The sequence below is a fragment of the Thiomicrorhabdus cannonii genome (assembly GCF_013391695.1).
GTDB classification, from domain to species: Bacteria; Pseudomonadota; Gammaproteobacteria; order Thiomicrospirales; family Thiomicrospiraceae; genus Thiomicrorhabdus; species Thiomicrorhabdus cannonii.
The window spans coordinates 57,672-114,734 of record NZ_JACBGH010000006.1; the positions used below are offsets into that span (position 1 = coordinate 57,672).

The 57,063-nt window shown below is 52.7% G+C and carries 56 protein-coding genes and 1 pseudogene (2 of these 57 running past the window's edge); 40 read left to right on the forward strand and 17 right to left on the reverse strand.

The features are described from left to right. Nucleotides 1-263, reverse strand: partial view of a mechanosensitive ion channel family protein gene (locus HZ297_RS08125; protein WP_178862582.1) — the 5' end (the start) only. Its footprint begins 817 nt before the window's first position; the window shows 263 of its 1,080 coding nt (coding positions 1-263); the start codon lies at nt 261-263; the stop codon falls past the left edge of the window. A gap of 259 nt (nt 264-522) precedes the next feature. On the opposite strand from HZ297_RS08125, the gene rpmH reads away from it, so the two are divergent. From rpmH to HZ297_RS08180, 11 genes are all read left to right on the forward strand, one after another. Next, a complete protein-coding gene (gene rpmH / locus HZ297_RS08130) occupies nt 523-657 on the forward strand; it encodes a 50S ribosomal protein L34 (protein ID WP_178862584.1) in 135 nt (44 codons plus the stop codon). Between the two features lie 49 nt (nt 658-706). Further along, complete coding sequence (gene rnpA, locus HZ297_RS08135) at nt 707-1,144, forward strand: ribonuclease P protein component (RefSeq protein ID WP_178862586.1); 438 nt, start codon at nt 707-709, stop codon at nt 1,142-1,144. A 32-nt stretch (nt 1,145-1,176) separates the two neighbouring features. Beyond that, nucleotides 1,177-2,820, forward strand: coding sequence for a membrane protein insertase YidC (yidC, locus tag HZ297_RS08140; RefSeq protein WP_178862588.1), 1,644 nt, complete (start codon nt 1,177-1,179; stop codon nt 2,818-2,820). 27 nt (nt 2,821-2,847) lie between these two features. Next, nucleotides 2,848-3,180, forward strand: a complete 333-nt coding sequence (locus HZ297_RS08145) for a hypothetical protein (RefSeq protein WP_178862590.1) — start codon at nt 2,848-2,850, stop codon at nt 3,178-3,180. 79 nt (nt 3,181-3,259) lie between these two features. Continuing rightward, nucleotides 3,260-4,615 carry a tRNA uridine-5-carboxymethylaminomethyl(34) synthesis GTPase MnmE gene (gene mnmE / locus HZ297_RS08150; protein ID WP_178862592.1) on the forward strand — a complete coding sequence of 452 codons (1,356 nt, stop codon included), beginning with the start codon at nt 3,260-3,262 and terminating at the stop codon, nt 4,613-4,615. A gap of 134 nt (nt 4,616-4,749) precedes the next feature. Continuing rightward, nucleotides 4,750-5,805 (forward strand): efflux RND transporter periplasmic adaptor subunit, encoded by a 1,056-nt coding sequence (locus HZ297_RS08155; protein ID WP_178862594.1) that lies wholly within the window; start codon nt 4,750-4,752, stop codon nt 5,803-5,805. After that, nucleotides 5,802-8,858, forward strand: coding sequence for an efflux RND transporter permease subunit (locus HZ297_RS08160; protein WP_178862595.1), 3,057 nt, complete (start codon nt 5,802-5,804; stop codon nt 8,856-8,858). The genes HZ297_RS08155 and HZ297_RS08160 overlap by 4 nt, the downstream gene beginning before the upstream one ends. Next, nucleotides 8,855-9,451, forward strand: coding sequence for a YigZ family protein (locus tag HZ297_RS08165; protein WP_178862598.1), 597 nt, complete (start codon nt 8,855-8,857; stop codon nt 9,449-9,451). Before HZ297_RS08160 ends, HZ297_RS08165 begins: the two co-directional genes overlap by 4 nt. A 141-nt stretch (nt 9,452-9,592) precedes the next feature. After that, on the forward strand, nt 9,593-10,495 hold the full coding sequence (locus HZ297_RS08170; protein ID WP_178862600.1) for a CHAD domain-containing protein: 903 nt from the start codon (nt 9,593-9,595) through the stop codon (nt 10,493-10,495). A gap of 156 nt (nt 10,496-10,651) precedes the next feature. Beyond that, nucleotides 10,652-13,171 (forward strand): putative bifunctional diguanylate cyclase/phosphodiesterase, encoded by a 2,520-nt coding sequence (locus tag HZ297_RS08175; protein ID WP_178862602.1) that lies wholly within the window; start codon nt 10,652-10,654, stop codon nt 13,169-13,171. 75 nt (nt 13,172-13,246) lie between these two features. Then, nucleotides 13,247-13,591 carry a hypothetical protein gene (locus HZ297_RS08180; protein ID WP_178862604.1) on the forward strand — a complete coding sequence of 115 codons (345 nt, stop codon included), beginning with the start codon at nt 13,247-13,249 and terminating at the stop codon, nt 13,589-13,591. A 13-nt stretch (nt 13,592-13,604) separates the two neighbouring features. Here HZ297_RS08180 and HZ297_RS08185 read toward each other — a convergent pair whose 3' ends face one another. Continuing rightward, a complete protein-coding gene (locus HZ297_RS08185; protein ID WP_178862606.1) occupies nt 13,605-13,805 on the reverse strand; it encodes a hypothetical protein in 201 nt (66 codons plus the stop codon). 201 nt (nt 13,806-14,006) lie between these two features. Here HZ297_RS08185 and HZ297_RS08190 point away from each other — a divergent pair, with 201 nt between their 5' ends. Genes HZ297_RS08190 through HZ297_RS08215 form a run of 6 tightly spaced genes read left to right on the forward strand, consistent with a single transcriptional unit; the run spans nt 14,007 to nt 17,145 of the window. Further along, nucleotides 14,007-14,885, forward strand: coding sequence for a Dyp-type peroxidase (locus tag HZ297_RS08190; protein WP_178862608.1), 879 nt, complete (start codon nt 14,007-14,009; stop codon nt 14,883-14,885). A gap of 3 nt (nt 14,886-14,888) precedes the next feature. Next, nucleotides 14,889-15,380, forward strand: coding sequence for a thioredoxin family protein (locus HZ297_RS08195; RefSeq protein ID WP_178862610.1), 492 nt, complete (start codon nt 14,889-14,891; stop codon nt 15,378-15,380). Between the two features lie 28 nt (nt 15,381-15,408). Next, nucleotides 15,409-15,807, forward strand: coding sequence for a hypothetical protein (locus tag HZ297_RS08200; protein WP_178862612.1), 399 nt, complete (start codon nt 15,409-15,411; stop codon nt 15,805-15,807). 14 nt (nt 15,808-15,821) lie between these two features. Next, the gene (gene queF / locus HZ297_RS08205) at nt 15,822-16,655 is read left to right on the forward strand and encodes an NADPH-dependent 7-cyano-7-deazaguanine reductase QueF (protein ID WP_178862614.1); all 834 of its coding nucleotides are present in this window, start codon (nt 15,822-15,824) and stop codon (nt 16,653-16,655) included. Nucleotides 16,656-16,664: 9 nt separating this feature from the next. After that, nucleotides 16,665-16,853, forward strand: coding sequence for a hypothetical protein (locus tag HZ297_RS08210; protein ID WP_178862616.1), 189 nt, complete (start codon nt 16,665-16,667; stop codon nt 16,851-16,853). Further along, nucleotides 16,846-17,145 (forward strand): hypothetical protein, encoded by a 300-nt coding sequence (locus tag HZ297_RS08215; protein WP_178862618.1) that lies wholly within the window; start codon nt 16,846-16,848, stop codon nt 17,143-17,145. The genes HZ297_RS08210 and HZ297_RS08215 overlap by 8 nt, the downstream gene beginning before the upstream one ends. A 90-nt stretch (nt 17,146-17,235) precedes the next feature. Here the strand turns inward: HZ297_RS08215 and HZ297_RS08220 are convergent, their stop codons facing one another. Further along, the gene (locus tag HZ297_RS08220; protein WP_178862620.1) at nt 17,236-17,850 is read right to left on the reverse strand and encodes a hypothetical protein; all 615 of its coding nucleotides are present in this window, start codon (nt 17,848-17,850) and stop codon (nt 17,236-17,238) included. Nucleotides 17,851-18,030: 180 nt separating this feature from the next. On the opposite strand from HZ297_RS08220, the gene mnmG reads away from it, so the two are divergent. From mnmG to ubiA, 17 genes are all read left to right on the forward strand, one after another. Next, on the forward strand, nt 18,031-19,920 hold the full coding sequence (gene mnmG, locus HZ297_RS08225) for a tRNA uridine-5-carboxymethylaminomethyl(34) synthesis enzyme MnmG (protein WP_178862623.1): 1,890 nt from the start codon (nt 18,031-18,033) through the stop codon (nt 19,918-19,920). 3 nt (nt 19,921-19,923) lie between these two features. Beyond that, nucleotides 19,924-20,559, forward strand: a complete 636-nt coding sequence (rsmG, locus tag HZ297_RS08230; protein WP_178862625.1) for a 16S rRNA (guanine(527)-N(7))-methyltransferase RsmG — start codon at nt 19,924-19,926, stop codon at nt 20,557-20,559. 54 nt (nt 20,560-20,613) lie between these two features. After that, nucleotides 20,614-21,381, forward strand: coding sequence for an AAA family ATPase (locus HZ297_RS08235; RefSeq protein WP_178862627.1), 768 nt, complete (start codon nt 20,614-20,616; stop codon nt 21,379-21,381). A gap of 21 nt (nt 21,382-21,402) precedes the next feature. Then, entirely contained in the window at nt 21,403-22,272 is an 870-nt protein-coding gene (locus HZ297_RS08240) for a ParB/RepB/Spo0J family partition protein (RefSeq protein WP_246261794.1), read from the forward strand. Nucleotides 22,273-22,367: 95 nt separating this feature from the next. Then, nucleotides 22,368-22,790, forward strand: coding sequence for an AtpZ/AtpI family protein (locus tag HZ297_RS12175; RefSeq protein ID WP_343034789.1), 423 nt, complete (start codon nt 22,368-22,370; stop codon nt 22,788-22,790). Beyond that, on the forward strand, nt 22,774-23,136 hold the full coding sequence (locus HZ297_RS08250; RefSeq protein ID WP_178862629.1) for an ATP synthase subunit I: 363 nt from the start codon (nt 22,774-22,776) through the stop codon (nt 23,134-23,136). Before HZ297_RS12175 ends, HZ297_RS08250 begins: the two co-directional genes overlap by 17 nt. 11 nt (nt 23,137-23,147) lie before the next feature. Next, complete coding sequence (gene atpB, locus HZ297_RS08255) at nt 23,148-23,963, forward strand: F0F1 ATP synthase subunit A (RefSeq protein ID WP_178862631.1); 816 nt, start codon at nt 23,148-23,150, stop codon at nt 23,961-23,963. Between the two features lie 184 nt (nt 23,964-24,147). Further along, nucleotides 24,148-24,438 carry a F0F1 ATP synthase subunit C gene (gene atpE, locus HZ297_RS08260; protein ID WP_178862633.1) on the forward strand — a complete coding sequence of 97 codons (291 nt, stop codon included), beginning with the start codon at nt 24,148-24,150 and terminating at the stop codon, nt 24,436-24,438. Nucleotides 24,439-24,499: 61 nt separating this feature from the next. After that, the gene (locus HZ297_RS08265) at nt 24,500-24,970 is read left to right on the forward strand and encodes a F0F1 ATP synthase subunit B (protein WP_178862635.1); all 471 of its coding nucleotides are present in this window, start codon (nt 24,500-24,502) and stop codon (nt 24,968-24,970) included. Between the two features lie 11 nt (nt 24,971-24,981). Then, nucleotides 24,982-25,518 carry a F0F1 ATP synthase subunit delta gene (locus HZ297_RS08270; protein ID WP_178862637.1) on the forward strand — a complete coding sequence of 179 codons (537 nt, stop codon included), beginning with the start codon at nt 24,982-24,984 and terminating at the stop codon, nt 25,516-25,518. A 15-nt stretch (nt 25,519-25,533) separates the two neighbouring features. Next, complete coding sequence (atpA, locus tag HZ297_RS08275) at nt 25,534-27,075, forward strand: F0F1 ATP synthase subunit alpha (RefSeq protein ID WP_178862639.1); 1,542 nt, start codon at nt 25,534-25,536, stop codon at nt 27,073-27,075. A 15-nt stretch (nt 27,076-27,090) separates the two neighbouring features. Further along, nucleotides 27,091-27,951, forward strand: coding sequence for a F0F1 ATP synthase subunit gamma (gene atpG / locus HZ297_RS08280; protein WP_178862641.1), 861 nt, complete (start codon nt 27,091-27,093; stop codon nt 27,949-27,951). Between the two features lie 27 nt (nt 27,952-27,978). Then, nucleotides 27,979-29,361, forward strand: coding sequence for a F0F1 ATP synthase subunit beta (atpD, locus tag HZ297_RS08285; RefSeq protein WP_178862755.1), 1,383 nt, complete (start codon nt 27,979-27,981; stop codon nt 29,359-29,361). A gap of 6 nt (nt 29,362-29,367) precedes the next feature. Continuing rightward, nucleotides 29,368-29,802, forward strand: a complete 435-nt coding sequence (locus HZ297_RS08290; protein ID WP_178862643.1) for a F0F1 ATP synthase subunit epsilon — start codon at nt 29,368-29,370, stop codon at nt 29,800-29,802. A 161-nt stretch (nt 29,803-29,963) separates the two neighbouring features. Then, complete coding sequence (gene glmU, locus HZ297_RS08295; RefSeq protein ID WP_178862645.1) at nt 29,964-31,331, forward strand: bifunctional UDP-N-acetylglucosamine diphosphorylase/glucosamine-1-phosphate N-acetyltransferase GlmU; 1,368 nt, start codon at nt 29,964-29,966, stop codon at nt 31,329-31,331. A gap of 4 nt (nt 31,332-31,335) precedes the next feature. Beyond that, a complete protein-coding gene (locus HZ297_RS08300) occupies nt 31,336-31,593 on the forward strand; it encodes a hypothetical protein (protein WP_178862647.1) in 258 nt (85 codons plus the stop codon). Beyond that, the gene (gene ubiA / locus HZ297_RS08305; protein ID WP_246261796.1) at nt 31,586-32,464 is read left to right on the forward strand and encodes a 4-hydroxybenzoate octaprenyltransferase; all 879 of its coding nucleotides are present in this window, start codon (nt 31,586-31,588) and stop codon (nt 32,462-32,464) included. The genes HZ297_RS08300 and ubiA overlap by 8 nt, the downstream gene beginning before the upstream one ends. A gap of 28 nt (nt 32,465-32,492) precedes the next feature. Here the strand turns inward: ubiA and HZ297_RS08310 are convergent, their stop codons facing one another. Beyond that, on the reverse strand, nt 32,493-33,062 hold the full coding sequence (locus HZ297_RS08310) for a hypothetical protein (protein ID WP_178862649.1): 570 nt from the start codon (nt 33,060-33,062) through the stop codon (nt 32,493-32,495). Between the two features lie 31 nt (nt 33,063-33,093). Here HZ297_RS08310 and HZ297_RS08315 point away from each other — a divergent pair, with 31 nt between their 5' ends. Next, nucleotides 33,094-34,095: a hypothetical protein gene (locus HZ297_RS08315; RefSeq protein ID WP_178862651.1), complete on the forward strand. Its 1,002-nt coding sequence runs from the start codon at nt 33,094-33,096 to the stop codon at nt 34,093-34,095. A gap of 31 nt (nt 34,096-34,126) precedes the next feature. On the opposite strand, the gene HZ297_RS08320 is transcribed toward HZ297_RS08315, so the two are convergent. Genes HZ297_RS08320 through recG form a run of 3 tightly spaced genes read right to left on the reverse strand, consistent with a single transcriptional unit; the run spans nt 34,127 to nt 39,299 of the window. Further along, the gene (locus HZ297_RS08320; protein ID WP_178862653.1) at nt 34,127-34,672 is read right to left on the reverse strand and encodes a chorismate--pyruvate lyase family protein; all 546 of its coding nucleotides are present in this window, start codon (nt 34,670-34,672) and stop codon (nt 34,127-34,129) included. Beyond that, on the reverse strand, nt 34,665-37,052 hold the full coding sequence (locus tag HZ297_RS08325; RefSeq protein ID WP_178862655.1) for an HD domain-containing phosphohydrolase: 2,388 nt from the start codon (nt 37,050-37,052) through the stop codon (nt 34,665-34,667). Before HZ297_RS08325 ends, HZ297_RS08320 begins: the two co-directional genes overlap by 8 nt. Nucleotides 37,053-37,070: 18 nt before the next feature. Further along, nucleotides 37,071-39,299, reverse strand: a complete 2,229-nt coding sequence (recG, locus tag HZ297_RS08330; RefSeq protein ID WP_178862657.1) for an ATP-dependent DNA helicase RecG — start codon at nt 39,297-39,299, stop codon at nt 37,071-37,073. A gap of 205 nt (nt 39,300-39,504) precedes the next feature. Here recG and HZ297_RS08335 point away from each other — a divergent pair, with 205 nt between their 5' ends. The 3 genes from HZ297_RS08335 to HZ297_RS08345 all read left to right on the forward strand — a co-directional run bounded on the left by HZ297_RS08335 (nt 39,505) and on the right by HZ297_RS08345 (nt 42,339). Continuing rightward, complete coding sequence (locus HZ297_RS08335; protein WP_178862659.1) at nt 39,505-40,788, forward strand: sensor histidine kinase; 1,284 nt, start codon at nt 39,505-39,507, stop codon at nt 40,786-40,788. Beyond that, complete coding sequence (locus HZ297_RS08340; protein WP_218644587.1) at nt 40,785-41,348, forward strand: response regulator transcription factor; 564 nt, start codon at nt 40,785-40,787, stop codon at nt 41,346-41,348. The genes HZ297_RS08335 and HZ297_RS08340 overlap by 4 nt, the downstream gene beginning before the upstream one ends. 100 nt (nt 41,349-41,448) lie before the next feature. Beyond that, complete coding sequence (locus HZ297_RS08345) at nt 41,449-42,339, forward strand: copper chaperone PCu(A)C domain-containing protein (protein WP_178862661.1); 891 nt, start codon at nt 41,449-41,451, stop codon at nt 42,337-42,339. 78 nt (nt 42,340-42,417) lie between these two features. Here HZ297_RS08345 and HZ297_RS08350 read toward each other — a convergent pair whose 3' ends face one another. The 6 genes from HZ297_RS08350 to zigA form a co-directional block, all read right to left on the reverse strand. Continuing rightward, the gene (locus HZ297_RS08350) at nt 42,418-44,619 is read right to left on the reverse strand and encodes a TonB-dependent receptor (protein ID WP_178862663.1); all 2,202 of its coding nucleotides are present in this window, start codon (nt 44,617-44,619) and stop codon (nt 42,418-42,420) included. Between the two features lie 370 nt (nt 44,620-44,989). Then, nucleotides 44,990-45,295 (reverse strand): c-type cytochrome, encoded by a 306-nt coding sequence (locus HZ297_RS08355; protein ID WP_178862665.1) that lies wholly within the window; start codon nt 45,293-45,295, stop codon nt 44,990-44,992. A gap of 79 nt (nt 45,296-45,374) precedes the next feature. Beyond that, on the reverse strand, nt 45,375-46,610 hold the full coding sequence (locus tag HZ297_RS08360; protein ID WP_178862667.1) for a hypothetical protein: 1,236 nt from the start codon (nt 46,608-46,610) through the stop codon (nt 45,375-45,377). Nucleotide 46,611: 1 nt separating this feature from the next. Continuing rightward, the gene (locus HZ297_RS08365) at nt 46,612-48,015 is read right to left on the reverse strand and encodes a cytochrome c (protein ID WP_178862669.1); all 1,404 of its coding nucleotides are present in this window, start codon (nt 48,013-48,015) and stop codon (nt 46,612-46,614) included. Nucleotides 48,016-48,461: 446 nt separating this feature from the next. Further along, nucleotides 48,462-48,923, reverse strand: a complete 462-nt coding sequence (locus HZ297_RS08370; RefSeq protein ID WP_178862671.1) for a Fur family transcriptional regulator — start codon at nt 48,921-48,923, stop codon at nt 48,462-48,464. A gap of 35 nt (nt 48,924-48,958) precedes the next feature. Then, nucleotides 48,959-50,146 carry a zinc metallochaperone GTPase ZigA gene (zigA, locus tag HZ297_RS08375; protein ID WP_178862673.1) on the reverse strand — a complete coding sequence of 396 codons (1,188 nt, stop codon included), beginning with the start codon at nt 50,144-50,146 and terminating at the stop codon, nt 48,959-48,961. Between the two features lie 458 nt (nt 50,147-50,604). On the opposite strand from zigA, the gene HZ297_RS08380 reads away from it, so the two are divergent. Together HZ297_RS08380 and HZ297_RS12245 are read left to right on the forward strand one after the other, a co-directional pair. Continuing rightward, nucleotides 50,605-52,023: a GGDEF domain-containing protein gene (locus HZ297_RS08380; protein ID WP_178862675.1), complete on the forward strand. Its 1,419-nt coding sequence runs from the start codon at nt 50,605-50,607 to the stop codon at nt 52,021-52,023. A 546-nt stretch (nt 52,024-52,569) separates the two neighbouring features. Beyond that, nucleotides 52,570-53,121: pseudogene (locus HZ297_RS12245) on the forward strand (methyl-accepting chemotaxis protein); the annotation flags it as partial. Nucleotides 53,122-53,353: 232 nt separating this feature from the next. Here the strand turns inward: HZ297_RS12245 and HZ297_RS08390 are convergent. From HZ297_RS08390 to HZ297_RS08405, 4 genes are all read right to left on the reverse strand, one after another. Further along, nucleotides 53,354-53,740 carry a RidA family protein gene (locus HZ297_RS08390; RefSeq protein WP_178862686.1) on the reverse strand — a complete coding sequence of 129 codons (387 nt, stop codon included), beginning with the start codon at nt 53,738-53,740 and terminating at the stop codon, nt 53,354-53,356. 199 nt (nt 53,741-53,939) lie between these two features. Beyond that, nucleotides 53,940-56,081, reverse strand: a complete 2,142-nt coding sequence (locus HZ297_RS08395) for a RelA/SpoT family protein (protein ID WP_178862688.1) — start codon at nt 56,079-56,081, stop codon at nt 53,940-53,942. A gap of 21 nt (nt 56,082-56,102) precedes the next feature. Beyond that, entirely contained in the window at nt 56,103-56,327 is a 225-nt protein-coding gene (gene rpoZ, locus HZ297_RS08400; protein WP_178862690.1) for a DNA-directed RNA polymerase subunit omega, read from the reverse strand. A gap of 76 nt (nt 56,328-56,403) precedes the next feature. Further along, nucleotides 56,404-57,063, reverse strand: the 3' portion of a protein-coding gene (locus HZ297_RS08405) for a 3-deoxy-D-manno-octulosonic acid transferase (protein WP_178862692.1). The gene runs 570 nt beyond the window's last position; only the last 660 of its 1,230 coding nucleotides appear in the window; its start codon lies off the right edge, out of view; it ends in the stop codon at nt 56,404-56,406.

Sequence of the window (57,063 nt, forward strand, 5' to 3'; positions counted from 1 at the left end):
TGGAGCGTGTCCGGCAGGTGAAACAGCCGAATGATGGTCGCGCAGGCAATCAATAAAATGGAAACGCTGATGGGGAAGCGGATGGCATCCAGTGCAAACCCCAGCGCTTTGCGGTCAGCGCGCTTGGCCCAGGCGAGCGGAAACCAGCTGATGATGAGTATGAGCAGAAAGATGACGCTCAAAGCAACCGCGAGGATAAAAGCGCTCTGCAGCCAGAGGTTCTGGGTATGCAGCAGGGTGTTTAAGTCAAGTTGTGAAATCATGGTGTCATCTCAAAGGTCGTTTCGCGTCAAAAACGCTGCTTGCAACAGGGTTTAGCGTGGTGGTGACCGCCTAAATAGGCCGATACCTTACGGTGGGAATCAGATTATCAGAAGGCGTGATGTGAAAAAAGCCTCTCGTAACGCCACCACAAACTAAATATTGTGTATTTGGGGGCTAAAAATATTTGTTTTCTTGTTGATAACTCTATATAATTCCCGTTTTTTCCGCTCCCGGAATTAGAAATTAAGGACAACTGACATGAAACGTACATTCCAACCAAGCGTTCTGAAGCGTGCGCGTACTCACGGTTTCCGTGCTCGTATGGCTACCAAAAACGGTCGTAAAGTTTTAGCTGCTCGTCGTGCAAAAGGACGTAAACGCTTAACTGTGTAATTCTGAGTGTGCTTTGATGGTACACACAGAACCTAAGTCTGGTGGGTTTATGAATTCAAACGCTGAGTTTAAAACTCACCCGGACTCTCTCCCAATCTCCCTCTCTTCCCCCGATTTCCCCAAATCCTGTCGCCTGCTGACGCCAAAAGCGTTTGCGCATGTATTTGCCGACGCGGAAAAATTCGCTAACCGCCACTGGACTCTGATTGTGCGTCCCAATGGATTGCCTTATCCACGTTTAGGCCTGGCTATCAGCAAAAAGCAATTGGCGCGTGCCGTATGGCGAAACCGCATAAAAAGAATCGCCCGCGAGGCATTTAGGTTACATAAAACCGAGTTAAGTGGGTATGATATTGTCGTTTTGGGGCGCAAGGGCACTCAAGAGATAGATAACGAAACCCTGCATAAGAGCTTTTTACATCTGGTTCGCAAGATTCGCGGCAGCAATCTGAAAGCACAAAGCAGTGCGGCGGCCAGTGAAGCATAAAAAGAAAATATAAGGTTTTTAAAGGTTTAAAGATGAATATGAGATCGTTCTGGTGGTTGGCGTTAGCCTTTACCCTGACCTGGATTTGGCTGGAATGGATGCAGTTTTCTGCGCCCAAGGTTGAACCGAGTTCTGCAACATCGACAGCGGCAAGCAGCGCGGCGGTGGATGTGCCCGGCGCCAATGCGCCTGCCGTGGCCAAGCACGAAGGCGTGCCGGTGGCGCAAACCGCATTGCAGCAAGGCCAGCGTATTCATGTCACCACCGATACGCTGGATCTGATTATTGATACGGTCGGCGGCGATATCCGTGATGCCAAATTGCTGAAATACGGCGCAACGCACGACCACACGCAACCTTACCAGTTGATGAGTGACAGCGGTGCCCTGACCTATGTGGCGCAAAACGGTATTGCCACGCAGGCGGCGGCCGTATTGCCGGCGCCTAACCACAAAGCGGTTTATCAGGCGGCGCAAAGCGAATACCAGCTACAGGGCGATACTTTGGTGGTACCGATGACCTGGGAACAGGACGGCGTTAAGGTCACCAAAACCTACACCTTCAAAAAAGGCCAATATCTTATCGATATCGCCTATAAGGTCGAAAACCAAACCGAACAGGCCTGGTCGGGCAGCCTGTATTCGCAGTTGGTGCGCAACCGTCACAATCCGGAAGAGAGCTGGATGATGTACACCTACACCGGTCCGGTGCTGTACGACGGCAATGCGGAAGAGAAGTACGTCAAACACTCGTTTGACGACCTGAACAAGGAAACCATCAGCGGCAAAACCGTCACCGGCGGTTGGGGGGCGATGATTCAGCAGTACTTCCTGACGGCGATCATTCCGGATCAGACGGCGCAAAACAGCTACTACGCCAAGCCGGTGGGCGACGACCGTTATGCGGTGGGTGTGGTCGAGCCGTTGGTCACGGTGGCGCCGGGCGCGCAGGGCGAATTGAGCTCTAAAATCTATATCGGCCCTGAAGTGCAGGACCATCTGGCGGAAATCGCGCCGGGTCTGGAGTTGACCATCGACTACGGTATGCTGACCTTCATCGCCGAGCCGTTGTTCTGGTTGTTGAAGCAGATTCACAATCTGGTCGGCAACTGGGGTGTGGCGATTATCCTGCTGACGCTGCTGATCAAGCTGGTGTTCTATAAACTGTCGGAAACCTCTTACCGCTCGATGGCGCGTTTGAAGAAGTTCCAGCCTAAACTGCAGCAGTTGAAAGAAAACTATGGCGACGACAAGGTCGTTTTCCAGCAGAAGATGATGAAGCTTTACAAGGAAGAGAAGATCAACCCGCTGGGCGGCTGTTTGCCGATCTTTATCCAGATGCCGGTATTTATCGCGCTTTACTGGGTACTGCTGTATTCGGTAGAGATGCGTCAGGCGCCGTTCATGCTGTGGATTGAAGACCTCTCGGCGCAGGATCCGTATTTTATCCTGCCGATTATCATGGGTATCACCATGTATATCCAGCAGAAGCTGAACCCGTCGGCGATGATGGACGAAATGCAGCAGAAAGTGATGAAGATGCTGCCGTTCATTTTCACCATCTTCTTCCTGTGGTTCCCGGCTGGTCTGGTATTGTACTGGGTGGTCAACAACATCCTGTCGGTCGCGCAGCAGTGGTATATCACTAAAAAGATTGAAGCCGGCGAAGAAAAATAAGCCGCTGTAAGAGAAAAGGTAACGAAAATGCAATTGTCTTATCAAAAACTGGGCAAAGACCATCCGATGTACGGCAAGGTCGAGTATTTGGTCGCGGATGGCACGCAGCCAATCTGCTACAAAACCGCCAACGGCTATATTCCTTTGGAAAACGGCGCAGCGCCGGTTGTGCAAACTCAACAGGCCGGGTCGGCGGAGGTCGCGACCCAGCCTTTATACGTGGTTTCGTTCAAGATCAATGGTGAGGCGGAAGAGATGACCTTCACCTCTAAAGAGTCATTGGACAAAACCATGGAAGAGTTGCAGCAGAAGTGGTACATCAGCGATCTGAAAACCACGGTGTATAAAACCGTCGCCTGATTGCAGGCGGCTGTGTGACTGTTCAAAACGCCCGTCAGGGCGTTTTTTGTTTGCAAGAAACTTGTGTTTGGAAGTGATTATGGAATTTGAAAACCACGACACCATTGCGGCGATTGCCACCGCACCCGGACGCGGCGGGGTAGGGATTGTGCGCGTTTCCGGCAAGCAGGCCGGCCAGATTGCCGAAGCCATGCTCAAGCGCGTGCCGCAGCCGCGTTATGCGCACTACACGCCGTTTTACGGTGAAAATAATGCGGTGCTGGACGAAGGCATTGCGCTGTACTTTCCGGGGCCCAACTCCTTTACCGGCGAAGATGTGCTGGAGCTGCAAGGCCACGGCGGGCCGGTGGTGTTGCAATGGCTGTTGAACCGGGTGGTGCAGTTGGGCGCGCGCTTGGCGGAACCGGGAGAGTTTTCCAAGCAGGCGTTTTTGAACGATAAATTGGATTTGGCGCAGGCCGAGGCGATTGCCGATTTGATCGAAGCCTCCTCCGAGCAGGCGGCGCGTTCGGCGTTGCGCTCCTTGCAGGGCGATTTCTCGGCGCAGGTCAATCAACTGGTCGAAGAGTTGATTCAACTGCGCCTTTATGTGGAGGCAGCCATCGATTTCCCTGAAGAGGAGATCGATTTTCTCTCCGACGGCAAGGTGGCCGGGCAGTTGCGCCATATTCTGGATCGGCTGCATCAGGTGTTTGCCTCGGCGCAGCAGGGGGTGTTGTTGCGCGAAGGAATGTCGGTGGTGATTCTGGGGCGTCCCAATGCCGGTAAATCCAGCCTGTTGAATGCCTTATCGGGTCGCGAAAGCGCGATTGTCACCGATATTGCCGGCACCACACGCGATATCGTGCGCGAAGAGATTCATATCGACGGCATGCCGTTGCATATCCTCGACACCGCCGGGGTGCGCGAGGCAACCGATCAGGTGGAGCAGATCGGCATCGAACGCGCCTGGAAGGCGCTGGATGACGCCGACCGCGTGCTGGTGATGTTGCAGGCCGGCGAAGACATTCACGCCGAAGATCAGGCGATTCTGGACAAGTTGCCGCACCATATTCCGGTCACCTTGGTGCGCAACAAGATCGACCTGATCGGCCACGCGCCGATGGTCGAACAGGACGGCGAACGCACGGTGATCTGGCTGTCGGCCAAGCACAAACAGGGATTGGATTTGTTGCGCGATCATCTGAAAACGGTGATGGGCTTTGCGCAGACCAGCGAAGGTGTCTTCATGGCGCGCAAACGCCATTTGGACGCTCTGCAAACCGCCCTGCAATGGACCGAAAACGGCATGTTCCAATTGCAGCAGTTTGCCGCCGGCGAACTCCTGGCCGAGGATTTGCGCCTGGCGCAGGAAGCGCTGTCGGAAATCACCGGACGTTTCACCTCCGATGATCTGTTGGGACGGATTTTCACCTCGTTCTGTATCGGCAAATAAGCGGCTACCCGGCCTGTTGAGTTTTTGAAACGGCAAGTTTCCGTTTTTGGCGTTAAATCGGCTACAATCATTTACTTAATGTGTAGCGGTAATTATCGTTTTGCCGCCCGAATTTCCAAGTAAAGGACAATAGGATGCACTTTCCCTTACGTTTGATGGCGTTGATGTTGACGGCCTTGGTTCTGAGCGCTTGTCAGCAGAGTGAAGAGGCGGCGGTTCAAGGTATGGCACCGGTGGTTAAAACCGTGGTGCTGACACAGACCGATCAACCGGGCTGGTCGTTGGCGGGCACGCTTGAGGCGCGATATGTCAGCAATCTGGCTTTCCGTGTGGGCGGTAAGGTTGGCGAGCGTTTGGTCAACGAGGGCGATAGCGTGACGCCAGGCCAATTGCTACTGCGCCTGGACGACAGCGATTTTGTATTGGCGGTGCAGCGCAGCGCGGCGAATGTCACCGCGTTGCAAGCGCAGGTGCGCAATAGCGAGGCCGAGTGGCAGCGTTTAAAAGCGTTGTTGCCGCGCAATCTGACCTCGCAGCAGGTGGTGGATCAGGCGTTCAATCAGCTCAAGGTGCTGCAGGCGCAGCTCAAAGCGGCCGAGGTCGCGGTACAGGAAGCGCAGAATCAGTTGGCCTATAGCCGTTTGCAGGCTCCCGCCGCCGGTGTCGTGGATGCCGTCAGGGTCGAAGCAGGCGAGGTGGTGGCCGCCGGTCAGCCCGTGGCGATTTTGGTAGAGCAAGGCAGTCGTGAAGTCGAGGTGCAGGTACCGGAAAATCGCCTGGCCGGCTTGCCGAAGCAGGCAAATGCCGTTGTCGGCGAGCAGCGTTTTGCCGTGACCTTACGCAGCCTGATGCCGCAGGCCGATGCTGCCAGCCGCACCTGGCAGGCGCGTTTCAGTTTGCCGGAAACGGCCCAAGTTAGTGGTTTGGCGCTCGGCAGCAGTGTGCGGTTGCAGTTTGCCGAAGCAAACAGCGCCGTACGTGTCCCCAGTACCGCACTCTATGAGCAGGGCGATTTTGTCTCCCTCTGGCAGGTTAAAGACGGCAAAGTGCAGCGTGTGCCGGTCAAGGTCAAGCAGCTTGCCAACCGTTGGGCGTGGGTGGAAGGTGATTTCAGCGGCGTGGAGCGCATCGTCTCCCTTGGCGTGCATCAGCTCAATGAAGGCCAGGCGGTCAGGGAATCGGCCGAATGAACCGTTTCAATGTTTCCGCCTATGCCGTCAAGCAGCCCGCTTTGACGCTCTATTTCATTCTGGTGGTGGCGGTGGCCGGCATCTATGCGTTTTTGCATATGGGCCGTGCCGAAGACCCGAGTTTTGAACTCAATACCATGGTGGTTTCTGCGACCTGGCCGGGCGCGACCGCGCAGCAGATGCAGGATCAGGTGGCCGATCCGCTGGAAAAACGCCTGGAGGAGATCGCCCATTTCGACCGGGTGGAAACCAAATCACGTCCGGGTCGTACCGATCTGCTGGTTTCTTTTCAGCAGAACACACCGAGCGGCCTGTCGCAGGAGCTGTATTATCAGGTGCGCAAGCGTCTGACCGATGAGGCCAAGAATTTGCCGCAGGGCGTGCAGGGACCTTTCTTTAACGACGATTTTGAAGACGTTTATTTCACGCTTTACAGTCTGACCGCCCCGGATTGGCCGCAGGAAAAACTGGTGCGCGAAGCCGACCGTATGCAGATTGCCTTGCACCGCGTCAAAGGGGTCAAAAAGGTCAATCTGCTGGGCGAACAGGCGCCGCAGATTTTTGTGGATTTGGATATGAATCGTCTGGCGCAGAGCGGCTTTAGCTTTGAGACCGTGCAGCAGGCGATTCAGGCACAGCTTAATCTGACCTCCGGCGGTTTTGTTGATACTGCCGGGCCGCGTCTGTATGTGCGCAATGCCAGTCAGGCAACGCCAACCGTTGAGGAGATTGCCCGATTGCCGTTGGCGATTAACGGCAAAACCATCGCGTTGGGAGATGTTGCCAAGGTTAGCCGCGGCTTTACCGATCCCTCAACCTATCTGATCCGCGATCGCGGCGAACCGGCGTTGCTGCTGGGCGTCGTCATGGCGGCCGGGGTGGATGGTCTGAAGCTGGAAAAAAGTCTGGATGAATTTGAACAGGCCTACCGCCAGCAACTGCCGTTAGGTGTCAAACTCGACAAAGTGACTAATCAGGCGGAGGCGATTCATGGCGCGGTCAGTACCTTTCAGTTGAAGTTTGTCACCGCCTTGTTAGTTGTCTTGGTGGTGTCACTCATTGCGCTCGGCATCCGCGCCGGTCTGATAGTGTCGTTGGCCGTGCCCCTGACCTTGGCGATGACGTTTCTGTTTATGTATCTTGAAGGCCTGAATTTTGACCGCATCACGCTGGGCGCCTTGATTATTTCGTTGGGGCTGCTGGTGGATGATGCGATTATCTCCATCGAAATGATGCTGGTGAAAATGGCCGAGGGTATGGAAAAAGCCCAGTCCGCCGCCTATGCGTGGACGGTCACCGCCGCCCCGATGCTGGTGGGCACGCTGGTGACGGTGGTGGGCTTTTTGCCGATCGGTCTGGCGCAGTCGCGCGTGGGCGACTATGCCGGCGGGATTTTCTGGGTCTTGGGCATTACGCTGATCGCCTCATGGATTGTGGCGGTCTATTTCACGCCCTATTTGGGGGTCAAGTTGTTGTCCAGCAAAGCCCAAGGACACGGCGATGGCCAGAGCCTGTACCAAACGCCGATTTACCAACGCCTGCGAGCCGTGATTCGTTTCTGCGTGCAGCACAAGAAAATGGTGGTGAGTGTCACAGTGCTGCTGTTTGTGGTGGCGGTGATGGGGATGAAGAATGTGGTGGAAAAGCAGTTTTTCCCGAGCTCGGACCGCCCGGAGTTGATGGTGGATGTCTATCTGCCGGAAGGGTCGGCGTTTGAAGTGACCGATAAGGTGGCTCAACGTGTCGAAAAATTGATTAACCAGTATGACGAGGTCAAATCGCTGTCGAGTTATATCGGCCAGGGGGCGCCGCGTTTCTTTCTGGCGTTGAATCCGGAGCTGCCGAATCCGGCGTTTGCCAAGATTATTGTGGTGACACACGACAAAGACGCACGTGAGTCTTTGCAGGCCAAGTTGCAAGCCAAGATTGCTGAAGGCCTGTTTCCCGAGGCGCGGGTGCGCGTGCATCCGCTGCTGTTCGGACCGCCGGTGCCCTGGCCGGTGACGTTCCGCGTGGTCGGGCCGGATGCCAACGAGTTGCGCAAAATCGCCAACGAACTGCGTGTGCTGATGGCGGCCGAGCCTTATACCATCGACCCGCACCTGGAATGGGGCGTGCGCGCACCGAGTGTGGATTTGAATATCGACCGTACCCGTATTGCGCAGCTGGGCATGACGTCGCAGGCGGTATTGCAGCAGGTGGAACAGCAGTTGCAGGGCGTGACCGTGGCGCAGTTCAAGGAGCAGATTCGTACCGTGAATGTGGTGTTGCGCGCTTCCGAGCATAACCGTCTGGAGATCAGTCAGTTGAACGATCTGCTGATCCGTCTGCCGAGTGGTCAGGCGGTGCCTTTGTCGCAACTGGCGCAGCCGCAGGTGGTGTATGAAGATGTGCTGCTGGAGCGCCGCAACCGCGAGTTGTATCTGGCGGTAAACAGCGAGGTGGTACCGGGTGTGCAGCCGCCGGTGGCCACACAGAAACTACTGGAGAAAATGCAGCCTTTGCTGGCGGGTCTGCCGCTAGGTTACCGCATTGATGTCGGCGGTTCGGTGGAGGAGTCGTCAGTGGCGGAAGGTTCCATTCAGGCGATGATGCCGCTGATGCTGCTGGTGATGACGCTGTTGCTGATGTTGCTAGTCAAGTCGTTCAGCACGCTGTTTATGGTATTGATCACCGCACCGCTGGGTTTGATCGGCGCGGTGTTCGCGTTGGTGGTGTTCCAGCAGCCGTTCGGGTTTGTGGCCAATCTGGGCTTGATCGGCCTGGCCGGGATTCTGATGCGCAATACACTGATTCTGACCGGGCAGATCGACGACAACCGCCGCCAGGGCATGGCGCTGGGTGAGGCCCTGGTGGATGCCACGGTGCGCCGCGCCCGTCCGGTGGTGTTGACCGCCTTGGCGGCGATGCTGGCGTTTATCCCTTTGACGACCTCGACCTTCTGGGGGCCGATGGCCTATGTGTTGATTGGCGGGATCGGCATCGGCACGCTGTTGACGCTGCTATTCCTACCGGCGCTCTACGCGCTTTGGTTTAGGGTGCGGTTGCCATGAGTTACCCTGTTCCTGCGGAACAGGCGCGGGCGGAAATCGAAATCAAAAAAAGCCGTTTTATCGCCTACGCCCGTCACATTGTTTCACGTGAAACCGGGATGGCGTGGCTGGAGGAGATCAAGGCCGAGTATCCGGATGCGCGCCATCACTGCTGGGCGTATCTGATCGGCAACCCGTACTGTGCCAGCAACGCCGGCATGGGCGATGACGGCGAGCCTTCCGGCACCGCCGGCAAGCCGATTCTGAACGTGTTGCAGCACAAGGGCGTGGGTGATGTGATGATCATTGTGGTGCGCTACTTTGGCGGCATCAAGCTCGGGGCGGGCGGGTTGACGCGCGCTTACGGCCAGGCGGCGCAGGCGGTGATGGAGATCCTGCCGGTGGAGCAGCGGGTGCCGATGTGCACATTGCAGGTGACCTGCGATTTTGCCCGCGAGCAGAGCGTGCGCCATTGGGTCAGTCAGGCGCAGGGCGAGGTGAGCCAGGTGGACTACGCTCAGCAGGTGATGATGCAGATTGATTTACCTGAAGTTGCATTGGCTGAGTTCACGGCGACTTTGCAGGCCAATCAATGTGAATTCAAACCGCTTTAGGCAAACGCTTTAACCGCCCTTCCGACCCGGCCTGTTGAGTTTCTGGTGACGCCATTTTTGCGCTTTCATGAAATTGTCATTTCATTAAGCTGTTCTTTTCGTTAGCATTAATCCATTGACGGTTGCATGGGAGGATGGCCTTTGTCTGCTCAATGGTTGGACAGCTATACGCTGTTAATGCTCAAACCTTTGCAGGGCGAGAATGTACCGAGACTTTTTTGTGGAGCGGTATTGGATGAGATCGCCCAAGGGTTGCGCTTAAGCCAGTCGGCGCGGCGTGACGAGGGCGAGTCGATTCACGAACTGCGCGTGCTGCTTAAGCGCTTGCGTGCCTATTGGCGCTTGCTGGAGAGCATTGCCGAACCCTCCCTGTTTGCGAGTTCAAAGCAACGCATCCGTCTTGCCGCGCACGCTTTGGCCGGACAGCGCGATCAGGCGGTGTTGTTGGAAACGCTGGCGGAACGGCTGTTGAGTTACCATGACGAACCGGTCAAAGGGTTGCTTAAGTTCTATGCGGAGTTGCGCCGTGCAAACGAGGCGGCAGTGGTGCAGCCGGTTCACTGGGCTTTGGTGGTTTCAACCCTGCATCTGGAGTTTTCTGCCTGGCAGAAGCTTTGCGGAGCTTTGCAGTCCAAACCGTTTCGTGAGGGGTTACGGCAGGGGTTGCGCCACACACTGCTGCGCACGTTCAATCTATCCCGTCCGGCGTTGGATTCCAAACGGTTGGAACCCTCACATCTCTGGCGCAAGTGGGTCAAACACCTGTTCTATCAGTCGCGTCTGTTGGTGGCTTTGCATTCTGCGCCCTGTCCCAATCGCCATAAGCTGGTACAGCTGTTGAACCAGTTGGGAGAGCAACTGGGGCAGCTGAATGACAGTGCGATGCTGGATGATTATCTTTGCAGCCGCGATGCCCGCGACAAAACCCAAAGACGTGCTTTGAAGGTGTTGATTCAACATAATCAGACGCATTTGCAGCAGTTGCGTGCCGACGCCGACAAGGTTTATCAGAACTGGAAAGCCCGGGTGAAGAAACAGCGTTGAAGCGGCAAGGCGCGGCAGGACAAGGCCTAGGGATTTCTTTCCTTTCCATAAAATAATTTGAATCGCCTTCGGACATGGTGGTTATACAATAGATTTACTATCAACCTCAAAGTGTGCGCTTTTGGGGTACCAAATCTTTTGGATCATCCATTTCATATGACCTCAGCAACCCGTCATCCGTCAAGCCTGCGTAAAAGGTATATCACCACGACCCTGATATTGGGTATTTTGGTGGTGTCGGCGGTGGCTATCAGTTACCTCAATATGCGCGCCATCAAAAATGTCGTCACGGATGGCTATCAGGGGGTTGTTAAAGAGAAGGCGCATCTGAAGGAGATTCGCAATACGCTGCTGACGGTCAATCAGGATATTAACCTGTTTCTGCTCGATCCGGGCAATGAAGACCTGATCACCAAGATCGATGCCAATACCGACCAATCGCTTCGCAACCTGTCGGCGCTGCAAAATTCACAGCATGGATTCCATGTGGACATCGGCGAGCAGGTTGCGCCGATGGTGGCCGGTTTCAAACGGCTCAATCAGGAGGTCAAGCGCCTGGTGGAGTATCGTTTGGATATCAACAAGCAGTATCCCGCCATGGACGTGTCCGCCAATATCATGGAGGTTCAGCAGGATCGCATTAATTCCGGGTTTGAAATTTTGCTCAATGAAATCGAATCCGGCGATCTGGCGCTGAATACGCCGGCGGTTTATCCATTGTTGCTGAAAACCCAGCTGCTCTGGGTGAAAGCGATTTCGCAGACCCGCATTTATATGACCAATCGCCTGGCGTCGTTCTCTATTGAGATGCTTCAGGATCAGGGCCGCAGCCTGACCGATATCTATGAGTTGTTTATGGCGGATATTCAGCGCTTGCGGGAGCTGTACCGGCATGAGGATAGCTTTGAGGGCGCGGCCACGCTTGAGATGATGGAGGATACGGCTCGCCAGTGGCACGAGAAGTTTCTGATTATGCGTGAAATTGCAGAGGGTGACCGCTGGCGATCGGATATGGTCATTATGAAAACCCAGATTTTCCCCGTTGTTAGTGCCATCAGTCAGCAAGGGGATGCGCTGGAGAAAGTTCTCAATGCCGAGAAAGCGAAGATTGATGAAGCATTGAAACGCAGTGATGAATCATTCAACCATCTGATTTTTGCGATTATCTTCCTGTTTTTGCTGGTGATCGCCGCCGTGCTGGTATCCATGGAATGGATGATTTTTACGCCGATAGAGCGCGTCACGCTGGCGTTGCGCTCCAAAGCCTCTGACCTTGAACTGCCGCAGATCGAAACGGCGAAATCATTGGAAATTGCACGGCTGATTGAGGCCTTCAATGAGATGAATCAGGAGGTCAGCCAACGCCAGCATGACTTGGAATATCAAGCCTTGCACGACCATCTGACGGGGTTGCCGAACCGTTTTATGCTGCATCAGCGTATGGAGTACCAACTGCTCTCGTCGGAAAAGCAGCACAGTGCCTTTGCGTTGTTTGTAATGGATCTGGATTTCTTCAAGGAGATCAACGATACGCTCGGTCATGCGTGTGGTGACGAGCTGCTGATTGAGGCATCCACGCGCATTCAAAGGCTCATTACCAAGTGCGATACCATGGCCAGGTTGGGAGGCGATGAATTTGCCATCCTGCTCCCCGATTGTGATAAGGCCCGGGCCAAAGCCTTGGCTCGCGATATCATCGAAGAGATTAGCCATCCATTTGACATCGGTGACGAGAAGGTGAATGTGATGATCAGCATCGGCATGGCTTTCTATCCAAAAGACGGGGACACGGCGGAAATTTTGCTGCAATATGCCGATATGGCGATGTATAACGCCAAGCGTAAGCGTAGCGGTTATGCAGTCTATAATCCCGATGAGAACTTCTACAGCAAAGAGCGTCTCTCGCTGATCCGCGATCTGCTCGAAGCGCTCGAAAAAGATGAATTCGAACTCTATTACCAGCCTAAGTTGAATCTTGCCGACCAGCGCATCGACGGCGCGGAGGCCCTGATTCGCTGGCGCCATCACGACTATGGCTGGGTTCAACCCGAAATCATCATTGAAGCGGCGGAACGCGCCGGGATGATCCACAAACTCTCCTTGAAAATCTTGCAAAAGGCGATTGCCCAATGTGCGCAGTGGCATCGTCAAGGCTATCGTTTGGCGATCTCTGTGAATCTCTCGGTGCGGGATCTGTCCAATAAGCACCTTAGTGAGCAGATCAAAGGGCTGCTGGATCAGCATCAATTGGATTATGCCTATTTGACTCTGGAGATCACCGAAAGCGTGATGATGGAAAACCTGGCGTTATCTTTGGAACAGTTGAACAAATTGCACCAATTGGGGGTGTGTCTGTCGATAGATGATTTCGGTACCGGTTTTTCATCGTTGGCGTATTTGAAACGCTTGCCGGTGAGTGAATTGAAAATCGATAAATCGTTTATTATGGATTTGGGTAAAGAGGCCAATGATATTGAAATCGTCAGCTCCACCATCAATCTGGGACACAGCTTGGGGTTGAGAGTTGTGGCCGAAGGGGTCGAAAATCAGGCTGTGCTGGAGATGGTGCAGCGCTTGGGATGCGATCAGATTCAGGGTTACCATATCAGTAAGCCGGTAGAGGCCGGACATTTCACATCATTTTTACAGAGTTGGTCGGGTCAATCGGCATCGTGAAACCGGATTTAGAATCGCTGCGTGGCTCGTCTTTTGTGGGGAAAGCATCGTGTTACGATTGAAAGGAGGTGCGTGATGCAAAAGTCAAAGTGGTTGCCGTTGTGTTGTTTGAGTGCGGTACTGGCAGTGCCGATGGCAGGTCAGGCGGATGATGAAGCGCCGATTTACGGGCGTCAATTGATGACGCAGCAGGAGCTTCAAGAGCATCAGGCCAAGATGCGTGCCGCGCAAACCAACGAGGAGCGTGAGCGGATTCGTGCCGAACAGCATGAGATGATTCAGGAACGCGCCAAACAGAAGGGCGTGGCAATGCCCGAGGAGGTCCCGGAACGCGGGCATATGCATCAGCAGGAAAAGGAGTTCCGCGGTAAAGGCATTGGCGGCGGTGTAGGCGGCGGCCACGGTTACGGCCGTCCGTAAAAAGTCTGTGAGCTTATAACGCCATGACCAAAACGGTCAGCATGAAGCCGATAAAATAGACCAGCAGCGTTAGCTGTAACATGCGTTTATTGGCTTGTCGGCTGTTTAACGCCTGGCTAAATGCCGGGCGTTTTTGTAACCACTTGAAACCTCCCCATAAAATGCCCAGCGCCAGAGCGGTCAAGAGCATGCCGTAAATCAGAGTGGTAAGCATGATTCCTCCTTTTTCGATGGGTTCCATTATAAAACCGCACCATAGGGTTTAGGTTGCATAAATGTGAAACTTCCGTCTTCCGAAAACTCAGCAGGCCGGGTATGGCGCTGGCGTGCGCTTTTCATCCCGGTTAACCCTCTGGGCGATTTGCGGTATGATGGAATCGTTTCCGCGATTCTGTCGCGATCTCAAGGAGGAACTGTGAGCCACGTTCAAAATGCCATTCTGATGCCGATACCGCATCAGGCCTGTTATCTGTTTTTTGCGCTTAAACCCGGGGCGGATTATGCGACAGCGTTGCAAACCCTGGCACCGCAGGTGGATGGCGAAACCTTGGTTGCAGGGATTGGCCTGCCATTGACGCAGGCGTTGGCTAAACCCATTGAAGGATTGAAGCTGTTTCCGTCGATGGTGCATCAAACCATAACCATTCCCTCAACGCCGGCCGCCTTGCTGTTGTGGCTGCGCGGCCGGGATCGCGGCGAAATCACCTTGCGCGCCAACCGTCTGGTTGCCGAACTGGAGCAAGCCTTTGAACTGCAACAGCGCATTGAGGCTTTTAAATACGGCAAGGCGCAGGATTTGACCGGTTATGAAGACGGCACCGAAAATCCGGTGGGTGAAGAGGCAGTGGCGGCGGCCGTCGTCACGGAAGGTCCGCTGAAAGGGTCGAGCTTTCTGGCGATTCAGCAATGGGAGCACCATTTAGACACCTTCAATGCCAAATCGCCGTTGGAACGGGATCACACGTTCGGTCGCCGCATTGCCGATAACGAGGAAATTGACGATGCGCCCGAGTCGTCACATGTCAAACGCACCGCGCAGGAGTCGTTTGAGCCCGAAGCGTTTATGGTGCGCCGCTCCATGCCATGGGCAAGCGGCCAGCAGTTGGGACTGGTGTTCACCGCTTTTGGCCGCTCGTTCGACGCCTTTGAGGCTGTGCTGGAGCGTATGGTCGGCAAGGAAGACGGCATTACCGATGCGCTTTTCAGCTTTACCCATCCGTTGACCGGCGCCTATTTCTGGTGTCCGCCGATCAACGAGGACGGTTTTTTGGATTTGAGTCGGTTGGAGTTATAACGGATGACACGTTTAAGACACATTTGGCTAGTGTGGATGCTGTTTGCGGGGTCGGCACTGGCGGCCTGGCCGATCCCGCCGGCCAAGGATCTGTCTGAAACGGCCAAGGTCGCTAAAGTGCAGAATATTCCGGTGGTGCTCTATTTCACCCGTCTGCGTTGCCCGCCGTGCGGTCGTTTTGAGGACAATGCACTCACGCCGCTGGTGCAGCACGGACTACTGGACGGCTTTGTCGAGCTGGTGGAGGTGCAGGCGGATGCAAGGGAGTCGTTGGTCTATTTTGACGGCAGTGCGATTAGCCCGGCGGAACTGGCGGAACTTTATAATGTGACCACCTTCCCCCGCTTGGTTTTTGTCAACGCCGAAGGGGACGCCCTCGGCATCCGTATGGAAAATTCCGGCGCTTACGATTATTTTCCGTATTATTTTAAACAGCGCATCAACGAGGCCTTGCAGGCGTTGGGTAATAGTAAGCGTGTGCAGGACGAGTTTTAAGTTATAAAAAAACAAGAGGAGTGACGTTATGTCGAATGTATCGGTTTCATCAGGAAGCACCCTGTCGAGTTTGGCGAAATGGCCGTGGATGCTGGTGATTGTATTGTTTCTGATCGCCACGGAGTATTTGCAGATTTCGCTGCAGGGCACGCTGGGTTACGTGTTTATTTCGGTGGCGGTGATTGTGCTGTTTATCGAGATGTTCAAATCGGGCGATGTCAGTGCGGTGGCGTTTTTTGTGGACCAGTTCTGGGCGGTGCTGACGGTGGTGTTGGCGACCGGCCTGTTGAGTTATCTGTGGTGGGTGGAAGGCAAGGAGCCGACCTTTTTCCATTGGATCGGTTATGCGATTATTCTGGCGGATGCCTTGTTGAATCCGTTCAATGCCTTTAGAACGGCGTTGCGTAATTTCGATGTAGCCGGTTGAGGAGAAAGACAAGCGTGAGTAAACCATCCACCGCCGACAAAAGCCTGCTAGGGCAGGCGACGCCCTATTGCAAAACTTATGATCCGGGGATTCTGTTTCCGATTCCCCGTCAGGAAAAGCGCGACGAACTCGGCTTTGACCTGAACAGCTTGCCGTTTCAGGGGCTGGATATCTGGACCGCATTCGAGGTTTCCTGGCTGAATGCCAAAGGCAAGCCGGTGGCGGTGATCGCCGAATTCGCTTTTCCGGCCGATTCGCCGAATCTGATCGAGTCCAAGTCGTTCAAGCTCTATCTGAACTCGTTTAACGGCACACGCTTCGGCTCGCAGCAAGAAGTTGAGGACTTGTGGGTCAAAGACCTTTCCGCCGCGTGCGGCGGCGAGGTGCAGGTGGATGTGCGCAGTCTCAACAGCGACGAGATGCTGATCGGCCAGTTGCCCGGCGACAATCTCGACGATTTGGACATCGAGGTGGACACCTATCAGGTCAAACCCGAATTGTTGACCCTTGAAGCCGATGCCGAGGTGGTTGAGGAGACCCTGAGCAGCCATCTGCTCAAGTCAAACTGTCTGGTGACGGGGCAGCCGGATTGGGGTTCGATTGTGATCCGTTATGTGGGGCCGCAGATCAACCGTGAAAACCTGCTCAAATACCTGATCTCCTTCCGCGAACATAACGAGTTCCACGAGCAGTGCGTGGAGCGCGTTTTCACCGATATCATGCGGCAGTGCCAGCCCGAGAAACTCACGGTCTATGCGCGTTATGTGCGTCGCGGCGGGCTGGATATCAATCCCTACCGTTCCAATTTTGAGGACGAGTTCGACATTTCGCGCACGGTGCGCCAGTAGGGCGATGCCATGCTGTTGCGTCTGATGAATTGGATTGTCGGCTGGTTCGGTTACGAATGGGTGCGGGTGCCCTGGCCGGAAAACGAGCCGGAGCCTTTCCGCCCCGACACTGAGCGCGAGAATTGGGACGAGCTATATCGTTCCGCGCCGCGCTATGTATTGCGTAAAAAAACCAGACAAGGGGGCGGCAATGCATGAGGTCATCAATATAAAACATACGCTGAAAGCGCGCGAGTTGGTGGCGTGTTTTGATTTGAATCTGAAGCGCTTGCGGACGCGCGGCGTCGATCCTGATGAGCTGGAGCACAACACGCTAGAAATGCTCTCGGAATATCTGGAAGAGGCGATTGAAAACGGCATGTCAGTGGAAGAGTTGCAACCGCGTGCCACACAGCTGGCGCGTTTTGCTTTTGAGCGCGGTTACAGTCAGCATGAGGTTGAGGCGTTGTTGACCATGCGCCCCAATCCCAACGGTAAACGACCGACGTAGTGGTTCAAAAATTTGTCTGCAAAACTGAACAGGCCGGGTGCTGAATAAACAGACCCGGCCTGTTCAGTTTTGAAAACGCGAAAAATTCGCTTAGGGTGCAATACTGCCCACGGCGCCTAAAATCCGGTTGATCTGTTCCCGTTTAGGGCGGTAGCTGCGCGGCGCGTCTTTCGGGTCGCCGTTGCTCAGGGCGCCGGCGCAGGTCAGGCGATACACGTTGGGTTGCGTGTCGGAATGCAGGTAGAGATGCACCAAGTCCATGGTTTCCGGGCGCTCATAACCCATATCGGCGAGACGCACCACATCGGTTTGGTTTTGGCCGTTCAGGCCAAAGGCGTTGGCGGCGAACTGTTCCCCGTAAGCGCGTTGCGCAATCATCTCCTCGCCCAGCTGTACGCGTTTGATCGTGAAGCTTTGCGGCTGAATGACGCTGTTTTGTGTCTGCAAAGCGTAAATTTCAATACGGCAGTGTTGTTCGGTCTGATTAAAACCGCTGCCGCTGAGCTGGCCGAATTGGATGGTCTGGCGTGCCTTGCCGGCAGGGATGGTGATGGGTTGTTTGAGGACAAAGTGTTCGCCCGCCTGGATATCCATCAGACTTTTCGGCGGGGTCAATGCACAGCTCGAAAGCAGGCCGGCCATACCCAACATCAGGCCTGCCAGAATGGGTTTTAGGCTATTGTTTTTGCATGTAAAACCGTTCATTTTCCCGCCTCCTTTGGACGTTTGGGCCGGCAACGCCGGCAAAGCAACAAGCGACTGTCAGTTTGCCGACAAATTTATGCTAAAATACTCTGTTATTTTACAGAATCTTGTATTGATGCAAATCGGACAAATCATGGATTTGCATCAATATATTGGCGTGTCAGCAGAGGAATTGCCATCATGGACGCACAAATTGCCAATTATGAAGTCATCGTCGTCGGCGGTGGCCATGCCGGTACCGAGGCCGCTCTAGCCTCGGCGCGCATGGGGTTGAAGACCCTGCTGCTGACGCACAATATCGACACGCTCGGACAGATGTCCTGTAACCCGGCCATCGGCGGGATCGGCAAGGGGCATCTGGTCAAGGAAGTGGATGCCATGGGCGGCGCCATGGCGCTGGCGATTGATGAAGCCGGCATCCAGTTCCGTACCTTGAATGCCTCCAAAGGCCCGGCGGTGCGCGCCACGCGTGCGCAGGCCGACCGCGTGCTGTACCGTCAGGCCATCCGCACCCGTCTTGAAAACCAGCCAAACCTGTTTATTTTCCAGCAGCCGGTCGAAGACCTGATTCTGGAAGGCGACCATGTGCGCGGCGTGGAAACCAAAATGGGTCTGAAATTCTATGCCAATCAGGTGGTGTTGACGGTGGGGACTTTCCTGGCTGGGCGTATCCATATCGGCTTGCAGAATTACGAAGGCGGTCGTGCGGGTGATGCACCGGCTAACCGTTTGGCGGCGCGTCTGCGTGAAATGAGTCTGCCGGTCGGCCGTTTGAAAACCGGTACGCCGCCGCGTATCGATGCGCGCACCGTGGATTTTTCGGTGATGGAGCTGCAGTTGGGCGACGACCCGATGCCGGTATTCTCGTTTATGGGCAAGGCGTCGATGCATCCCAAGCAGCTGCCTTGCTACATCACTTATACCAATGCCCAGACCCATGAAGCGATTTTGAATTCGTTGGATCAGTCGCCAATGTACACCGGCGTGATCGACGGTGTCGGGCCGCGTTATTGCCCATCTATCGAAGACAAGGTAGTGCGCTTTGCCGACAAAGAACGCCATCAGGTCTTTATCGAGCCGGAAGGGCTGACCAGCCATGAACTCTACCCCAACGGCATCTCGACCAGTCTGCCGTTTGAAACCCAGATGCAGATTGTGCGTTCGATGAAGGGTCTGGAAAACGCGCGCATTATGCGTCCGGGCTATGCGATCGAGTACGATTATTTCGATCCGCGCGGTTTGAAGCCGACGCTGGAAACGCGCGCCATTCACGGCCTGTATTTTGCCGGCCAGATCAACGGCACCACCGGTTATGAAGAGGCGGCTGCACAGGGTATGTTGGCCGGCATCAATGCCGCGCGCCGAGCGCAGCTCAAAGAGCAGTGGCATCCGCGCCGTGACGAGGCTTACATTGGCGTATTGGTGGACGATCTGATCACCATGGGAACGACCGAGCCTTACCGTATGTTCACCTCGCGCGCCGAATACCGTTTGATGCTGCGCGAAGACAATGCCGATCAGCGTTTGACGCCGATTGCGCGCGAGTTCGGCCTGGTGGACGACGCCCGCTGGATGGCGTTTGAAACCAAGATGGAAACGCTGGATAAGGAGCTGGAGCGTCTGAAGCAGACCTGGATCTATCCGGCCCACGCTGAGGCGAAAAAAGCCGAAGCCTTGATGGATTTGCCGTTGAGCAAAGAGCAGAATCTGTTTGATCTGTTGAAGCGCCCCAATGTGCGTTATGACGCCTTGGCGGAGTTGGACGTTTTTGGCGAGGGGGTCGAAGCGCAAGACGTGGTCGATCAGATCGAGATCGAAGCGAAATACGCCGGTTATATCGAACGCCAGAAGCAGGAAATTGAAAAACTGCGCCGCTCCGAGAATACGACTATTCCGGAGGATTTGGATCTCGACAAGATTTCGGGCCTGTCGAATGAAGTGAAACAGAAGCTGCGCGATCACAAGCCTGCCACCTTGGGTATGGCGGGGCGTATTCAGGGGATTACCCCGGCGGCGATTTCCATTCTGATGATTGCCATCAAAAAACACCGTTCCGGCAGGGTGGCGTAATTCATGAATCAACCAGCATTACGCAAACAGTTGGCGGACGGCACGAATCAGCTTGGACTCGATCTGAGTGAAGCGCAGCTAAACAAACTGATGGATTATCTGGCGCTGCTGCAGAAATGGAACAAAGTCTATAACCTGACCGCCATCCGCGACCCGCAGGAGATGTTGGTAAAACATCTTTTGGACTCACTGGCGATTGTGCCGCACATGCAGGGGCGGCGTTGGATTGATGTGGGCACGGGAGGCGGCCTGCCAGGAATTCCGTTGGCGATTTGTTTTCCGCAAAACCAGGTCGATCTATTGGATAGCAATAGCAAAAAAACCCGCTTTCTGGTGCATGCCAAGGCCGAGCTTGGCCTCGTCAATACGCAGGTATTTCATACGCGTGTTGAAGAATATCAGCCGTCTGAATTGTATGACGGCGTGGTGTCGCGTGCTTTTGCCTCCTTGCAAGATATGTTGCATTGGACGACCCATCTATTACAATCGGAGGGTTGCTGGTGGGCCATGAAGGCGCAAAAAGAGTTTGAGGATTACACAAACCTGCCGGCCACGGTTAAAATTGAGGCGATGATTGACCTTGAAGTGCCGGGATTGAATGCCGAGCGCATGTTGATCAAAGCCGTTAAAACCGCTTAAAACGGGTCGATAACACAGCTAGAAACACAGCTAAAACGTAGTTAGGAAGCATTTGTGGGCAGAGTCATTGCAGTTGCAAACCAGAAAGGGGGGGTGGGTAAAACCACCACGAGTGTCAATTTGGCGGCGGCTCTGGCGCGATTGGGTAAGAAGATTCTGCTGATTGACCTGGATCCGCAGGGCAATGCGACGGTGGCCATCGGCGTCGATAAGGATGATTTGCCGGCGTCGGTTTTTGAGGTATTGGTGGGTGAAACCAAACCCCGCGCGGCGATCATCCAAGTTGAACAGGCCGGGTTGGATCTGCTTCCCGCCAACGGCGATTTGACGGCTGCCGAGGTCGCGCTGCTGGAAGAGGATATGGGGCCGAAGCGCCTGCGCAAAGTGCTTAAAAAAGTCCGCAACGAATACGATGCGGTGCTGATCGATTGTCCGCCGACCCTCAATATGTTGACTATCAATGCGCTGACGGCGGCAGACGGTATTTTGGTGCCGGTGCAGTGTGAATATTTCGCGCTCGAAGGCTTGTCGGCGCTGATGGACACGATCGAAACCGTGCAGCAGCAGCTGAACGCAACGCTGCATATCGATGGTCTGCTGCGCACCATGCATGACCGCCGCAATAATCTGGCCAACGATGTCTCCAGTGAACTGGTGACGCATTTCGGTATGAAAGTGCTGCAAACCATTATTCCGCGCAATGTGCGTCTGGCCGAGGCGCCGAGTTACGGCGAGTCGATTCTCGACTACGACGCCTCTTCAAACGGTGCCATTGCCTATTTGGCGCTGGCCAATGAATTGATCCGCAAAACCCAAATTTAACGCTGAAAGTAAAGGTAAGGTATGGCAAAAAAACGCTCTGGAATGGGAAGCCGTGGCATCCACGCCATGATCGGCGCAAAGCAGAAGTCGGATAACAGTTCGACCGATTTGCGCATTGAGAAGTTGCCGGTGGAACAGCTGAAACCGGGCGTTTATCAGCCGCGTCAGCAGTTTGATCAGAATGCCCTGCAAGAATTGGCCGACTCCATCAAGGTGCAAGGTTTGGTGCAGCCGATTATCGTCAAGCCGATTGATGATGACCGTTACGAGATTATTGCCGGTGAACGCCGCTGGCGCGCGGCGCAAATGGCCGGTCTGGACAAGGTGCCGGTAGTAGTCCGTCAGGCGGACAATCAAGCAACTTTGGCGATGGCATTGATTGAAAACCTGCAGCGTGAAGACTTGAACCCGATTGAAACGGCAGTGGGCTTAAAGCGTCTGATGGAAGACTTCGAGCTGACTCAGCAGGCCGTGGCGGATGCGGTGGGGCGTTCACGCGCGGCGGTTTCCAATCTGCTGCGTCTTTTGAAATTGCCGCAGGTGATTCAACAGGCGTTGCATGACGGTGAAATCACCATGGGGCATGCCCGCGCCATTATCTCGTTGCCGGAAGAGTTGCAGCTTGAATTGGTCGAAAAGGCCAAGCAGAAAGGCTGGTCGGTGCGCGAGATGGAAGAGGCGGTTCAGCATATTCTGGTGCCGAAAAAAGTCATAAAGGACGCCAAGCTGAAAGCGAATCCGTATATCGACGCGATTATGCAAAAGCAGCAGGATTTGGCGGACAAAATCGCTGCCAAGGTCAAGATCAGTCATCGTGAAAACGGCAAAGGCAAGCTTGAAATCAGTTATGAAAATATGGAAGAGTTGGAGCGTTTGCTAAATCTTTTCTGAAGTGCTGAATTTGATAGAAAATCACAATCAAAATAGTGTGCTGGGGATAAAACAAATATATGTAGTGTAAAAGTTTTATTAATACACATTATCTAGTGAGTGGTGATTTTAAACGAATAAAAATCAGCGAAAAACAATCAGATAAGCTAGCTTTTACGGGCGTAAAGCTATATCATGTGCGGCCGTTTAGCTTGAACAAGATTCAACTAAAAAGTATCATTAACAGAGTTTGCCATCGAAAGAGTGATTCGAATTTGGACCCTAAAAACAACAGCAATTCCGCCGAACCGAAGCCGGCGTTGAATTTTTTATTGCTTAGTGCGGGTTCTATCTTCACTTCGATGATCGTAGCCGGTTTTCTGGTTGGCTACGCGTTGGATCAACTATTTGATACAACACCGATTTTTTTGCTTGGATGCGGCGTGCTGGGGTTTATTGGTGGCATTCAGAAAGTGCACAGATTGACCAGCAGAATGGACATGGTTCCGGAAGGACGTAAAGATGATCAAAAATCTTGACCAGCCACTGAAAATTCAAGGGTTGCTGGGTTTGATCATGGTTGCCATTTTTGCAACGCAAGGGCAATGGATTTCTGCTGTTTACGGCTTGTTTATCGGCATGATGAATGTGCTGATGTTGGGTTTTACATTTAAAAAAGCCAACGAGAAAGCCGCGGAAAATCCAAAAACAGGAATTTTAGTTTTATATATGAGTGCAGTCGTCAGGTTCGTCCTGCTGGCTGTGTTGTTTGTTTTGGGGCTGTCGCTCTTTAATTTTGAGCCGATGCCGGTGGTGCTGACCTTTGTGGTGATGCAGCTCGGGCAGGTGTTCAATCTTAAAGGAAAGCGTCGTTTGACTGACTAAGGAGTAGACCCTTGAGTGCTGAGAAGATGGGAACGGTCGAGTATATCCAACACCACTTGACCAACAATACCATTGGTGAAGGTTTCTGGACCTTTAACATGGATACAATTGTAATTAGCTTTTTGCTGGGTGCGCTGATCGTTTTGACAGCGGCACGTATGGGCAAAAGCCTGCAGGCCGGTACCCCTGGCGGATTCCAGAACTTTGTGGAATCCATTCTAGACTTTGTGTCTACAAACGTGCGCGACGCCTTCCCAGGGCATAACCCACTGATCGCTCCATTGGCTTTGACGATCTTTATCTGGGTTTGGTTGATGAACTTCATGGACTTGATTCCTGTGGATCTGGTTCCTTACCTGTATCAATTGATTACAGGCGATCATCACGCTTACTTGAAGATTGTACCTACAACCGACCTGAACACCACGCTGGCGATGGCTTTTGCAGTGTTTGCGTTGATTATCTACTACAACATCAAAATTAAAGGGTTGGGCGGTTTCATCAAGATGTTCCTGTTCCACCCGTTCGGTAAGTTCTTTGTGCCTGTTAACGTTGTGATGACGCTAATCGAAGAAGTTTCCAAGCCGCTTTCTCTTGCTCTGCGTTTGTTCGGTAACATGTTCGCAGGTGAGTTGGTATTCCTACTGATCGCTTTGATTGGTGGAACTTTAGCAGTGGGTGCCGCTGCGCTATTCTGGGCACCTCTACAAGTCCTGTTGGATCTGGGCTGGTTGATCTTCCACTTGTTGGTTATCACTCTGCAAGCCTTTATCTTTATGGTGCTTACAATTGTTTATCTAGGCATGGCACACGACGAAGGTCACTAAGTCACGCTTAATAAACAATAAAAGGATAGGTGGCCTGTTGAGTTTCTAAATGAAGATGCTCAACAGGTGGCCAAAAAGGTTTAAGCGCACCTACTTAAGGTTTCTCAAAAGGGATCGGAAGTAAAAAGCTTTTTTTAACTTTATTTTTTTTAATTTTAACTTGTAAAACTTTAGGAGAAAGTCGATGGAAGTAACTGCTACTATGATTGCTGATATCTACTCTGCAACTGCTATTGGTGTAGGTGTAATTTTGGCTGCTGCTGGTCTGGGTTCAGCTATTGGTTGGGGTCTGATCTGTTCTAAAACGTTGGAAGGTATCGCTCGTCAGCCTGAAATGCGTCCTGCATTGATGACTAACATGTTCATCTTCGCTGGTTTGATGGAATCTTTCCCATTCATCATCCTAGCTTTCGCTATGTGGTTCTTGTTCGCTAACCCATTCGTCGGTGCTTTGAAAGCTGCTTTGGGTGCTTAATCCCTAGGGCTTAATAAACCGTAATCTAATTTTTTAGTTAACGAATGGCGAGGTAACCACCGTGAGTATTAATGCAACGCTTCTCATCCAAATCATTGCTTTTGTGCTATTGGTTTGGTTTGTGAACAAAGTGCTGTGGGGGCCGCTGTCAAAGCTAATGGAAGAGCGTCAGAAGAAAATTGCTGACGGTCTTTCTGCCGCTGAGAAAGGTAAGCATGAACTTGAGTTGGCTGAACAGAAGGCTAAAGAAGTCCTGAAAGACGCTAAAGCTCAAGCTCAAAACATTCTAAGTCAGGCTGAAAAGCGTGGTTCTGAAATCGTAGAAGATGCGAAAGTAAAAGCTAACGAAGAAGCTGACCGAATCAAAGCTGCCGCCCAAGCAGAAATTGCGCAAGAAGTTAGTCGTGCTAGAGAAGATCTTCGTAAAGAAGTGGCTTCTTTGGTTGTGACTGGTGCAGAAAAAATTCTTAAGAAAGAAGTTGATGCAGCAGTACACAATGACATGCTTGACACCTTAGTTAAATCAATCTAAGGGACACTTCTATGGCAGAATTAATGACAATTGCAAGACCGTACGCTGAAGCTGTTTTTGCCGTAGCAAAGGAAAAAAACACGCTAGCAGCCTGGTCAGATGAATTAGCAAACCTGGGTGCTATCGCTGCAGATCCTGCAATGCAGGCCATGATTGCTAATCCAGCCTACAGCGATGCAAACATAATGGATGTTTTTGCATCAGTTATGGGCGCCAATCTGACTAACGAAGGTAAAAACCTTCTGACTGTCATGGCTGAAAACAAGCGCTTTGCCGCGTTGCCAGCAGTTGCTGAAATCTTTGAAGATTTGAAAGCGGCTGATGAAAAACGCATCAGAGCAACCGTAATGACAGCCTTTGAAGCGACGGATGAGCAGAAGAACAAATTAAGTGCTGCTTTAAATGCTAAGTTTGATGCTGACGTGGAGATTACCTATGAAATGGATCCGTCTCTACTCGCAGGAATCAAAATTAAAGTCGGTGACTGGGCAATTGATGGCTCAGCCGTTTCCCAACTAAACAAACTTGGCGCAGCAATCGCCCAATAATGGAGAGGAACACACATGCAATTGAATGCCTCTGAAATCAGTACCCTAATCAAAGACCGCATCGCTGGTTTTTCTGGTGCTGCAGAGTCTGGCAGTGAAGGTACGGTCGTTAGCATCGCTGACGGTATCGCGCTTATTCACGGCGTGTCAGATGTAATGTATGGTGAGATGGTTCAATTCGACGAAAACACTTTCGGTATGGCGCTTAACCTTGAGCGTGATTCTGTTGGTGTGGTAATTCTTGGTGAATACGAGCACATCTCTGAAGGTGATAAAGTAACTTGTACTGGCCGCATCCTGGAAGTTCCAGTTGGTCCAGAAATGATGGGTCGCGTTGTTGACGGTCTAGGTCGTCCAATCGACGGTAAAGGTCCTATCAACGCTAAGATCACTTCACCAATCGAGCGTATCGCTCCTGGCGTTATCGATCGTAAATCAGTTGACCAACCAATGATGACTGGTATCAAGTCTATCGACTCGATGATTCCAGTTGGTCGTGGTCAGCGTGAGTTGATCATCGGTGACCGTCAGACTGGTAAAACTGCTATCGCAATCGACGCGATCATTTCACAGAAGAACACTGGTGTGAAATGTGTGTACGTAGCGATGGGTCAAAAAGCATCTACAGTGAACAACGTTCGTCGTAAGTTGGAAGAAATGGGTGCAATGGAAAACACAGTGATCGTTGCGGCTAACGCTTCTGATCCTGCTGCATTGCAATACATGGCTGCTTACGCTGGTTGTGCGATGGGTGAATACTACCGTGACCGTGGTGAAGACGCGTTGATCATTTATGATGACTTGACTAAACAAGCTCAAGCTTACCGTCAGATCTCATTGTTGCTACGTCGTCCTCCAGGACGTGAAGCTTTCCCAGGTGACGTATTCTATCTACATTCACGTCTACTTGAGCGTGCTGCTCGTGTAAACGAAGACTACGTAGAGCGTTTCACTAACGGTGAAGTAAAAGGTAAGACTGGTTCTTTGACTGCTCTGCCAATTATTGAAACTCAAGCAGGTGACGTTTCTGCATTCGTACCTACCAACGTAATCTCGATCACTGACGGTCAGATCTTCCTTGAAACAGGTTTGTTCTCTCAAGGTATCCGTCCTGCGGTTAACGCTGGTTTGTCTGTATCACGTGTTGGTGGTGCTGCACAGACTAAAGCGATCAAGAAGTTGGGTGGTGGTATCCGTCTTGACTTGGCACAATACCGTGAATTGGCTGCGTTTGCTCAGTTCGCATCTGACTTGGATGCAGCGACTAAAGCACAGCTAGAGCGTGGTAAGCGTGTTACTGAGTTGATGAAGCAGAACCAATATGCACCTTTGACTATCGCTGAAATGGCAGTTTCTTTGTATGCTGCTAACGAAGGTTACCTGGACGATATCGAAGTTGACAAGGTACTTTCGTTTGAAGCAGGTGTACATGCCTACCTGAACAGCCAACATGCTGATCTGGCCGCCAAAATTAACCAAAAAGGCGACTGGAATGATGAAATCGTTGCAGGTGTAAAAGCTTGTATCGAAGAATTCAAAGCTAACGGCGTTTACTAATATAAGGGGTAGGCCATGGCAGGCGGTAGTAAAGAAATACGGGCGAAAATCGCGTCCGTAACGAATACCAAGAAAATCACCAAAGCCATGGAAATGGTGGCGGCTTCTAAAATGCGTCGTGCGCAAGCCCGCATGGAAGCCACTAAGCCATACGTCGAAAAAGTGAAGAGAGTGATCTCTCACGTTGCCGGTGCACATCCTGAGTATAAGCATCCTTATACTCAGACACGTGACAAGGTTAAACGTGTTGGTTTGATCATGGTCTCTTCTGATCGAGGTCTATGTGGTGGTTTAAACTCAAACTTATTCCGTAAAGCTTTACCAATGCTTAAGCAGTGGAAGGAGCAGGGTGTTGAGGTTGAACTTGCACTGATCGGTAACAAAGCAAAAACGTTCTTCCGTTCTTATGGCGGGAATGTGGTTGCAGCGGTTTCCGATTTGGGTGATACCCCTCACATTGAGGATCTGGTTGGTACCATCAAGGTTGTCCTGGACAAGTTTGATGCGGGTCAAATCGATGAAGTCTATCTGGCTTCTAACGAGTTTGTGAACACAATGGCACAAAACCCGACAGTCCAGAAAATCGTTCCTCTTGAAGCTGAAGCGAAATCAGAAACGCATTGGGACTACTTGTATGAGCCTGATGCCAAGACAGCGTTGGATCTTCTGATGCGTCGTTATGTTGAGAGCGTGGTGTACGGTTCGGTCGTTGAGAATGCTGCATGTGAGCAAGGTGCTCGTATGATGGCAATGAAAAACGCGACGGACAACGCGGGTGAGATGATTAAAGAACTTAAATTGTCTTACAACAAAGCTCGACAAGCAGCAATCACGCAAGAGTTGTCGGAAATTGTTGCCGGTTCATCAGCCGTTTAAGTTTGAAGTTTCAATAAAAGGTTAAAGATTATGAGTGGAAAAATAGTACAAATTATCGGCCCGGTTATCGACGTCGAATTTAAAGGTGCTGCTTTACCAAAAATCTATGACGCGCTACGTGTTGATGAACTAGATCTGACTCTAGAAGTTCAACAACAAATCGGTGACAACGCCGTTCGTGCGATCGCGATGGGTGCGTCTGACGGTTTGAAGCGTGGTATGGCTGTTCGTAACACTGGTGAAGCGATCTCCGTTCCAGTTGGTAAAGCAACATTGGGTCGTATCTTTGACGTTCTAGGTAACGCCATCGATAACGCAGGTCCAGTTGAAGCAGAACAAAAGAGCACAATTCACCGTGCAGCGCCAGCTTTTGACGAGTTGGCAGCTTCTCAGGAATTGTTGGAAACAGGCGTTAAAGTTATCGACTTGATCTGCCCATTCGCTAAGGGTGGTAAAGTTGGTCTGTTCGGTGGTGCCGGTGTAGGTAAAACCGTTAACATGATGGAATTGATCCGTAATATCGCGATCGAGCACTCAGGTTACTCAGTATTTGCTGGTGTAGGTGAGCGTACTCGTGAAGGTAACGACTTCTATCACGAAATGGCTGAATCAGACGTTTTGGATAAAGTTGCCCTGGTATACGGTCAGATGAACGAGCCTCCAGGAAACCGTCTGCGTGTTGCGTTGACGGGTCTGACGATGGCTGAGTTCTTCCGTGACGAAGGTCGTGACGTTCTGTTCTTCGTAGATAACATCTACCGTTACACGCTAGCGGGTACTGAAGTATCTGCACTGTTGGGTCGTATGCCTTCTGCGGTAGGTTACCAGCCTAACTTGGCACAGGAAATGGGTCAGGTTCAGGAGCGTATCACGTCTACTAAAGTTGGTTCTATCACGTCTATCCAAGCGGTATACGTACCAGCCGACGACTTGACTGACCCAGCTCCTGCAACTACGTTCGCTCACTTGGATGCGACAGTTGTATTGAACCGTGCGATCGCTGAAACAGGTATCTATCCTGCAATCGATCCGCTAGATTCAACTTCTCGTCAGCTTGACCCACAAGTTGTTGGTCAAGAGCACTACGAAGTAGCGCGCGGTGTTCAAAAGACACTGCAACGTTACAAAGAGTTGAAAGACATCATCGCCATCCTAGGTATGGACGAGTTGTCTGAAGAAGACCGCGCATTGGTTGCTCGTGCACGTAAAATGCAACGTTTCTTCTCTCAGCCTTACTTCGTAGCGAAAGTATTCACCGGTGAAGATGGACGTTATGTTCCATTGAAAGAAACCATCCGTGGTTTCAAAATGATTCTGACTGGTGAGTTGGATGACATCCCTGAGCAAGCATTCATGTACGCTGGGGACATCGACGAAGTTCTAGAGAAATCTAAGAAATATAAAGGTTAATGAGCCATGGCAGTCACAATGCAAGTCGATATTGTAAGTGCGGAAGGACAAATCTTCTCTGGTAAAGCAGAGATGCTTTTTGCACAGGCTGCCGACGGTGAGGTAGGTATCCTACCTCACCACACCCAGTTCCTGAGCCGGTTAAAACCCGGCACAGTACGCGTTGTCAGTGGTGACGAAGAACAACATTTCTACGTCAACAGCGGCATTATCGAAATCCAGCCTAGCATGGTAACGGTTTTGGCCGACTCTGCGATTCGTGCGGCAGATTTGGATGAAGCGGAAGCCCAAGCGGCTAAGCAACGTGCTGAAGAAGCAATGGCTAACGCGAAGTCTGAAACAGACATCGCCCGTGCTCAAGTTGAGTTAGCGGAAGCGGTTGCTCAGATTCAATCGATCTCGAAACTACGCGATCGTTTGCATAAGACTGGGTTGGCGTAATCGTTAATCTTTGTGAAAAAAGCGCCTTAGGGCGCTTTTTTTTTCCATTTTGAATGGGTTTAATGTGTGTGGTTGGCGCAGTATGCAAACCTTTCGTTGCCTGATGGGTGTTGAAAGGTTTGAATATTGATTAATGCATCGTTTTAACGTTGGTAGCACAAATGAGTTTGAATGTTTTGATTTTGGCGGCCGGTAAGGGCACCCGTATGAATTCCAAATTGCCCAAGGTCTTGCAGCCGCTGGGTGGGCGCCCGCTGTTGGCGCATGTCATCAACACGGCGCAGGCATTGCAGGCGGACAAGGTCATTGGCGTGATTGGCCATGGCGCCGATGCTGTTAAACAAGCCTTTGCGGATTCTGCGGTGGATTGGGTGCTGCAAACCGAACAGTTGGGTACCGGACATGCGGTGAGTGTAGCCGCGGATCATTTAGATGACGACGCTTGCGTGGTGATCCTCTACGGCGATGTGCCGTTAATTAGCGACGCCACCCTGCAGGATTTGATTGCGCAGGTCAAGACAACGCATCCATTGGCGTTATTAACCTTGATCATGCACGATTCAACCGGCTACGGGCGCATTGTGCGCGACAGTCATTTTAAGGTGCAGGCGATTGTCGAAGAAAAGGATGCGACGCCCGAGCAGCGCCAGATCAAAGAGGTCAATACCGGCATTATGGCTGTGCGCGGCCTTGAGTTGAAAAAATGGCTCTCTCAGTTGGATAACAACAACGCGCAACGCGAATACTATCTGACCGATATTATCGCCATGTGCGTGGCGGACGGCTTTGAGGTCAATAGCGCACAACCGGCCAACGCCATTGAAGTGCTGGGCGTCAACGATAAGGTGCAATTGCAGGCTTTGGAGCGCGAATACCAGCTAGCCCAAGCGACGGCGTTGATGCGTCAGGGCGTAACGCTAGCCGATGCATCGCGTTTGGAGATCCGCGGGCATGTCACCGCCGGCAAAGATGTGTTTATTGATGTGAATGTGGTGCTGGAAGGCAACAACCAGCTTGCTGAGGACGTCACCATCGGCGCTAACTGCCATCTTAAAAACGTGATCTTAGGTCAGGGCGTCAAGGTTCAGCCTTTCAGTCATCTGGAAGACTGTGTGATTGACGCCGATTGTGTGATCGGTCCTTATGCGCGTTTAAGACCGGGTACGGAGTTGGCAGAAGGCGTGCGCATCGGCAACTTTGTGGAAACCAAAAAGGTGCGCATCGGCAAGGGTTCCAAGGTCAACCACCTCAGTTATATCGGCGATACGCTGATGGGCGAGGGCTGCAATATCGGCGCCGGCACCATTACCTGCAACTATGACGGCGTCAACAAACATCTGACCGAAATCGGCAACAACGTCTTTGTCGGCTCCGATACCCAGTTGATTGCGCCGGTGAAGGTCAACGACGGCGCGACGATCGGTGCCGGTTCGACCATTACCAAAGAGGTGCCGGCCGAGGAGTTGACCCTGAGCCGCTCCAAACAGCTGACCATTAAAGGCTGGCACAAGCCAGTCAAGAAAGGCTGAGAGCATGCGCTATTTACCTTTTTCCCCGAAAGCGTGTGATGCGCTGCGAACTAAACTGGCCGAACTGGGCTGGCCGATTGTGCATCAGGACGTGGGACAAACTGAACTGGTGGGTTACGGTTATGTGATTGTCTGGCAGAAAGAAGACGCCAAAATCACGTTGCATTACAACGACCGTCAGGGTGTCGCTCAAGCGCAGGTGGAGCTGAATGACCCGGCCTGGTCAGTTTTACAGCCGGTGGTGGAAGCCTTAAATGGCTAATGGCGCTACGCAGCCGCAGATGGGTAAATTACGCGCCTATATCGCGCTGACCCGCATAGACCGGCCTGTTGGGATTTATCTGGTGCTTTGGCCGGCCTTATGGGCATTGGTTATCGCCTCTGAGGGTGTGCCTAACCTGTGGATAACGGTGATATTTATCCTCGGCGCGATTTTGATGCGTTCTGCGGGTTGTGTCATCAACGATTATGCCGACCGCCATTTTGACGGTCATGTCAAGCGCACCTGCCAGCGTCCGTTGGCGTGCGGAGCGCTCTCTGCCAAGGAGGCGTTGCTGTTTTTCGGCTTGCTGTGTCTGCTGGCCTTTAGTTTGGTGTTGACGCTCAATAGTCTGACGGTTTGGCTCTCGTTGGGCGCAGTGGCGTTGGCGGCGCTTTATCCTTTTATGAAGCGCCATACCCATTGGCCGCAGGCGTTTTTGGGTGCGGCCTTCGCCTGGGCGATTCCTATGGCGTTTGCGGCGGTGCAGAACACGGTGCCGTGGCAGGTTTGGCCGTTGTTTGCCGCGACTTTGGTGTGGTCGCTGATTTACGACACCGCCTATGCGGTGGGCGATAAAGAGGACGATCTGAAAATCGGCGTGAAATCGACGGCGATTTTATTTGGCAGGCATCTGGTGGCCTGGACGGCACTGTTTCAGCTCATTATGCTGGCTTTGCTGCTGTGGGTGGGGCAGCTCTTTGTGTTGGGAACGGCTTATTACACGAGCTTGGCCATTGTCGCTGTTTGGTTTTTTTACGATCTGAAGCGCTTGGCGAAAGACGATGCACACATCGCCTTTAAGGTATTTCTACAAAATCACTGGATTGGGGTGATTATTCTGGCCGGATTGCTGTGCGACCCGGCCTGTTGAGTTTTTAATGACTCGTTTTCAACACTCATTATTGCAGGCTGCTGGTGCTCGGCAGTTGCAGAATCGCCTTCAGATCCAGCTGCCATTCAGCGCTGTTTAGCGCCTGTGAAAAAACCTTCCAGAGAATATTCATCAGTTGCGGCTGAAACGGCAGGGCGATGCCCGGCCCCTCTTCCGGTTCCAGATTGAGTTGCGGATTGTCGCTGTCCAACCCTTTGAAAGTGATGCGAGTCAGCAGAATTGGCGCTTCGCCTAAAGGATAGTGCGGGTCTTCGGGCGGTGTAAAAGCGCTCTCAAAATCGCTGTCGGGGGCGTTTTGTTTGGCTGCCGCCGCCATATTCAGCTTGCGCCCGCCAAACAGAGGGTCGCCGGTTTGCGGATGCTGGCCCTGTAACGCCGGAACCAGCAGCGACATATAACGGCGCGTGATCCAGGCTGAGTAGAGCTGGTCGTTGTGCGTTTTTATCTTTAAGAGTATTCTGTCTTCAAGTGCGTTATACGCCGCCTGAATTTGGGAGATCGCGTCGGACATGGTGTTTATGGATTCAAAAATAGCCAAAATGAAGGTGGCAATGTCCACCGAAGTTAAACGCTTCATTATAAACCTCTTGTTTGTTCTCGGCCTAGTTATGTTATGCGGGATAAATCTCACGCAGGCGCAAGAGAGCCAGCCGGCGCAACAGGCGCCCGTCAAACCCGAAAAAAACTATCTGCTTGAAGATGTGGAGCCGGGAAAACTCTCGAAAGGACTGGAGTATTTAGAACATTTTCAAGTGTGGTTGGGGGGCCGTTTTGAACACTCCGCCCGTCAGGTGGATGACTATTTCGGCAGCGAAGAAGGGTTTGAACGCTCCAAAGGGAATCGTTTGGACGTATTGACCCCGATGGTTTTTCATGATTCGGGGCAAATCGAGATGGCCATGAAACTGCGGGCCAAGCTGTTTTTGCCTCGTATCAGTGACCGATTGCACTTGGTTGTGACCACCGAAGACACCAGTGTCAAAGGTCAGGCGGATGATTCTTTGGCGCGTGAAATCACCGAAGAAGATGGAAGGACAGCTGTTGGCTTGCAATTGGCGCTGGAAAAATACAGTAAGCTCGCCAGTCTGTTGGACATCGGTTTAAGCTTTAAAAATATTGTCGATCCCGACCCCTATGTGCGATTGAAGAAGAACTATGAGTGGGAACATCCTTCCGGTTGGGTCACGCGTATGGGACAAACGGCCTTTTGGGAGCGTTATGAAGGCGTTGGGCTGGATTCCAAACTGGTATTCGATAAGCCGCTGGATGCTAACAATCTGTTCCGTAGTCAGACAGATGGGCTATGGCAGTATGAAGAGGGGACGTATAGTCTGACGCAGCGTCTTTTGCTTTACCATACGCAGACTAAACACACCCTGCATACCTACCAGTTGCGCGGTGATTGGGACAGCGCCGAAAGCGCCTATTATGATGCCGGCATGCATCTGAGCGGCTATGGCGCCTTCTTTAACTGGCGCGAAAGGGCTTATAAAGACTGGCTGTTTTTCGAGGTCGAGCCGGGGGTGTATTACAGTCAGGAGAACGACTTCAAGCGCGCCGACCTGACCTTGCTGCTGCTGTTGGAAATGCGCTTTTATCACACGCCCTGAATGCAAACGCTCTAATCGGTTCCGGCGCGCATCAGTTGAGTAGATCGGGTAAAAACACCTCGGTCAGCAAAAGCGGCGCTTCGTCTTGCATAAACACCGAACGGCGTGCATAACCTTTCTCTTTCAAACCTGTCTGATCCAATGAGTGCTGCAAATGCGGCAGCGCCTGCAGCGGCAGATGGCTGAAGCCAAACGGCGAGCGGCGTATTCCCGGCAGTTCAAAGAGCACCTCGCCTAAAGGTTTTTCTCCCAGTTTTTGCAGAGGTATCCAAGGATTGTGGTTGTCAAAATAGGGAATGACGGTGCGCGCATACACCCAGTTCTGGGGTGTGGATTGGCCGCATTGCAGCAGGACGCAGCGCACCCACGCCTTGTCCATTGGGTGCATGCCTAATGCGTGCGCTTCATCGAGAAGCGGGCGTTCCAGTTTTTCTGAGAGTACTCTTACGCTTAATGCCGGGCAGTTTTGCCGTAATCTGCTCGTCAGGGAATCAGGCGTGCTTAACCATGACTGTATGGTTTTGCAGGTGGTGATGCGGCGAATCAGGCTTTCCGGTTTCCAATGTGGATTATGCATAGTCGATGTAGTCGTGCGGGTTGATGGGTTCTATTTGCTCTGGATTCAGGTAGGCACGAGCATAATCCAAATAGACGCCGCTTTCAATGAACAGAGCGAAGAGTTCGGCGTCCAGATGGCAGTCATCGCGCATTTTGGCCATAATCGCCAACGCCTGCGACAGGGTTTTGGCGGGTTTGTAGGGGCGGTCGGCGGCGGTGAGCGCCTCGAATACGTCGGCAATCACCATGATGCGCTCCGGAATCGAGAGGTCTTCGGCCGTCAGCTGGCGTGGATAGCCCTTGCCGTCCAAGGTTTCGTGGTGCGTGCCGGCGTAGCGCGGGACGTTGCGGTAAATGGCGGGCAGTGGCAGTTTTTCGAGCATTTTGATGGTCATCATGACGTGTTCTTTGATTTTGAAGCGCTCCTCCTCGGTCAGCGTGCCTTTGGCAATGCTGAGGTTGCGCAACTCGCCGAGGTCGTAGAGGCAGGCGGGTACCGGTTCCTTAAAGCCGTGCGCGGCATAATCGTCATAATCGAAATGTTCTCGCGGGATGCGGTGTTCGGGCTTGTCCGCCAGCAGCGGCTCCTCGACCGGCAAGGCGCCATCCGCCGGGGTGCGGCGCTGTTCGTCTTCGGACAAGCCGAGCGTTTTGTCGAAATGGCGCAGCCAGGTGCGTTTGGCAATCTGCTGCAGGCGGCCAATGGCGGCGTCATCGAGATATTCGCCGCCGATATTGGCCTCGGCAATAAACGCAAAATCGTCGCGCAACCCGGCCTGTTGAGTTTGGCGGCGCTGTTCGGCTTGCGCTTTGTCTTCGCCGCGCAAGAGCGCTTGGTAATAGGCAATGTCGGCATCGCGCCACAGCACCTCGAAACGGGTGCGGATTTCGTGAATGCGGTTGTAAAGGGTTTCGAGTTTGGTGGCTTTGTCGACGACGTATTCGGGCGTGGTGACCTTGCCGCAGTCGTGCAGCCAGGCGCCGATATGAAAGGCGCGCAACTCGTCAGGGTCGTTAAAGCGGAAATCCTTGAAGCGCGTTTGGTTGTTATGCGTGGCTTGCAGCAGCATAAAGGCCAATTCGGGTACGCGCTTGCAGTGTCCGCCGGTATAGGGGGATTTGGCATCGATGGCGTCGGCAATCAAGCGGATGATTGCGTCCATCAATTCGGTCTGACTGCGCTCGTAAGCCTGAATGCTACGCGACATGCCGACCAAAGAATCCGATAGCCGCGCCAGCTCCTTGATCATGGTGGGAACCGCGCGCACTTCGGTAAATTGACGTTTCTCGATTTTGCGGTTCTCTTCCATGAGGGCGTTGACGGGACGGGTGATCATGCGCGCCAGCAGAAAGATGACCGGTACCAGCAGCAGGAAGATAACGCCGGCAATCAGCAGTGAGAGTTGCAGTTGCCGGCGGTAGGGTGCGGTGAGTTCCTCCAGCGGGATGAGCATGGCGATATTGATGGCGGCTTGGCCGTTGCCGTTGCCGAAGGCGGCGCGGGCAACGTAGGTTTGGCCATTCAACACCAGGCGTTGTGCGGTCTGGGTGTTGTTCTCGTGCAGTCCGGGCCGGAGTTTTTCATAGAGCTGGGTCGCGAGTCGGCGTTGGCCGTTGTCGCCGTTATCCAGAGAGTCGAGCAGCCGTTGGCCTTTTTCGTCAAACAGGAAGATGGCGCTGTTAGCGGAGGGTTTGCTGGTCTTTAAAAAAGCCTGAATTTCCTGGCTGGTATAGTCCACCGCGATGACCACGCCGGGCTTGGGCAGATATTTGGCGTAGGTGATGCCCTGCATTTGCAGGTGTTGGAAAAGATAGGGCGGTGTGCGGATGACGTCGGGGTGGTGTTGTGCCTGCAAAAACCAGGGGCGTTGATAGGGCCGGTAGTCGGTGGCTTCGTCACGGATACCCAGAAGCTGCATTTTGTCGTCAAAGAACTGGTAGTGTTTGATTTTGTAGTCGGTGTCGCGGCTGAGTTTAATGAAACCCCAGCGCGTGTTGGCAGGTGCTTTGAGTTGCGAGACCAGCACCGGCGAGTAATGCATGTTGATGACCTCGAAAAAGTCGCCGTGCAGGTTTGCCCAGTAGATCGCGTAGGCATTGATATTCTGGTTGAGAACCTGAATAAAAGGCGCTTGCAGGGAGTGTGCGCTATCGAGTTTGACCGGCCTGTCGAGATCGGGATAGGTTTCGATGATGTCCAGAAAAGCCTTGGTCTGCTCGTATTGATGGTTCTGGTAGGTTTTCAGGCCGTCGAGAATATGTTCAAACGCCTGGTCGGCGGCCTGGCCGGCGAGTTTGTCGTTGAACAGGTATTGCAGGTAGATGAGGCTGCCGGAGGTAATCAACAACAGCAGAAGGAAGTGGCTGATGAGGTTGATGCGAAACGGAACGGTGCGCATAATGGCTCCTTTGCTCGCCTAGGCGTGCTGATACTCGATTTTATGACCAATCCAACGATTCTGCAGCGCCTCGGCCAGCGCGCTGTGGTGTGCGACAATATTTTCAGCGGCCTGTTGTGCCGCGGCAATCCATTCGGCATCGCGGCGCAGGTCGGCGATACGAAATTGTAACCCACCCGTTTGACGGGTGCCGAGGATTTCGCCCGGCCCGCGGATTTTCAGATCCTCTTCGGCGATTCTGAAGCCGTCGGTGGTTTCGCGCATGATATTCAGACGCGCCTTGCCGGTTTCCGATAACGGCGGCTGGTAGAGCAGCACGCAATGGCTCTGCTTGTCGCCGCGTCCCACGCGGCCGCGCAACTGATGCAGCTGTGCCAGACCGAGGCGCTCGGCGTTTTCGATAATCATCAGGCTGGCATTGGGCACATTCACGCCCACCTCAATCACCGTGGTGGCGACCAACAAATCCAGTTCATGCTTTTTAAAGGCATCCATCACCAGCGCCTTCTGCTCCCCTTTGAGGCGGCCGTGAATCAGCCCCACGCGCAGATCGGGCCAGCGTTCGGTAAACTGGTTGGCGGTCACTTCGGCAGCCTGGGCGTGCAGCAATTCCGACTCTTCAATCAACGGGCAGACCCAATAGGCCTGCACGCCCTGCTGGCATTTGGCATAGAGATGTTCCATGACCTCAAAGCGTTTGCTGTTATTGAGCACGGCGGTTTCAATCGCCTTTCTGCCCGGCGGCAGCTCGTCGATAATCGACAGGTCCAGATCGCCATAGGCGGTCATCGCCAGGGTCCGCGGAATCGGTGTGGCGGTCATAATCAGCTGATGCGGATGCATTTCAGACAGTCTGTTTTGCCTCATTTCTGTGTTGCTTTCGGACTTCCGATGCTCATTGGCACCTTGAGCCAACTGCGCTTCGGTTTCCTCAAGCGCCTTGAACTGAGGCAAAACATCTCTGTCTGGGCTGTCTGTTGGAGGTGCCTCCCCCTCTAAGACAATCTTCTGACCTTTCTGCTGCAATGACAAACGCTGATGCACGCCAAAGCGGTGCTGTTCGTCGATAATCACCAGGCCGAGCTGATTGAAATTCACCGCCTCCTGAAACAGGGCATGCGTCCCCATGACGACCTTGGCTTCGCCCGATTCGATTTTGGCGAGCATATAGCGTTTTTCGGCGGCTTTCATTTTGCCGTTGAGCCAGGCGGTTTCGATGCCCAGCGGCTGCAACCACTCTTCAAAGGCCTGTTTGTGTTGTTCCGCCAAGATTTCGGTAGGCGCCATCACCGCCACCTGGTAGCCCGCCTCGGCCGCCTGAATCGCCGCCAAGGCGGCGACCACGGTTTTGCCGGAACCCACGTCGCCCTGCACCAGGCGTTGCATGGGATGATGGCGGCTCAGGTCGCTGCGGATCTCTTGCAAGACGCGTTGCTGCGCATGGGTGAGCGCAAACGGCAGCGACGCAATCAGGCTATTCGCCAAGCGGCTGGGCGGCAAGGAGGGAGCCAGACGGCTTTTTTCGAGTTGACGCAGCTGCTGCAAACCAATTTGGTGGCTGATCAGCTCTTCCAGAATCAGGCGTTGCTGGGCCGGATGTTTGAATTGTTTGATCAGATGCAGGTCGTCATCCGGTTGCGGCGCGTGCAGGATAAAAAGCGCCCGGTTCAGACCGGGAAGCTGATGTGCCAGCGCCTGTTCCTTGGGCAGCAGTTCGTCCAAGGGATACTGCTTGAGCAACACCAAGGCTTGTTTAATGAGTTTAAGCAGACTGGCCTGCCCGAATCCCTCGGTGGTGGGATAGGTCGGCGTCAGGGTCTGTTCCAGCGGCGGCGGATCCTGCGGGTCGATGAACTGATAGGCCGGGTGCACCATCTCATAGCCGTTAGGGCCGCTGCGCACCTCGCCGAACACCCGCAGGGTTTTGCCGCGCACAAACTGCTGCGCCTGGCGGAAATGAAAGTGGAAAAAGCGCAACGTCAGCAGGCCGCCGTCGGCGGAATGCAGCTTCACCAACAGGCTGTTTTTTCGTCCGCGGGTGAGCTGCTGCGAGAAGATTTCGCCCTCTACCTGTGCTTCCTGGCCGATAAAAATATCGCTCAAAGGCGTCAAGCGGGTCTTGTCCTGATAACGCAAGGGCAGATGAAACAGCAGGTCCTGCACGCTGAACAGACCGAGCTTATGGAGTTTTTCGAGCTGTTTGTCGCCAACCCCTTTGAGGTTTGCCAGTGTGTAGGTATCTAACATAGGTGCGATTGCTTTCAGGATTCTCAGGGATTTTATCAAAAACCCCCGGCCAACACCCGGCCTGTTGGGTTTTCATTCTATGAAGAAAGTCTGACTATGTGGTTTATGCTATGGGAGAGCCTGCAGCGCTTTTTTAAAATAGCGTATTTATCATTTGCCTTGGATCCGAAGGTCACAGGCTCTACGCCATACAAGAGACAGGTTGATGGGAACGCTGACAGAAAGCGCCTCGCTGGAGCGCCGTTATTATTTGAGTTTGCTGAGTTTTCTGCTGCTGTTGTGGAGTGTCACGCTGACCTGGTTTCATTTCGAATTGCAGATGCATTTTGCCCATGCGCCGGTGGCGCTGGTTTTGCTGCTGTTTGCCACGACATTGGGTTGGGCCAGCCGCAGTCGCTATCTGAACCGGTTGCGCCAATCAAAGCGCACCTTTAATCCGGTCTGGTTCGCATTGCTGGTGTGGATTTTGGTGCTGAACAGCGTGCTGCTGTATTACACCGGCGGTTCCATCAACCCGCTGATCCACTTGCTGCTATTGCCGTTGGTGCTGGGGATGCTGATTCTATCGGCGTTATGGTTCTGGGCATTGGCGACATCGGCAGCGGCATTGTATGGATTGCTCAATTTTGTCTATGTGCCGATCATGTCACTCAAGGTGCAGAGTTTGCAGGCGTTTTTTGCCTGGCATCTGCACGGCTCCATGCTGGTGTTTATGCTGCTGGTGCTGTTGCTGGCGATTGTGATTCTGCCGCTGAAAAGCCGTCTGGAAGCGCAGCGTATGGCGCTCGGCAAACGCCAGAATCAGGCGCTGCAAAACGAGTATCTGCTGTCGGTCGGCAGTTTGGCCTCGGCCTCGGTGCATAAACTCAGCACGCCGCTTAACAGTCTGGCGCTGCTGCAGGAGTTGCTGCAATCTGAGGTGAACAGCGAGCAGGGCAAAGCCTATCTGCACACCGCCCGCCAGCAGCTTGAGGTGTGCATGGAGGCCTTGCAGGGCTTGAGAAGACGGGCGCAGGAGGCGCTGCATAGCTCCGATAAAGGGGCCGATATTCTGACGTTTTTAAGCGATTTGCGGCAGGAGTTCGCCCTGTTGCATCCAAAAAGCGAGCTGCAGGTTCAGACCGGTCAGGTTGCCGGCGAGTTGAGGGCGGATCAGGCGCTGAAACTCGCTTTTATCAATTTGCTGGATAACGCGTCGCGTTACAGTCCGGGATTTATCCGCTTAAGCGTCACGCCCTGGAAGCAGGGTTGGCGCTTCTGTATTGAAGATCAGGGAGGGGGTGTGGCCGAAACCCATTTAAGTGAGCTGGGCGAGGGGATGGTTGAGGATTATCACGGCATCGGTATGGGCATTTTTTTAAGCCGCATGATCATCGAGCGCTTTGGTGGCGAACTGGCTTTTGAGAACACGCTCATCGAGGGAAAACAAGGGCTGCGCGCCACGGTTTATTTGCCGAATAGTCCTATGATGCTGGAGGAAACGCTATGAAGATGTCCCGCTGGTTACTGGTCGATGATGATGCCACGTTTCTGCAGGTTTTGCGGCAGGCGCTGCAGTACCGTCAAGTGGCCTGCGATCTGGCCGAAACGCCGCAGCAGGCATTGCAGCTTGTGCAAAGCCAAGCCTATGCGCGCATTGTCGTCGATTTGAATATCGACGGCGAAAGCGGCTTGAATTTATTGAAGGCGATTTTGGAATCCAGGCCCGAGAGCAAGGTGCTGATCTTGACCGGTTACGCCAGCGTTGCCACGGCAGTGGAAGCGATCCACATCGGTGCGGTCAACTACCTGTGCAAACCGGCGAGTGTCGATGAGATTATCCAGGCCTTCGAGTGGCCGGAACCGGAAGAAGGGTCTACAGCTTCCGAAAACAAACAGACTGAAGAGGATGAGGAATTTCAGCCCATGTCCGTCAAACGCTTGGAGTGGGAACACATTCAGAAAGTCTTGATGGAGCATGGCGGCAATATCAGCGCCACCGCGCAGGCCTTGAATATGCACCGCCGTACCTTGCAACGCAAACTGCAAAAACGCCCGGTGGAAAAGTGAACAGGCCGGGTATCCCGGAGATTAACCGACAATCGATACAGAATTTTGCTTATAATTGAACCGTTTTTATTAGCCATTTTTCGTCTACAAGGAGTCGATTATGAAGCGTTTTTCAGTATTAGCGGTTGCGGCGGGTTGTGCATTGAGTTTTCAAGCATGGGCGGCCACGGTGGCCGAATCGGTGGAAATCAGCGATCCGTATGTGCGCATGGTGCCACCGAATGCACCGGCCACGGCAGCATTTATGACCATTAAAAACACCGATGCCAAAGATCATGCCGTGGTCGCTGCGAAGGCGCACATCAACAAAGTGACCGAGCTGCACACCCACATTCACGATAACGGCGTGATGCGTATGCGCAAGGTCGACAAAATCGAACTGCCGGGCGGCGCTTCGACGGCTTTGCAGCCGGGTGGTTTGCATGTGATGCTGATCGGTTTGAATGAACCGGTTTCGGAAGGCCAGAAGATTCAGATCGATTTGACGTTCGATGACGGCTCCACCAAGTCGATTGAAGCGGTCGGGCGTCCGATTGTGCCGATGAAAGGCATGCAGATGGGCGGTCAGATGAATGGCGGGATGAACGCTGGCATGATGCAAGGTAAGGCACTGAGCAACGGCCGTAATCAGAACCCGATGGCATTGGTGATGCACGCCAATCCTGCGTTCCCTAACTTGACGGGTATCGCCATCAAGAATGCGGCTGAACTGGGTCTGAATGACGAGCAGATTGTCAAACTGAAAGCCTGGACGAAAGAGCATGGTGATCAGATGCAGCGTCTGTTCCAAGGTGTTAGCGCCATGGAGAAAGAGTTGATTCAGGATACGCTGGCAGGCCAATCCAAAGCGGAATTGATGGCCAAGTTTGAAAAAACCCTGGCGATGCGTAAAGAGATTGCCGAAACCAAAATCGACTGTCGTGACAATATGAAAAAAGTGCTGACGGCCGAGCAGTTCGAAAAATTGGCTTCCATCTATCCGATGATGTAATCGGCGGTTAAATCGGTAACCATAAAAAAGCCCCAATCAATGGGGCTTTCTTTTTGCCTGCAGAAAACAGGGCGTATCTTAGAACTTCATATTGAAGCCAAGATAGACGCTGCGTCCGGCACCGGGTACCGCCATCAATGGAATACCATTGATAGACATCGTATTGCCTTCGCCCGTGTAGGCGCCGCCGGTTGGCAGGTCATAGGCGTGGTTGAACAGGTTGTCCACACCCAAATCGATGCGCAGTTTATTCCAGCTATAGCTGGTTCTGACATTCACCAGTGAATAGGCTGGGGTTTTCACTTCGTTGCGCACCTCTGACACCTCGTCCTTCTCTTTGACCAGGATCAGTTCCACGGCGTTGCTCCAACGGTTGATGGCCTGCATCAACGTGATGGTCGCATTCAGCGGCATAACGTTATACAGGTTGTCGTCGGTTTCCAGGTTGGTGCCACGCGCGTAGTTGACTTTAGCCTTCATGCTCCAGTCGCCGTAGTTGTTTTCTGCCAATTTGCGGTTCGCAGCTATGTCCACACCGTAAATACGAGCGGATTGGTTGGCATATCTCAATACTTTGAAATCGTCATTAAAATCCCTTTCAACAACCGCATCAATGTAATCTTCAATATGCGTGAAGTAAGGCATGACCTGCAAGCCCCAATCTTTTTGGTTGGCGGCGTGCCAGTCAAAATTGGCGCTGACCGTATAGGCGGTTTCCGGGTTGAGGTTGATGTCACCCACATAGCCGTTACCGTCGCCGACAACGTTATTCATGATCGCCGCCATTGGCCAGGTTGACCAGGTGTAGCGCTCATAAAGATCGGGTGAGCGCACCTGGCGTGCCAGACCCATTTCAATATCGAAGGTATCGCTGTCTTTATAGTTTGCCAAGGCGGTCAGGTTTAAATTGTGATCGGTTTTAGCATGTTTGGCATTATTAAACGCGACTGCATCGGTCGTTTGATTTCCTGCTCCACCAGAACCGCTGGTTGGGAAATAATCCAAGTTGTACCCATGCACATCATCTGCATCCATATTGACCATTTCATAGCGTGCGCCCAGGCGCGTTTTCCACTGTGGATTCAACTCTTTTTCCCATTCTGCAAACAATGCATAACGGTCACGCGTGCCGTTATTGATGTTCCAGAAGGTATTGGGTTGCATCATGTGAGGTAGCGGAGCTGGGCTGGCTACCCAGTAATCATCCAGTTTAAAAAGTTGAATTTCCGTGCCGACAGTCAATTCGCTGGAAGCGCTAAGCGGAATCAGCGCAGAGGCTTTTAGACCTTTGGTTTCGCTTTCGGTGTCCATCGGCATTTGTTTGGATGTTTTATAATCCATAAACGCCATTTCATGGTCAACCTGCTCGGCGTAGGCTTGAATGTTGAACTTACCCCAATTCATCGACTTGTCGAAAGACAGGTTCAACTTGTTGCTGTCGTTGTCCGTCATGTCCATGCGCTGATTAGGATATTGCTCATAAGGCGCCGACTGTTTGCTGAAGGTCGCTTGAAACAGACTGTCGTCGCCTTTGTAGGCAATCCCCAGACTATGATTGATGGATTCATAGGCGGTGCCGGCGATTTCATCTTTGTCTGTGGTAGTGCCTTCTGTGCCTGAGGTGAAATAGGTTCCGGAAGAAGCGTTAGTTGTGGTGGTAAAGGTTTTGAAATCGCTTGCCGCATCCATATTTTCAGACTGAGCCATATTGCCTTTGTAGGTCAGACTGATCTTATCGTTAGCGGTGGTCACCTCCACATTGCCGCCTTTGGCGTTGCCGTTGCTGCGGTAGTAGGCTCCGATCTCCCCTTGGGTCACCTGTTCCGCAGTGGGCGCAAAGAAGGGTTTATCGGATTTCACCAGAATGCTGCCGCCAATGCTGTCGCCGCCGACACTGACCGGCGTGATGCTCGGATAGACCTCAATGGAATCGACTTGGGAAGGCGACACGTATGAAAGTGGTGTGTTCATGTGGTTCGGACAAGAGGAGAGCAGGGGCATGCCATTGAGCTGCACGTCCAGACGAACGTCTGCCAGACCGCGAATCACCGGGAATCCGGAAATGCTGCCCGCCTGATTGACCGACACGCTTGGCGATTCGGTCAGAATCTCGACCACATCGCTGGTGGCACTGACGTTGGATTGAACGGTTTCCTTAGAAAGACGTTGCTGGTTAATCTCATCCGGCGTGCCGATAACTTCGACCGGCGGAAGTGGTTGCGCATAAATCACTGGCGACATCATGGCTGTGATTAATGAGGCTAAGAGTTTCTTTTTCATGGGATAACACGCTTAGATTATTAATGTGGTTTAAATTTTAAAAGCGCGATTATTGACCAATGTCCTTGAAAAAAACATGTGACAAATTGTCGCACTAACAAAATTTATATTGATATTAGAAAAACTTTGTGACTGCGTTGATCATTTGCCTAAATTCTGTTTAACGGCTTAGAACTCGATCCACAGAGGCAGGTTTCCGAAGGTGATCAATAAACTCCACGCCGTCAGCAGGAAGAGGAGTGTTTGAATTCTTGCCACGATATATCCTTGAGGTTTATGACAAAAAACGAGAGGCAAGCACTTGGATCACAGCGCTTGCATAAAGCGCATTCGGAACTGCATAAAAGGCCGTTCCGAATGTTTCAGACGGTTATTTTATGCTGGCAAAATAAGCGCTGATATTGGCGATGTCGGCATCGCTCAATACCTTGGCCATGGGGGCCATCATCATGTCGGTGCGGCTGCCGTTTTTATAGCCTTTAAGCGCAAGTTCGAGATATTGTGCGCTCTGTCCGGAGAGGTTGGGATACTGTGGGAGGGGGGCCTGTCCATTTTGCCCATGACAGGCAAAACAGAGTTTGGCTTTTTCTTTGCCTTGTTGGATGTCGGCGGCGGCAGTTAGGCCGGTTTGAAACAGCAGGGTGCCAAGCACGGCGGTATAGATGACCTTTTTCATGTGATATTCCTTGTATTGGGGGTGTGGTCCACTTCGACAGTCATCGAAGCGGCAACCGTGTTAAAGAAAATGGATTGCATTAAAGTGCGTTTTTGAGCCAGACCCAGATGCCCACCAGAAAGAAGATTGCAATCCAGACGATCATCACGCCCACGGCGGAATCGGCCAGTTTTGCAACCGGTTTGGAGGCTTGGTACACCCCTTGGGTGCGGCCGGCTTTATAAATGGCGGTTAGGAAAAATCCGCCGACCAATCCGCCTACTCCGACAAAGGTTAGGAAGAATAGTGCGGTACTGGGCAGGTCTTCCATGACTTTGTAATCCAGAATGTCGTAACCGTACGGCAGCATGTATTGAATGCGGATCAATTCACGGAATATGGCTACTAGTAGTGCCATGATGGCGGCGTAAAACAGCGGTTTGTAACTGGTTTGGTGATGTTGGTCTGCCTGTTTGATCAATAGCAGTGCAAATGCAGCCAAGAACACCATAATGATCCAGCTCATCGGATTGGCAAACCCATGCAGGTGTTCCGGCAGGCTCAACAGCCACCAAACAAAGGTAACCAGTTGCAGCACTAAGCCGACGATGGCAATTTTGGAACCGAGCAGATTAACAAAGTTGCGGTAGTCAGCGGCGTAATCTTCACGCACCTTGTAGTAGTGAGCGTAGGCTTTGAGGAAGACGCCAATGACCGTGATGCTCATGGCCATAAAGAACAGGAAACGACCCGCTTGCCAGGCGTGAATGGTTGAACCGGACATATCGACTTGTCCATCTGGGGCATACCATTCCATCCACTGTTCTGGTAGCAGTGCCTGATACGAAAGGGCATGCATGATAAAACCGTCCAGAACAAACATCGCCAAACCAACAATTCCCCACACGATGATGGCGGGTTTTGCGCCCTGATGATTCTTGAAATAAAAAATAAACCAACTTGAATAGCCTAGAATCAGCGTAAAAATAAAGCCAATCGCCCATGAGGCCGAGAGGATATTGGACGCGTACCACTGGGGATCATAGATGACCTGCGTAAATAGCAGCGGAGCCACTCCCAATACGATGAGCATGCTCACGCTGACTTTGGCTGCTTTGGTCATGCCGATGGACAGCCGTTCCCACTGCGGCTCTTGTCGGCGGGTAAAACCATAGAGCGAGAGAGTGGCGCTGCCCAGGGCAATATTCACAAAAAGAATATGAAACACCCAGGTGAGTACCATTAGAACTTGAAATACTGCCGGATGGGAGGGAATCCCGGCAGGATCACGCAGCACCTGCAAGGTAGCGGCAATGTTGTGTGGATTTAACTCCATATTAGTCTCCTTTCATGACCAAAGTATTGGACGCGTGGGTTTGTGTTTGCGATAACGTCATGGTGTGTTTTGAGAGTGAAGCCAAGTATTCGGCCACGAGCTGCCGTTCCATTTCCGGTAAGGGAATACGCGGCATATAAGGTATGAGTCCGTGGTAAAGCGCACCGCCCAGATAGGCCTTGATTTGTTCTACGTCCGTTGAACCCTGCAGTTTTTTAACCATCGGGCGGAGTCCGCTAGCTTCCATGCTATGACAATTGGCGCACATGACTTTGGCTACGAATTCACCGGCTTGAAGACGGTTGGTCGCGGTGATGGTGCGCAGTGTTTCCGGCACAAACGGATGAGTAGCCAACACGCCTTTTTCTGCGATCAGCGGCAGATTGGATTCAATCTGTTTGCCCGGTACATCACGAGAGATTGTTTGGTTGGAGTAGATATATTGTCCGGCAACATAGGGTTTACGGATGGATTCACGCGAGCGTTCTTCCGGCCACAGACCGGCAATCGCAATCACAGCCGTCATGGCAACGGCAAAGCCTTGTTTAAGCTGCAAAGGTTTCCAGGCAGACCAGGCGAAATAGATAATCGTAGCGGCGAGTACCGCAAACAGGGTGGGCGCGATATAGCCCGGAAGCTGCGTCTGCATAATGATTTTGGCGTTTTCCGGTAACGTCTGGACATACCACATCCACATAATCATGCCTAGAAAAACCCCTGCAAGCCCCATTTTTGCAAGAAAACGGGTGATGTCGGTACGTACCGTTTCATTTTTCATGGTTGCAGCCAAAATGCCGCCGACTGCGCCGGCAATCGCAAACATAAAGGCGGTTCTTAATCCCAAATGAGCAAAGAAGTTGAGGTTGAAGAATGCATCCAGCGTTGAACCGGTTTGATACCAGTTTTCGTTACCTAGCCACATCATGAATGACAAAATGCCGACAATCAGCAGCATCGTTGCCCAAGACGCGAGGGCGAAGACCCATGTCAGCTTAAGGTGTGTTCTGGGATCGATTTTGCCTATCAGATACACCAGCGCATAGACCCCGATGACCTCCACGGTAAAGTACACCCATTCCGCAGCCCACACCCAGACAAAGTTGTGAATGAGTCCGCCTACGCCCTTAGGCGATGCCACGGTGATGGCATACCAGATGCCGGGCCCAGTGATTGAGCCGATGATGTAGGAAAAGACCAGCAAAAATACGCCATATTTTTTGATGTATTCCATGAGTTCAGGTTTATTCTCGCGCACGGCTTTGGTTTCCAGCAGGGCAAACAGCCAGGAAGCCCCAACGGAGGTGTGAGAGGCCAGAACATGGATAGTTCCGATAATGCCCATGACCCAGGCAGAGCCGATGGTCGGCACATACCAACTGGGATAGAGCCCAAGGATTTCTTGCATTTTCGTTCTCCTAAATTTTGTGCTTAAAAGCTCCATAAGCATTTACTTATGTTGCATAACTGATTTTTATAACACGTTGTTTTATATGTATTTTTTCGAAAAACAGCATAAGGAGGAGAATGATGCATCACAATGCGGCAAATTGTCGCATGCGGGTATCAGCGGCATTCAGGTGTGCATGAAATAGATTGGATGTATAAAAACTGGGTGGGATAAAAGCCTTAAATGAATTTGTAAGTGATTGAAAATAAAAAACTTTTTAAGAGATGTGGGGGCGGTGAGTAAAAGCGAACAAGCTGCGTTGATGATTGGGTAGTTTGATGATGCGCGACAATATGTCGCAGTTTTGCTTATGCGATAAGTGCATGGAATGAAGCGATTTATCGTTGATAGGCTGGCTTAAAAGCCGTGATCGAATATCAAGAGAGTCTAAAACACTTATTGCGTCAAGCCGGGTTTTGACATTGACCGCAAACGCCGTGAATTTCAATCGCCGAGGCGTTGGGGGTGAAGTGGTAAATGGCCGCTTCCGCCAGAAGTTTTTGCCAGACGGCTTGTTCCATTTCTACTTCCTGCAAGCCGCCGCAGCGGTCGCACAGCAAAAACTGGGTAAAACCGTGATGGGTGTGCTCGCGGCCGAGATGGTCGCACACCACATACTGGCGGGTAGAGGCGAGGCGATGCACCGCGTCGATCTCCTCCAAAAAGTTGAGCGCGCGGTAGACCGTCATGGGTTGGGCTTTGGGATTGTAACGGCTTTGATAGGCTTGCAGAATTTCGTAGGCGCTTTGCGGTTGCGGGTGTTGCAGCATCAGTTGCAACACCTGCTGACGGATCGGCGTGAGTTTTTTACCCGCTTGCCGGCATTGCTCTTCAAGTTGGGCCATTTGTCTGCTGTGCGTATCCATCCGTGTTCGTCCCTGGGTTGTGAAAACTCGCGTTGTTAATCCTCGCGGAAAGGGTCTTCGAGTTGATACCAGTATTCTACGCCAGCAAGCAGTTCGCCGTCATTCAAAAGACAGGCATCGAGCTGGCGGCGAATCTGTTCCGCATCCAATCCCTGACCGATAAATACCAGTTCCTGGCGCATATCGCCGAAAGGTTCCTGCCATTTGCCGCGGATAAAGGCGCGCGCTTCCGGATCTTGCGGCCATTGCGATTCGGGCACCGCTTTCCAGAACATACCGGCCCAGCCGTGATGGGCGATGCCGCCGGCTTGATGCCATACGCCCGCCATTTGCGGTTGGCTAGCCAGCCAGAAGTAGCCCTTGGAGCGCAGTAACTTGCCTTGCGGCCAATCCTGATGAAGAAAGTTCCAGAATTTCTTGGGATGGAAGGGTTTGCGCGCCTTATAGCTAAAGCTGCCGATGCCGTATTCTTCGGTTTCCGGTACGTGCTCGCCGCGCATCTCCTTGAGCCAGCCGGGCGCTTGTTGCGCCTTTTCAAAATTGAACAGGCCGGTATTGAGCACAAGCTTTAAATCGATTTCACCGTTGTCCGTCGCATAGACTTTGGCATCGGGATTGAGTGTTTTGAGCACTTCATAAAGATGCTGGCGTTGATCGTCGCGCATCAAGTCGGTTTTGCTGATGAGCAGCACATTGGCAAATTCGATTTGGTCGATGAGCAGGTCGGCCACATTGCGCTCGTCCTCTTCTCCCAGACTCTCGCCGGCTTCTTTTAAGGAAATGGCCTCATGGTAATCGCGCAGGAAGTTGACGCCGTCGACCACGGTGACCAGCGTGTCGAGACGGGCGACATCGGATAACGAGCGGCCGCTTTCGTCGGCAAAGGTAAAGGTTTCGGCCACCGGCAGCGGTTCGGAAATGCCGGTGGATTCAATCAGCAAGTAGTCGTAACGACCGCTCTCCGCCAGGGCGGAAATTTCAATCAGCAGGTCTTCGCGCAGCGTGCAGCAGATGCAACCGTTGGACATTTCGACCATCTTCTCTTCGGCGCGGTTCAGTTGCACATCGTTTTGCAAAAGCGCGGAATCGATATTGATTTCACTCATATCGTTGACGATCACGGCGACTTTCATGCCCTGACGGTTTTGCAGAATGTGATTGAGAACGGTGGTTTTGCCGGCACCTAAAAAGCCCGATAAAACCGTGACTGGCAGGGTTTGCATGGTGAATAATCCTTGATTCCCGGAAAAAATGTTATGTTATAACATTATTTTGCAGGGGAGAAGTCGGGACGACGATTTTCATGCATTTATCCCAAGAAACGTGGCGGCTATTGGGTTTTATCCTCCGGTACCTAAATCATGCCGCCGTCTTTCAAGCGGTGAGTCGGCGTTTTTCATCACGGCGGCCTTTTCCGCTTTCGCGCAACCCGCATTGCCAATGCGCCGGTAGACTAAACAATGCGGCAAATCGCCGCGCCCGGCCGTGTTTGAAAGCCTGATGAGCGGACGCTGATATCAGGCGATAAGCCAAGCTTTGTCATTGAAATCATTTGCTATTTTCGAGTAACCGAGTAGCATGATAGGAAATAGAAAAGCAGACTTTTCGCTATTGGGGGGGACATAATCGACCGTGTTTATGTGTTGTAAGCCAGAGCGTTGGGTCGTTGCGGAGTATGAGGATGCGCCATTCAACAGGCTTGTTTATCAGCATGATGATTTCGCTGCTGGTGTTGGTATCAGCCGCGTTGTGGTGGCGTATCGATTCGGAAGCGCAGCAGTTTGCCGAGCATCAGCATGAATTGATTCAAAAACAGGCGGAGCTTACCGCCGACAGCATACAAAGGCGCATGGATTCATTGCGCAACCGCATGATTGCGGTATCTTTGGATGCTTTCTGGATGAAAGATCTGGAGCATTTCAGCACTGTTGAGCAGATACAACAGGCATTGCATGAGCGTTTCAAACTCTACTTTCCGGAAATGAATGGTTTCAGCATTGCGGATGAGCAGGGTGAGATCCTGTGGAGCGATATGGATATGTATGTTAGCGATGCCTGCCGTGTTGATATCGCTAAAAGCGCCAAAATACTCTCGTTGGAGTCCGGTTATTTCAATTACCAGCCTTATTTGCACGCCAAGCCCGGCGATTACCACTTCGATATGATTTTTCCCGTGCTCTGGGGTGAAAAAAAACTGGTCTTCTTTATGAGTTTCAAGGCTCAGCATCTGATGGAAACCTTAAAAGAGTATCTCATTTCCGGACATGGCTCCTATCTGTTGCGTCTGGACAAACCCGGCTTGATCGAGGTCACGTCAGAGCAGGTGCGGGATAAATTGACGCGCCCTTTCTTTTTGCAGGCCGACGAGCTGGATCATATCCGGGCGCGGGTGCCCGTGAATCACACTTTATGGGAAGTGGCGGTGGTTGAAAACCTGCAGGTCACGCTTGATTTTTGGCATCGCCTGCTGCGCGACGGGGCGATTGCCTGGGGGGTCTTCGTCTTAGTGTGGGGAACTCTGCTCTGGTTTGGTTTGACCCATGAGCGTCGGCAAAGTTATCTATTCAACAAACTGAGTCATCTTTCCATGCACGATGAGCTGACCGGACTGGCCAATCGCCGTATGCTGGTGCGTTTAATGCAGCAAGCCTTGCAGGAGTTAAAGCATGAGGGGGTGCAATCGGGGCTGCTCTATCTCGACTTGAATGACTTCAAACCCGTCAATGACCGCTATGGGCATGATGTGGGTGACCATCTGTTGAAGCAGTTCGGCGAACGTCTGCAACAGTGCATCCGCTCCAATGATTTGGCCGCCCGTTTGGGCGGCGATGAGTTTGTGGTGTTATTGCAGAACCTGGCCGATAACGCCGCGGACGCCGAAAAAAAACTGCAGGAAACCTCGGAGCGTTACGAGCGTCTGCTTTCAAAGCCCTATCTGACCGACGGCAAGTGCATTGTTTGCACGCCGAGCGTGGGAACGATCTTGATGCGGCCAGATGTGCATGATGTTGACGAGATTCTCAAGCAGGGTGATGAAGCGATGTATCGCCAGAAACAGAAAATCAAAGCCCAAGCTAGACCGTTGCGGGAAGTTGAATAGGCGTTAAAGCAGGTTGGCGTGCGCAAGGAATCCGACAGGGAATGGAGCTCTACAAATTATGATTAAACAATAAGTAAAATTGGCCCTCTTTGTGCTTGGGGTGTGCTATTCGAATGAGGAGGCATTTTCATGTTTTTTGGGAAAAAGCATAAACACCTGACAGCACAGTTAGCCAAGATGCAGCATAAAGTGGAGTTGCTAGAGGCGCAAAATCATGCCTATCAACTTAAAATTGCCGATCTGGAACAGCAGATCGGACAGGAAAAATCCGCACGCACAGATGCGCACGAACAACAAGCCTTCTTTGAAAGTCTAGGCCGCTATGCGGATGGCGTCCAGAAATTCCAACAAAGCATGAATCACTTGGGTAACCGCTTGGCACAAGGCCGGCAGGATGTAGTCGGTTCCTTAAAGGTGTCACAGTCGGCGCAGATCGATCTCAACAAAATGCTTAACGGCATCATACAACTCAACGATCTGGCCACAAAGACTTCGGATTCGGTTAAGGTTCTCGACGAGCGCGCTGAGGCCATTGGCGGCATTATCGTGATGATCGAGGACATCTCCGAACAGACCAATTTGCTGGCCTTGAATGCTGCCATTGAGGCGGCGCGTGCGGGTGAAGCGGGACGCGGGTTTGCCGTGGTTGCCGACGAAGTGCGGGCGCTGAGTGCGCGGACTGCCCGTGCAACGGCAGATATTGCCAAGTTGGTGACGATCATTCAGAACGAAGTTAAAACCTCGCAAAAAGGGATGGCATCGCTTTCCGAGGAGGCTAATACGTTGAAAAAGCGTGGTGAGCACGCCAGCGAGAGCATGGCCGAATTGATGAATGCCAACCACAATATGGAAGGGGTGATTACGGCCGGGGCCCTGCGCAGTTTTGTGACCGCCGCCAAAGTCGATCACAACGTCTTCAAGATGCAGATTTACAAAGCATTTATGGGGTTGTCTGCTTTAACGGCAGAGGAGTTGCACGACCATCACAGTTGCCGGCTGGGTCGCTGGTATTACGAAGGTGAAGGCGTGCAGTGTTATTCCAAACTCCCCGGCTATCGGGAATTGGAACGGCCGCATATCGAAATTCACACGCTCGGCAAGCAGGCTTTGGAGGCGTTGGCTTTGGGGGACCGGCTGTCAGGCATCGCCTACCTGAAACAGATGGAAGAGATCAGCGGCAAAGTCGAACAGGCGTTAGAAACCATTGCAAGCACAGGCGAAGAGGACAGCGTTTTGCTCTGCAGCTTACAGGCGTAATGGCCGACAAGTTTGATTGTAGGCCGGATTCAGACAGAACGCCTGAATCCGGTGTGGCGCGTTCCGGCGGGACTTAATAGCTGGAAAGCGCCATCACACCTTCCATTTCCACATCGGTGTCTTTGGGCAGTTGCTTGACCGCCACCGCGGCACGGGCCGGATAAGGCTGGTGGAAATATTGCGCCATAATCTCGTTGACGGTCGCAAAGTGGCTCATGTCGGTCAGGAAGATATTCAGTTTGACGATGTCCTGCAGCGAGCCGCCCGCCGCTTCGCAGACGGCCGATAAATTCTTGAAAACCTGGTGGATGCGCACGCCGATATCACCCTCGGCCAACTGCATGGTTTCCGGAATCAGACCGATCTGGCCAGACAGGTAAACGGTATTGCCGAAACGCACGGCCTGAGAATAGGTGCCGATCGCCTGAGGGGCGTTTTCTGTTGAGATCACTTGACGCATAGGGATTCCTTTTAAAGACGTTTTAGAGGTTTTTTAGAGAGCTTTGCACGAGTGGGGCGCGAAGCTCTCTTTTACAAACAGTTTGCTGCATTTTAGCAAAAACGGCTGAAGAAGACGCTAAAAGCGCAGTTTGCCCGGGTTTGGAAACAGGCCGGCAAAACGCTTTAAAAAACTCAACAGGCCGGGTAAGGGATTATGGTTATACGCGCTGGATTTTCTCGACGATGGGAACGCGCTTCAAGACGCGCATGATCTGCGCCAGGTGGGTGCGGTCATGCACGGCGATCACAAAGTTCATGACGCTGTAGGTTTTGTCCTTGTCTTCCGAGCGCACGCGTTCGATGTCGGTCTTGTTTTTGGCGATTTCGTTGGCGATGGTCGCCAAGGCGCCGCGCTGGTTTTTCACCTCCAGCTGGATTTCCGCCAGATAGGTGGCGTGCTGCTCTTTTTCCCAGTTAACATCAAGCATCTTCTCCGGCTGGTTTTTGATCTTCTTGACGTTATGGCATTCGTTGCGATGAATCACCAGGCCCTTTTCGGTACTGATAAAGCCGACGATGCTGTCGCCGGGAATTGGATGGCAGCAGTTGGCGAAGTGAATCACCATGCCTTCCGTGCCGGAAATCGCCAGAGGCGCATCGGCCGATACCGGTTTGCTTGGAACCGCGTCGTCGGCTCCCAGCAGGAGGTCGTGAATCTGCTTGGCGACCAGGCCGGCCATGCGATTGCCCAGACCGATTTCCGCCAACAGGTCATCCCAGTTTTGCAGTTTCAGGGCGTCGGCGATTTCCAGGCGGATCAGCTCCGTCAGGCCGTCATACGCCATGTTGTAGGTGCGCAGTGCTTTGGTCAGCAGTTTTTTACCGAGGCTGTTGGCGGCGCCGGCAGTTTGGTTTTTGAGGAAATGGCGGATTTGCGAACGTGCCTTCGCGGTGGTGACAAAATTCAGCCAGGCCGGGTTGGGCTGCGCTTCCTTGCCCTTGATGATGTGAATGGTCTTGCCGCTTTCCAGCGGAGTGCGCAATGGCACCAGCTGTTTGTCGATCCGGCAGGCGACCGTGGCGTGGCCGATATTGGTATGTACCGCATAGGCGAAATCGACCGGTGTCGCCCCTTTGGGCAGGGTGATAATGTCGCCTTTGGGGGTGAAGACATAGATCACATCCGGGAAAAGGTCGATTTTGACGTTTTCCAGGAAATCCAGCGAGTTGCCCGCACTCTGCTGGATTTCCAGCAGGTTCTTGACCCACTCCTGCGCGCGCACTTCCACGGCGGACAATGCATGTTCGCCGTTTTGACGCCCGTCTTTGTATTGCCAGTGCGCGGCAATGCCATGCTCGGAGACTTCCTGCATGGTCTCAGTGCGGATCTGCACCTCCAGATGCACGCCGTAAGGCCCGAAAAGCGCGGTATGCAGCGACTGGTAGCCGTTCGACTTAGGAATCGCGATATAGTCCTTGAAACGGTAAGGCAGCGGCTTGTAGAGCGAATGCACCGCGCCGAGGGTGCGATAACATTCATCGGCGGTATTGACGATAATGCGGAAAGCGAAGATATCCAGAATCTCCGAGAAACTCTGGCGCTTGTTCTTCATCTTTTTGTAAAGACTGTACAGATGCTTTTCGCGGCCGACTACCCGCGCCGGAATCTTCTCCTGCTTCAGGCGGTTTTCCAGGGTTTCGGTAATTTGCTCAATGACTTCCTTGCGGTTGCCGCGCGCTTTCTTCACGGCGGATTCCAACACCGCAAAACGCAACGGGTGCATGGCTTTGAAACCGAGGTCTTCCAGTTCGATACGGATGGCGTTGATGCCCAGACGCGCGGCGATCGGCGCATAGATGTCGAGGGTTTCGTGGGCGATGCGGCGCTGTTTGTCCGGGCGCATCACGCCTAAGGTGCGCATATTGTGCAGGCGGTCGGCCAGCTTGATGAGGATGACGCGGATATCGCGCGCCATCGCCAGAATCATCTTGCGGAAGTTTTCCGCCTGGGCTTCCTGCGGGTTTTCAAAGGCGAGTTTGCCGAGCTTGGTGACGCCGTCGACGATCTCGGCGACGTTTTCACCGAAACGTTCGATAATGTCTTCTTTGGTGTAGGGCGTGTCTTCGACGACATCGTGCAGAATTGCGGCGATAATGCTCTCTTGATCGAGCTGCATTTCCGCCAGGATTTCGGCGACCGCAACCGGGTGCCAGATGTAATCGCCACCCGCTTTGCGGGTTTGCCCTTGGTGTGCCTGTGCGCCAAACTCAAACGCCGCTTTAATCCGGCTGACACATTCGTCATTCAGATACAGCGACGCTTTGCGGATAAGGCCGTCAATGGAGCAGGGCGTAGGCATAGATTTTGGGGGAGGCGGTCCTTAGCTGAAGAAAGGAGGGGTGTCAGGGTCGCTCATGACCACATCGCGGTTGATACTGTTTTCTGCCAGTTCACGCAATGCCATGACGGTTGGTTTGTCGTTGTTCCAAGCCAAAGTCGGTTCCGCACCGTTAGCCAACTGACGCGCACGTTTGGCGCTTACAATGACCAACTCAAAACGGTTTTCCACTTGGGTCAAACAATCTTCTACTGTTACGCGTGCCATAATTTCAATCCATCTTAAAAAATCGAGTTAAGTGCACTATTTTACCTTAAATAACAGGCAGTTTAGCAGCAATTTTTTATCGTTGTGTGGAGCCGTCTTGTGCCTGGGCTTGCAGGCGCTGCAGATAGCGCGGCAACACATGACGTTGCGCGTGAATAACCTCTTGGGCGTGCTCGCCTAATTGCCGCATTCGCGGCGCGTCATCCAGCAAGCGGTTAAGAACCGCAGGCAGTTCGCTGACGTCATCCAGTTGAATCAAGGCATCGTGCGCCTTCAGCAGGGCGGTTTCGTCGATAAAGTCGCTCATGTCGGCGCCGGTGATAATCGCCTTGCCGTAAGCGGCCGGTTCGAGAATGTTGTGGCCGCCTTTGGGGGTGAAAGCGCCGCCCATAATCACCAGTTCGGCGTGCTGGAAATAGGCCATGAGCACCCCGAAACGGTCATCGAGATAGATTCGTGTCGCATCGGTGACGGCTTCATTCAAACTGTGCACCGCCACAAGTTGACGATAGGGCTTGAGGTCTTCAAGGATGGCATCGCGGCGCTCGGGGTGGCGCGGCACAATCACCAGCAGTTGCGTGCGCGCTTGGGAAAGCCAGGCCTCAACCACGAGCTTCTCTTCGTCGTCACGGCTCGAAGCAAACAGCACGTAAGAGTGTTCCAGCGGCTTGGGTTGATTGGGCAGGGTCTGCAGATTGGCATATTTGAGGTTGCCCAGCACCTCGACCTGTTCGGT

Bases quoted from the DNA above. Each gene is read 5' to 3' on its own strand.
- rpmH (WP_178862584.1), top strand. From the start codon at position 523: ATGAAACGTACATTCCAACCAAGCGTTCTGAAGCGTGCGCGTACTCAC.
- rnpA (WP_178862586.1), top strand. From the start codon at position 707: ATGAATTCAAACGCTGAGTTTAAAACTCACCCGGACTCTCTCCCAATC.
- yidC (WP_178862588.1), top strand. From the start codon at position 1,177: ATGAATATGAGATCGTTCTGGTGGTTGGCGTTAGCCTTTACCCTGACC.
- HZ297_RS08145 (WP_178862590.1), top strand. From the start codon at position 2,848: ATGCAATTGTCTTATCAAAAACTGGGCAAAGACCATCCGATGTACGGC.
- mnmE (WP_178862592.1), top strand. From the start codon at position 3,260: ATGGAATTTGAAAACCACGACACCATTGCGGCGATTGCCACCGCACCC.
- HZ297_RS08155 (WP_178862594.1), top strand. From the start codon at position 4,750: ATGCACTTTCCCTTACGTTTGATGGCGTTGATGTTGACGGCCTTGGTT.
- HZ297_RS08160 (WP_178862595.1), top strand. From the start codon at position 5,802: ATGAACCGTTTCAATGTTTCCGCCTATGCCGTCAAGCAGCCCGCTTTG.
- HZ297_RS08165 (WP_178862598.1), top strand. From the start codon at position 8,855: ATGAGTTACCCTGTTCCTGCGGAACAGGCGCGGGCGGAAATCGAAATC.
- HZ297_RS08175 (WP_178862602.1), top strand. From the start codon at position 10,652: ATGACCTCAGCAACCCGTCATCCGTCAAGCCTGCGTAAAAGGTATATC.
- HZ297_RS08180 (WP_178862604.1), top strand. From the start codon at position 13,247: ATGCAAAAGTCAAAGTGGTTGCCGTTGTGTTGTTTGAGTGCGGTACTG.
- HZ297_RS08185 (WP_178862606.1), bottom strand. From the start codon at position 13,805: ATGCTTACCACTCTGATTTACGGCATGCTCTTGACCGCTCTGGCGCTG.
- HZ297_RS08195 (WP_178862610.1), top strand. From the start codon at position 14,889: ATGACACGTTTAAGACACATTTGGCTAGTGTGGATGCTGTTTGCGGGG.
- HZ297_RS08200 (WP_178862612.1), top strand. From the start codon at position 15,409: ATGTCGAATGTATCGGTTTCATCAGGAAGCACCCTGTCGAGTTTGGCG.
- HZ297_RS08210 (WP_178862616.1), top strand. From the start codon at position 16,665: ATGCTGTTGCGTCTGATGAATTGGATTGTCGGCTGGTTCGGTTACGAA.
- HZ297_RS08215 (WP_178862618.1), top strand. From the start codon at position 16,846: ATGCATGAGGTCATCAATATAAAACATACGCTGAAAGCGCGCGAGTTG.
- HZ297_RS08220 (WP_178862620.1), bottom strand. From the start codon at position 17,850: ATGAACGGTTTTACATGCAAAAACAATAGCCTAAAACCCATTCTGGCA.
- mnmG (WP_178862623.1), top strand. From the start codon at position 18,031: ATGGACGCACAAATTGCCAATTATGAAGTCATCGTCGTCGGCGGTGGC.
- rsmG (WP_178862625.1), top strand. From the start codon at position 19,924: ATGAATCAACCAGCATTACGCAAACAGTTGGCGGACGGCACGAATCAG.
- HZ297_RS08240 (WP_246261794.1), top strand. From the start codon at position 21,403: ATGGCAAAAAAACGCTCTGGAATGGGAAGCCGTGGCATCCACGCCATG.
- HZ297_RS08250 (WP_178862629.1), top strand. From the start codon at position 22,774: ATGATCAAAAATCTTGACCAGCCACTGAAAATTCAAGGGTTGCTGGGT.
- atpE (WP_178862633.1), top strand. From the start codon at position 24,148: ATGGAAGTAACTGCTACTATGATTGCTGATATCTACTCTGCAACTGCT.
- HZ297_RS08270 (WP_178862637.1), top strand. From the start codon at position 24,982: ATGGCAGAATTAATGACAATTGCAAGACCGTACGCTGAAGCTGTTTTT.
- atpA (WP_178862639.1), top strand. From the start codon at position 25,534: ATGCAATTGAATGCCTCTGAAATCAGTACCCTAATCAAAGACCGCATC.
- atpG (WP_178862641.1), top strand. From the start codon at position 27,091: ATGGCAGGCGGTAGTAAAGAAATACGGGCGAAAATCGCGTCCGTAACG.
- HZ297_RS08290 (WP_178862643.1), top strand. From the start codon at position 29,368: ATGGCAGTCACAATGCAAGTCGATATTGTAAGTGCGGAAGGACAAATC.
- glmU (WP_178862645.1), top strand. From the start codon at position 29,964: ATGAGTTTGAATGTTTTGATTTTGGCGGCCGGTAAGGGCACCCGTATG.
- HZ297_RS08300 (WP_178862647.1), top strand. From the start codon at position 31,336: ATGCGCTATTTACCTTTTTCCCCGAAAGCGTGTGATGCGCTGCGAACT.
- ubiA (WP_246261796.1), top strand. From the start codon at position 31,586: ATGGCTAATGGCGCTACGCAGCCGCAGATGGGTAAATTACGCGCCTAT.
- HZ297_RS08310 (WP_178862649.1), bottom strand. From the start codon at position 33,062: ATGAAGCGTTTAACTTCGGTGGACATTGCCACCTTCATTTTGGCTATT.
- HZ297_RS08315 (WP_178862651.1), top strand. From the start codon at position 33,094: ATGTTATGCGGGATAAATCTCACGCAGGCGCAAGAGAGCCAGCCGGCG.
- HZ297_RS08320 (WP_178862653.1), bottom strand. From the start codon at position 34,672: ATGCATAATCCACATTGGAAACCGGAAAGCCTGATTCGCCGCATCACC.
- HZ297_RS08325 (WP_178862655.1), bottom strand. From the start codon at position 37,052: ATGCGCACCGTTCCGTTTCGCATCAACCTCATCAGCCACTTCCTTCTG.
- recG (WP_178862657.1), bottom strand. From the start codon at position 39,299: ATGTTAGATACCTACACACTGGCAAACCTCAAAGGGGTTGGCGACAAA.
- HZ297_RS08335 (WP_178862659.1), top strand. From the start codon at position 39,505: ATGGGAACGCTGACAGAAAGCGCCTCGCTGGAGCGCCGTTATTATTTG.
- HZ297_RS08340 (WP_218644587.1), top strand. From the start codon at position 40,785: ATGAAGATGTCCCGCTGGTTACTGGTCGATGATGATGCCACGTTTCTG.
- HZ297_RS08345 (WP_178862661.1), top strand. From the start codon at position 41,449: ATGAAGCGTTTTTCAGTATTAGCGGTTGCGGCGGGTTGTGCATTGAGT.
- HZ297_RS08350 (WP_178862663.1), bottom strand. From the start codon at position 44,619: ATGAAAAAGAAACTCTTAGCCTCATTAATCACAGCCATGATGTCGCCA.
- HZ297_RS08355 (WP_178862665.1), bottom strand. From the start codon at position 45,295: ATGAAAAAGGTCATCTATACCGCCGTGCTTGGCACCCTGCTGTTTCAA.
- HZ297_RS08360 (WP_178862667.1), bottom strand. From the start codon at position 46,610: ATGGAGTTAAATCCACACAACATTGCCGCTACCTTGCAGGTGCTGCGT.
- HZ297_RS08365 (WP_178862669.1), bottom strand. From the start codon at position 48,015: ATGCAAGAAATCCTTGGGCTCTATCCCAGTTGGTATGTGCCGACCATC.
- HZ297_RS08370 (WP_178862671.1), bottom strand. From the start codon at position 48,923: ATGGATACGCACAGCAGACAAATGGCCCAACTTGAAGAGCAATGCCGG.
- zigA (WP_178862673.1), bottom strand. From the start codon at position 50,146: ATGCAAACCCTGCCAGTCACGGTTTTATCGGGCTTTTTAGGTGCCGGC.
- HZ297_RS08380 (WP_178862675.1), top strand. From the start codon at position 50,605: ATGCGCCATTCAACAGGCTTGTTTATCAGCATGATGATTTCGCTGCTG.
- HZ297_RS08390 (WP_178862686.1), bottom strand. From the start codon at position 53,740: ATGCGTCAAGTGATCTCAACAGAAAACGCCCCTCAGGCGATCGGCACC.
- HZ297_RS08395 (WP_178862688.1), bottom strand. From the start codon at position 56,081: ATGCCTACGCCCTGCTCCATTGACGGCCTTATCCGCAAAGCGTCGCTG.
- rpoZ (WP_178862690.1), bottom strand. From the start codon at position 56,327: ATGGCACGCGTAACAGTAGAAGATTGTTTGACCCAAGTGGAAAACCGT.